This window comes from Symmachiella dynata (assembly GCF_007747995.1).
Classification (GTDB): domain Bacteria; phylum Planctomycetota; class Planctomycetia; order Planctomycetales; family Planctomycetaceae; genus Symmachiella; species Symmachiella dynata.
Genome location: NZ_CP036276.1, coordinates 2,083,087 through 2,139,948 on the forward strand (window position 1 = coordinate 2,083,087; position 56,862 = coordinate 2,139,948).

55 protein-coding genes and 1 riboswitch (2 of these 56 cut by a window edge) are annotated in these 56,862 nt (G+C 55.8%); of the genes, 23 read left to right on the forward strand and 32 right to left on the reverse strand.

Annotated elements, in window-relative coordinates; genetic code table 11:
* The 6 genes from Mal52_RS08015 to Mal52_RS08040 all read left to right on the forward strand — a co-directional run.
* A protein-coding gene (locus tag Mal52_RS08015; RefSeq protein ID WP_145375352.1) for an anti-sigma factor family protein crosses the window boundary here: on the forward strand, positions 1-679 show its end. It extends 830 nt beyond the left edge of the window; the window shows 679 of its 1,509 coding nt (coding positions 831-1,509); its start codon lies off the left edge, out of view; the stop codon is at positions 677-679.
* Between the two features lie 155 nt (positions 680-834).
* The gene (locus Mal52_RS08020) at positions 835-2,148 is read left to right on the forward strand and encodes a PQQ-binding-like beta-propeller repeat protein (RefSeq protein ID WP_231962556.1); all 1,314 of its coding nucleotides are present in this window, start codon (positions 835-837) and stop codon (positions 2,146-2,148) included.
* 835 nt (positions 2,149-2,983) lie between these two features.
* A complete protein-coding gene (locus tag Mal52_RS08025) occupies positions 2,984-3,538 on the forward strand; it encodes a ComF family protein (protein ID WP_197534746.1) in 555 nt (184 codons plus the stop codon).
* Between the two features lie 57 nt (positions 3,539-3,595).
* Complete coding sequence (locus tag Mal52_RS29665; RefSeq protein WP_197534747.1) at positions 3,596-4,747, forward strand: DUF502 domain-containing protein; 1,152 nt, start codon at positions 3,596-3,598, stop codon at positions 4,745-4,747.
* Positions 4,748-4,957: 210 nt separating this feature from the next.
* Positions 4,958-5,890 (forward strand): hydroxymethylbilane synthase, encoded by a 933-nt coding sequence (gene hemC / locus Mal52_RS08035; protein WP_145375354.1) that lies wholly within the window; start codon positions 4,958-4,960, stop codon positions 5,888-5,890.
* Positions 5,891-5,941: 51 nt separating this feature from the next.
* The gene (locus Mal52_RS08040) at positions 5,942-6,784 is read left to right on the forward strand and encodes a phytanoyl-CoA dioxygenase family protein (RefSeq protein ID WP_145375355.1); all 843 of its coding nucleotides are present in this window, start codon (positions 5,942-5,944) and stop codon (positions 6,782-6,784) included.
* 1 nt (position 6,785) lies between these two features.
* Here Mal52_RS08040 and Mal52_RS08045 read toward each other — a convergent pair whose 3' ends face one another.
* The 11 genes from Mal52_RS08045 to eno all read right to left on the reverse strand — a co-directional run bounded on the left by Mal52_RS08045 (position 6,786) and on the right by eno (position 13,409).
* A complete protein-coding gene (locus Mal52_RS08045; protein ID WP_145375356.1) occupies positions 6,786-7,070 on the reverse strand; it encodes a hypothetical protein in 285 nt (94 codons plus the stop codon).
* A gap of 45 nt (positions 7,071-7,115) precedes the next feature.
* Positions 7,116-7,625: a hypothetical protein gene (locus Mal52_RS08050; protein WP_145375357.1), complete on the reverse strand. Its 510-nt coding sequence runs from the start codon at positions 7,623-7,625 to the stop codon at positions 7,116-7,118.
* Positions 7,626-7,675: 50 nt separating this feature from the next.
* Positions 7,676-7,948: a hypothetical protein gene (locus tag Mal52_RS08055; RefSeq protein ID WP_145375358.1), complete on the reverse strand. Its 273-nt coding sequence runs from the start codon at positions 7,946-7,948 to the stop codon at positions 7,676-7,678.
* A gap of 150 nt (positions 7,949-8,098) precedes the next feature.
* The gene (locus tag Mal52_RS08060; protein WP_145375359.1) at positions 8,099-8,446 is read right to left on the reverse strand and encodes a hypothetical protein; all 348 of its coding nucleotides are present in this window, start codon (positions 8,444-8,446) and stop codon (positions 8,099-8,101) included.
* 446 nt (positions 8,447-8,892) lie between these two features.
* On the reverse strand, positions 8,893-9,258 hold the full coding sequence (locus tag Mal52_RS08065; RefSeq protein ID WP_197534748.1) for a hypothetical protein: 366 nt from the start codon (positions 9,256-9,258) through the stop codon (positions 8,893-8,895).
* Positions 9,259-9,263: 5 nt separating this feature from the next.
* Positions 9,264-9,833 (reverse strand): hypothetical protein, encoded by a 570-nt coding sequence (locus tag Mal52_RS08070; RefSeq protein ID WP_145375361.1) that lies wholly within the window; start codon positions 9,831-9,833, stop codon positions 9,264-9,266.
* A gap of 164 nt (positions 9,834-9,997) precedes the next feature.
* The gene (locus tag Mal52_RS08075; RefSeq protein ID WP_145375362.1) at positions 9,998-10,252 is read right to left on the reverse strand and encodes a hypothetical protein; all 255 of its coding nucleotides are present in this window, start codon (positions 10,250-10,252) and stop codon (positions 9,998-10,000) included.
* An 84-nt stretch (positions 10,253-10,336) separates the two neighbouring features.
* Positions 10,337-10,606, reverse strand: coding sequence for a hypothetical protein (locus tag Mal52_RS08080; protein ID WP_145375363.1), 270 nt, complete (start codon positions 10,604-10,606; stop codon positions 10,337-10,339).
* 221 nt (positions 10,607-10,827) lie between these two features.
* Positions 10,828-11,412, reverse strand: coding sequence for a hypothetical protein (locus tag Mal52_RS08085; protein WP_145375364.1), 585 nt, complete (start codon positions 11,410-11,412; stop codon positions 10,828-10,830).
* A gap of 55 nt (positions 11,413-11,467) precedes the next feature.
* Positions 11,468-11,965 (reverse strand): hypothetical protein, encoded by a 498-nt coding sequence (locus Mal52_RS08090; protein ID WP_145375365.1) that lies wholly within the window; start codon positions 11,963-11,965, stop codon positions 11,468-11,470.
* Between the two features lie 166 nt (positions 11,966-12,131).
* A complete protein-coding gene (gene eno / locus Mal52_RS08095) occupies positions 12,132-13,409 on the reverse strand; it encodes a phosphopyruvate hydratase (protein WP_145375366.1) in 1,278 nt (425 codons plus the stop codon).
* Between the two features lie 611 nt (positions 13,410-14,020).
* On the opposite strand from eno, the gene Mal52_RS08100 reads away from it, so the two are divergent.
* Together Mal52_RS08100 and pssA are read left to right on the forward strand one after the other, a co-directional pair.
* Positions 14,021-15,001, forward strand: a complete 981-nt coding sequence (locus Mal52_RS08100) for a phosphatidylserine decarboxylase family protein (RefSeq protein WP_231962557.1) — start codon at positions 14,021-14,023, stop codon at positions 14,999-15,001.
* Positions 14,998-15,864, forward strand: a complete 867-nt coding sequence (pssA, locus tag Mal52_RS08105; protein WP_145375367.1) for a CDP-diacylglycerol--serine O-phosphatidyltransferase — start codon at positions 14,998-15,000, stop codon at positions 15,862-15,864. The genes Mal52_RS08100 and pssA overlap by 4 nt, the downstream gene beginning before the upstream one ends.
* Before the next feature lie 26 nt (positions 15,865-15,890).
* Here the strand turns inward: pssA and Mal52_RS08110 are convergent, their stop codons facing one another.
* Positions 15,891-16,874, reverse strand: coding sequence for a potassium channel family protein (locus Mal52_RS08110; RefSeq protein ID WP_145375368.1), 984 nt, complete (start codon positions 16,872-16,874; stop codon positions 15,891-15,893).
* A gap of 132 nt (positions 16,875-17,006) precedes the next feature.
* Positions 17,007-18,422 (reverse strand): hydroxysqualene dehydroxylase HpnE, encoded by a 1,416-nt coding sequence (gene hpnE / locus Mal52_RS08115; protein ID WP_145375369.1) that lies wholly within the window; start codon positions 18,420-18,422, stop codon positions 17,007-17,009.
* A gap of 484 nt (positions 18,423-18,906) precedes the next feature.
* Here hpnE and rpsD point away from each other — a divergent pair, with 484 nt between their 5' ends.
* Positions 18,907-19,515 (forward strand): 30S ribosomal protein S4, encoded by a 609-nt coding sequence (gene rpsD / locus Mal52_RS08120; protein WP_145375370.1) that lies wholly within the window; start codon positions 18,907-18,909, stop codon positions 19,513-19,515.
* A 79-nt stretch (positions 19,516-19,594) separates the two neighbouring features.
* On the opposite strand, the gene Mal52_RS08125 is transcribed toward rpsD, so the two are convergent.
* Complete coding sequence (locus Mal52_RS08125; RefSeq protein WP_145375371.1) at positions 19,595-20,887, reverse strand: neutral/alkaline non-lysosomal ceramidase N-terminal domain-containing protein; 1,293 nt, start codon at positions 20,885-20,887, stop codon at positions 19,595-19,597.
* Positions 20,888-21,205: 318 nt separating this feature from the next.
* Entirely contained in the window at positions 21,206-21,565 is a 360-nt protein-coding gene (locus Mal52_RS08130) for a SpoIIAA family protein (RefSeq protein WP_145375372.1), read from the reverse strand.
* A 158-nt stretch (positions 21,566-21,723) separates the two neighbouring features.
* Between Mal52_RS08130 and Mal52_RS08135 the strand changes: the two genes are divergently transcribed.
* From Mal52_RS08135 to Mal52_RS08160, 6 genes are all read left to right on the forward strand, one after another.
* Complete coding sequence (locus tag Mal52_RS08135) at positions 21,724-22,032, forward strand: Rieske (2Fe-2S) protein (RefSeq protein WP_145375373.1); 309 nt, start codon at positions 21,724-21,726, stop codon at positions 22,030-22,032.
* Between the two features lie 228 nt (positions 22,033-22,260).
* Positions 22,261-22,917 carry a hypothetical protein gene (locus Mal52_RS08140; protein WP_145375374.1) on the forward strand — a complete coding sequence of 219 codons (657 nt, stop codon included), beginning with the start codon at positions 22,261-22,263 and terminating at the stop codon, positions 22,915-22,917.
* A gap of 366 nt (positions 22,918-23,283) precedes the next feature.
* A complete protein-coding gene (locus tag Mal52_RS08145) occupies positions 23,284-24,795 on the forward strand; it encodes a P-loop NTPase and SpoVK domain-containing protein (RefSeq protein WP_231962558.1) in 1,512 nt (503 codons plus the stop codon).
* A gap of 154 nt (positions 24,796-24,949) precedes the next feature.
* Complete coding sequence (locus tag Mal52_RS08150) at positions 24,950-25,897, forward strand: tetratricopeptide repeat protein (protein WP_197534749.1); 948 nt, start codon at positions 24,950-24,952, stop codon at positions 25,895-25,897.
* Positions 25,898-25,969: 72 nt separating this feature from the next.
* Positions 25,970-26,833, forward strand: a complete 864-nt coding sequence (locus tag Mal52_RS08155) for an HDOD domain-containing protein (protein WP_145375376.1) — start codon at positions 25,970-25,972, stop codon at positions 26,831-26,833.
* A gap of 467 nt (positions 26,834-27,300) precedes the next feature.
* On the forward strand, positions 27,301-28,260 hold the full coding sequence (locus Mal52_RS08160; protein WP_145375377.1) for an L-threonylcarbamoyladenylate synthase: 960 nt from the start codon (positions 27,301-27,303) through the stop codon (positions 28,258-28,260).
* Positions 28,261-28,361: 101 nt separating this feature from the next.
* Here the strand turns inward: Mal52_RS08160 and Mal52_RS08165 are convergent, their stop codons facing one another.
* The 4 genes from Mal52_RS08165 to Mal52_RS08185 form a co-directional block, all read right to left on the reverse strand.
* A complete protein-coding gene (locus Mal52_RS08165; RefSeq protein WP_145375378.1) occupies positions 28,362-28,928 on the reverse strand; it encodes a hypothetical protein in 567 nt (188 codons plus the stop codon).
* Between the two features lie 660 nt (positions 28,929-29,588).
* Positions 29,589-30,623 (reverse strand): hypothetical protein, encoded by a 1,035-nt coding sequence (locus tag Mal52_RS08170; RefSeq protein ID WP_145375379.1) that lies wholly within the window; start codon positions 30,621-30,623, stop codon positions 29,589-29,591.
* Positions 30,624-30,928: 305 nt separating this feature from the next.
* On the reverse strand, positions 30,929-32,314 hold the full coding sequence (gene lpdA, locus Mal52_RS08175; protein WP_145375380.1) for a dihydrolipoyl dehydrogenase: 1,386 nt from the start codon (positions 32,312-32,314) through the stop codon (positions 30,929-30,931).
* 247 nt (positions 32,315-32,561) lie between these two features.
* Positions 32,562-33,962: a DUF1501 domain-containing protein gene (locus Mal52_RS08185; RefSeq protein WP_145375382.1), complete on the reverse strand. Its 1,401-nt coding sequence runs from the start codon at positions 33,960-33,962 to the stop codon at positions 32,562-32,564.
* Positions 33,963-34,216: 254 nt separating this feature from the next.
* Between Mal52_RS08185 and Mal52_RS08190 the strand changes: the two genes are divergently transcribed.
* Positions 34,217-34,678, forward strand: a complete 462-nt coding sequence (locus Mal52_RS08190; RefSeq protein WP_145375383.1) for an SMI1/KNR4 family protein — start codon at positions 34,217-34,219, stop codon at positions 34,676-34,678.
* Between the two features lie 388 nt (positions 34,679-35,066).
* Here Mal52_RS08190 and Mal52_RS08195 read toward each other — a convergent pair whose 3' ends face one another.
* The 4 genes from Mal52_RS08195 to odhB form a co-directional block, all read right to left on the reverse strand.
* Positions 35,067-35,711, reverse strand: coding sequence for a hypothetical protein (locus tag Mal52_RS08195; protein ID WP_145375384.1), 645 nt, complete (start codon positions 35,709-35,711; stop codon positions 35,067-35,069).
* Between the two features lie 191 nt (positions 35,712-35,902).
* The gene (locus Mal52_RS08200) at positions 35,903-36,256 is read right to left on the reverse strand and encodes a hypothetical protein (protein WP_145375385.1); all 354 of its coding nucleotides are present in this window, start codon (positions 36,254-36,256) and stop codon (positions 35,903-35,905) included.
* A gap of 719 nt (positions 36,257-36,975) precedes the next feature.
* Positions 36,976-38,604, reverse strand: coding sequence for an arylsulfatase (locus Mal52_RS08205; protein ID WP_145375386.1), 1,629 nt, complete (start codon positions 38,602-38,604; stop codon positions 36,976-36,978).
* 760 nt (positions 38,605-39,364) lie between these two features.
* On the reverse strand, positions 39,365-40,570 hold the full coding sequence (gene odhB, locus Mal52_RS08210; protein ID WP_145375387.1) for a 2-oxoglutarate dehydrogenase complex dihydrolipoyllysine-residue succinyltransferase: 1,206 nt from the start codon (positions 40,568-40,570) through the stop codon (positions 39,365-39,367).
* 214 nt (positions 40,571-40,784) lie between these two features.
* On the opposite strand from odhB, the gene Mal52_RS08215 reads away from it, so the two are divergent.
* Both Mal52_RS08215 and Mal52_RS08220 read left to right on the forward strand, forming a co-directional pair.
* Complete coding sequence (locus tag Mal52_RS08215; protein ID WP_145375388.1) at positions 40,785-41,048, forward strand: hypothetical protein; 264 nt, start codon at positions 40,785-40,787, stop codon at positions 41,046-41,048.
* Positions 41,049-41,138: 90 nt separating this feature from the next.
* Complete coding sequence (locus Mal52_RS08220) at positions 41,139-42,152, forward strand: IS110 family RNA-guided transposase (protein WP_145375389.1); 1,014 nt, start codon at positions 41,139-41,141, stop codon at positions 42,150-42,152.
* Between the two features lie 448 nt (positions 42,153-42,600).
* Here the strand turns inward: Mal52_RS08220 and Mal52_RS08225 are convergent, their stop codons facing one another.
* The 8 genes from Mal52_RS08225 to Mal52_RS08260 all read right to left on the reverse strand — a co-directional run bounded on the left by Mal52_RS08225 (position 42,601) and on the right by Mal52_RS08260 (position 49,331).
* Positions 42,601-43,530 (reverse strand): cobalamin-binding protein, encoded by a 930-nt coding sequence (locus Mal52_RS08225; protein ID WP_145375390.1) that lies wholly within the window; start codon positions 43,528-43,530, stop codon positions 42,601-42,603.
* Between the two features lie 10 nt (positions 43,531-43,540).
* Positions 43,541-44,611, reverse strand: coding sequence for an alpha/beta fold hydrolase (locus Mal52_RS08230; RefSeq protein WP_145375391.1), 1,071 nt, complete (start codon positions 44,609-44,611; stop codon positions 43,541-43,543).
* Between the two features lie 125 nt (positions 44,612-44,736).
* On the reverse strand, positions 44,737-45,393 hold the full coding sequence (locus tag Mal52_RS08235) for a DUF6580 family putative transport protein (RefSeq protein WP_145375392.1): 657 nt from the start codon (positions 45,391-45,393) through the stop codon (positions 44,737-44,739).
* On the reverse strand, positions 45,390-46,055 hold the full coding sequence (locus Mal52_RS08240) for a Dph6-related ATP pyrophosphatase (protein WP_145375393.1): 666 nt from the start codon (positions 46,053-46,055) through the stop codon (positions 45,390-45,392). Before Mal52_RS08240 ends, Mal52_RS08235 begins: the two co-directional genes overlap by 4 nt.
* Before the next feature lie 32 nt (positions 46,056-46,087).
* Positions 46,088-46,423, reverse strand: coding sequence for a hypothetical protein (locus tag Mal52_RS08245; protein WP_145375394.1), 336 nt, complete (start codon positions 46,421-46,423; stop codon positions 46,088-46,090).
* Positions 46,424-46,524: 101 nt separating this feature from the next.
* Complete coding sequence (locus Mal52_RS30180) at positions 46,525-47,382, reverse strand: DUF1559 family PulG-like putative transporter (protein ID WP_145375395.1); 858 nt, start codon at positions 47,380-47,382, stop codon at positions 46,525-46,527.
* Between the two features lie 377 nt (positions 47,383-47,759).
* A riboswitch (cobalamin riboswitch) is annotated at positions 47,760-47,962 on the reverse strand.
* 207 nt (positions 47,963-48,169) lie between these two features.
* Positions 48,170-48,994, reverse strand: a complete 825-nt coding sequence (locus Mal52_RS08255) for a hypothetical protein (RefSeq protein WP_145375396.1) — start codon at positions 48,992-48,994, stop codon at positions 48,170-48,172.
* On the reverse strand, positions 48,972-49,331 hold the full coding sequence (locus tag Mal52_RS08260) for a PadR family transcriptional regulator (protein ID WP_145375397.1): 360 nt from the start codon (positions 49,329-49,331) through the stop codon (positions 48,972-48,974). Before Mal52_RS08260 ends, Mal52_RS08255 begins: the two co-directional genes overlap by 23 nt.
* A 232-nt stretch (positions 49,332-49,563) precedes the next feature.
* Between Mal52_RS08260 and Mal52_RS08265 the strand changes: the two genes are divergently transcribed.
* The 5 genes from Mal52_RS08265 to Mal52_RS08285 all read left to right on the forward strand — a co-directional run bounded on the left by Mal52_RS08265 (position 49,564) and on the right by Mal52_RS08285 (position 56,468).
* The gene (locus Mal52_RS08265; RefSeq protein ID WP_145375398.1) at positions 49,564-50,322 is read left to right on the forward strand and encodes an RNA polymerase sigma factor; all 759 of its coding nucleotides are present in this window, start codon (positions 49,564-49,566) and stop codon (positions 50,320-50,322) included.
* Positions 50,323-50,603: 281 nt separating this feature from the next.
* Entirely contained in the window at positions 50,604-50,981 is a 378-nt protein-coding gene (locus tag Mal52_RS08270; RefSeq protein ID WP_145375399.1) for a GxxExxY protein, read from the forward strand.
* A gap of 270 nt (positions 50,982-51,251) precedes the next feature.
* Entirely contained in the window at positions 51,252-53,420 is a 2,169-nt protein-coding gene (locus Mal52_RS08275) for a serine/threonine-protein kinase (protein ID WP_145375400.1), read from the forward strand.
* 66 nt (positions 53,421-53,486) lie between these two features.
* Positions 53,487-53,897 (forward strand): acyl-CoA thioesterase, encoded by a 411-nt coding sequence (locus Mal52_RS08280; protein WP_145375401.1) that lies wholly within the window; start codon positions 53,487-53,489, stop codon positions 53,895-53,897.
* Between the two features lie 93 nt (positions 53,898-53,990).
* Positions 53,991-56,468, forward strand: coding sequence for a WD40 repeat domain-containing protein (locus Mal52_RS08285; RefSeq protein ID WP_145375402.1), 2,478 nt, complete (start codon positions 53,991-53,993; stop codon positions 56,466-56,468).
* 371 nt (positions 56,469-56,839) lie between these two features.
* Here the strand turns inward: Mal52_RS08285 and Mal52_RS08290 are convergent, their stop codons facing one another.
* Positions 56,840-56,862: the end of an FAD:protein FMN transferase gene (locus tag Mal52_RS08290; protein ID WP_197534750.1), read on the reverse strand. It continues 970 nt past the right edge of the window; only the last 23 of its 993 coding nucleotides appear in the window; the start codon falls outside the window, past its right edge; the stop codon is at positions 56,840-56,842.

The window sequence follows — 56,862 nt, forward strand, 5'->3', positions numbered from 1 at the left end:
GGATCTTGTCGCCAAAATCAATGACGACAGCCAATTGCTGGATCTGGAGGCGGGACAACCGATTCTTGTTGCCCAACTCTCTGAGAGAGATCAAAAATACTTCGACAGCGGTGATCGTGAGCAACCCGACGATCTTGCAGACGATGCTCTGTCGGTTCCGCCACAGTTTGGCAGCCGAACCTCTCCGCAGTCGCATATCCCCAAGGACGTCCCTCCCCCCGCTTTAGGTACGAAGAAACGATCCAGCACTCCAAAGCAAGAAACCGCACAGGAAAGCACTGGCAAGGGGCAAAGTTCGGGGCAGTCCAAACCGACGGCACCGAAAACAGAACGCAGTCAAAATGAAACCCGTGCCATCGCCCGACAAAAATCTCGATTACAGATCACACCTGTTCCCGAGGCTTTGCAATCACAGATTCCGGCAGACAAGGGCGATCTGAGCAAGCCCCCCGGCAAGCCTGCAGTCCCCTCTCCGAGTGAAGTCTTAGCGGACAAACCTGCCGTCAAACTGGCCGAGAAGGAAGCATCGGGCAAAAAGGACACCGAAATCAAAAAGCGAAACGCGGACGCGCCGCGACGTGTCCGCATGATTTTGCTCGTGCGGCAGCAGTCGCCAGCGGCGAAAAAGGTCCCGGCTCCCCCCGTTAAAAAAGCGGGGGACGGCGGCGGGGCTGCTTGATTTCGAGGTCTGCTGACCGCTGCACGCAAACGGTGGTTGGCTTGGCGTGCCGTGCTGCGTATGATGGCGGGAGCCTCATGCATGGCCGGGAATCGGACATGCATCGCTAGGACCAGTTTGTCCTGCCCGCTCATCATACCTCCGGGAGTTTCTCGATGCCCTGCCGATTTTCCGCCACGCCGACGACTTGGATGTCCTTCTGCTTTGCGGTCCTGCTGTTCGTGATCCCCCTCCGCTCCAGTTCGGCCGACGATTGGCCCCAATGGGGCGGGCCTAAGCGGGATTGTGTCTGGCGCGAAGACGGGATCGTCGAATCCCTCCCGCCGGGACCATTACCGCGCGTTTGGTCGACCCCGCTGGGAGAAGGCTACAGCGGCCCGGCCGTGGCGGACGGACGGGTGTTCATCACCGATTACCAACCGGCGGACCGCCAAGAACGCGTCCTTTGTTTAAACGCCGAAACAGGCAAGGTGCTGTGGCAGCACGCATATGACGTGCGCTACACGGTGAGCTATGCCCATGGCCCGCGGGCGACGCCGGTGGTCGATGGCAATCGTGTCTATACCATCGGCACGCAGGGGGACATGTTTTGCTTTGACGTTGAACAGGGAGAAATCCTTTGGAAAAAGGACTTCGTCGAGGAGTATGGAACCGCACTGCCGAACTGGGGTATGGCGGCCTCGCCGCTGGTCGATGGCAAACAGTTGATCACCCTCGTCGGGGGCAGCGACGGCGCGTGTCTGGTCAGCTTTGATAAAATGACCGGTCAAGAACTGTGGCGGGCAATTGATGATCCGGCCGTGGGGTACGCGCCGCCGGTGATTTATGAATTCGATGGAGTGCGGCAACTGATTGCTTGGCACCCCACAGCGATCACGTCCCTCAATCCCGAAACCGGCGAAAAATACTGGGAGTTCCCCTTCGATGTCCGCGTGGGACTGACTGTCCCGATGCCGAGACAGCAAGGCAATCGGTTGTTTGTCACCTCGTTTTATAATGGACCGCGAATGCTCGAAGTTTCCTCCAATCCTCCAGCGGCCAAACTGATTTGGCGGGGAAATAGCGACAGCGAAAAGAAAACCGACGGCCTGCATTCGATCATGCCCACGCCGATTTTTACAGAATCGCACATTTACGGAGTCTGTAGTTTTGGACAATTGCGCTGCCTGGATGCCCAGCAGGGAGATCGTATTTGGGAGACATTCGAGGCGACGGGGGAAGACCGTTGGTGGAACGCGTTTTTGATCCCCCACAAGGACCGCGTGTTCATCTGCAACGAACAAGGCGAATTGATCATCGCCCGTTTGACGCCGGAGGGTTACGAAGAACTGAGCCGCGCAGAATTGCTCGAACCGACACGCAAAGTCCGCCGCCGACTCACAATCTGGTCGCACCCAGCCTTTGCCATGCAGAGCGTTTTTGCGCGGAATGACAAGGAAATCGTGCGGGTGAATCTGGCGGCTGAATGAGAATTGAATTTTTTTTAGCCACGGATTAACACGGATGAGACACGGATGGTCGGGTGTCGGAACGTAAGTCCCCAAACCGACGGCTTGCCGTCGTGCACGGTGCTGCTTGCTAAGCACTGTGAGAGAATGAATCCGACGTAATACAACCTGATTGGATCATTCAGCATCGATTGTCGACATGGCGGCGATGCACCTGAACAACAATAAGCCTAGCCGCCAAAAAGTTGCACAGGAAGCAATTTTTTGATTATGTTAGCGGTACGGATAAAATCCGGCACATTTACGCTGCAACTAAAATAAAAAAACAAAAAGCCACAGAGCACACAGAGGCCACAGAGAAAAGTTGCACTCAGCAGTCACCACGGTTTAAAAAATTTCTCTGTGAACTCTGTGGCCTCTGTGGCTAGTCTTTCGTCTGCTGCAATTTCTGAAATCGCTTTTGTGTGTTTCGTTGCTTTCGTGGTATCTTTCTGAGGCTGAAGATTTACGCAACGGACGAATCCTTGAATTGTTAACAGCACGGGTGAAACACGGATAAAAAGTGACGATAAGGCCTTCCTGATTGGTCACTCGGGGCGGTCCGGAGAATTCCATGACACCACACTCCGAGTCGCAAACGCTGAGATCTCGTCTGCCTGCGGCAGTCTCGGGGGCGATGCGTGAATTTGGGCGGTGCGCTGTGGATTTTCTTTATCCTTGCCACTGTGCCGTTTGCCAGACAGCCCTTCCGGAATCGTTGACGTGTCGTGCGGAGATTTGTGAGGGTTGCCGGCGCGAATTGTTGAGCACTGCGGGGGTAGCTTGTGATCGTTGCGGGGCGCCGATTGGACCGTATGTGGATCCATCGGGTGGCTGCAATTTTTGTGTTCGCCAAAAGTTTGCCTTTGAACGGGTGATTCGGCTGGGGATTTATGAGGACCAATTGCGGCAAGCGTGTCTGGGGGCCAAAGGGGGGCGGCAGCAGGCATTGGCGGCGGCGTTGGCGGAATTGCAATGGGAGCGCCGCGTCGAGGCGTTTCGAGATACGCCGATTGACGTCGTCGTCCCGGTGCCGCACTTCTGGTTGCAACGCTTGTCCCGTCTGCACAATCCAGCGGAAACGCTCGCTGGTGTCTGGGCACACAACTTGAGGGTCCGTAAGAGTGACCATATACTTGTGAAGGCCAAATGGACCAAGCCGCAACGATCGTTACCGGCCGACCGGCGTCGCGAAAACGTGCGAAAGGCCTTCAAAGTCGGCCGCCGAGAAGAAATTCAAGGGGCGACGGTGCTGTTGGTCGATGATATTATGACAACCGGCGCTACGGCGCACGAAGCGGCGCGGGTTCTCAAACAAGCGGGGGCCGGGCGCGTGATTACAGCGGTCGTTGCCCGCGCCATGCGGAATTGATCGGCAGCCGCGTGGCGCTTTGGAACAGTGAAAAATCAATCAGTGAGGCGGTTGCGCATGACCGAAGATGGAGCACGGATTAAAAAGAAATTGCCCAAAGGGGCCGCGACGCGCGTCTTCTTGCGCGGGCTGTCGATCAGTCTGCCGCCGATTTTGACGTTGGTGATCTTGTTATGGGTCGGCCAGGGACTCAATAGTTACATCATCCAGCCGATTGGCGATGGGGTGCGGTGGACCATTGCCAGCACGGTCAACGAGATACGCCAAGAGCGGGAGTTGCTCCCCAGCGAAGAATTGCCGCCGCTGCCGAATATCGGCAACCGCTACCGCATTACACCCGGCTTGCAAAAGCGGATTCCCGAAATCGACAAACTGATTGCAGAGAAACGCGCTGCTTCTCCGTCAGGCAAGCGGGTGGATCAGCGGCATCTTTGGGAAACCATCATCCGCGAAGATACCGCTCAAAAGGACTTCGCCTACAACAGCGATGCACTCTCCAAGAATATCTACATCCCCATGGGGGGCGGGTACATTCCGCTGCATGTCTATGCGACCGTCGAGCGACAGGTCGGTCCGCTCGCCATGCCGCCGACGGCGATCGGGGCGTATATGGATTACGTCACGACGCAATACTTCTACAGCTTTTGGCACCTGAGCGCGCTGGCGATTTTGCTCACTGTGGTGGGTGTCTATTTCGTCGGCCGGTTGATGACTGCCCAATTGGGGTCCTGGGTCGTACACAAGATTGAAACGAAAATCCTGGCCCGGCTACCGTTGATCCGCAACGTCTATTCGTCGGTGAAGCAGGTCACCGATTTTCTGCTGACCGAAACCGAAGTCGAATATAGCCGGGTGGTGGCCATCGAATATCCCCGCCGGGGAATTTGGTCGCTAGGTCTGGTAACGGGCGAAAGCATGCTGGATATTGCCACAGCTGCGGGGGAACCGATGATCAGTGTGCTCATCCCCAGTTCGCCGATGCCGGTGACGGGCTATACGATGAACGTGCCCCGCAGTGAAGTGATCGACCTGGACATCTCCGTCGACGAGGCCTTCCAGTTCTGCATTTCGTGCGGCGTACTGGTTCCCGGACGTCAACAAGTCACCCCCGAGGTGCTCAAAAAAGCGTTCGGCAAACAACTCCCCTCGGCGCTGCCGGCGATCAGCGACAGCGGTACGATTTTGACCGGTCCGCCCAAAACCGAGTAACGCGAATCTGTTTGTCGTGAATCGCTGACGCGGTCGGTTGCTCCACAGCGCAGCATCGACGACACTGTCGGGAAACTGTCAGTGTTTATATTGCATAGCCCCGCTTCATTTTTGCGAAGCCCGTTTTCTTTTTTGCAGAGCCCGTCTTCGTATTATTGCGAAGCCCGTTTTCGTTTTATTGCGAAGCAATGTAGATCGAGACCCGACCTCGTGAGTGAGACACCGCCTATTCGGATTGCCACACGTTCCAGTCGTTTGGCGTTGTGGCAAGCCCATCATGTGCAGCAACTGCTCAGTGCTGCTGCGCCCAGTACGACCATCGAAATTGTGCACGTGTCGACCATTGGCGACCGCGACAAATCGGAGCCGCTCTCCAGCCTGGGCGAATTCGGGGTCTTTACGCGTGAAGTGCAAAAAGTGGTTCTGGAGGGCGATGCGGATATCGCCGTGCATAGCCTCAAGGACCTGCCGACTGAAACGGTCGCCGGGCTGACATTGGGGGCGATTCCCCCGCGCGGAGCGGTGCATGACGCGTTGCTGCTCCCCGCATCGCGCCGTGGTGGCGGTCTAGATGATCTGCCCGATGGTGCTGTCGTGGGAACCGGCAGTATGCGACGCCGCGCGCAATTGTTGCACCAGCGTCCCGATTTAAAATTTGCCGAAGCACGGGGCAACGTCGAAACCCGTTTGCGGAAACTGGATGAAGGCGAATTCGACGCCTTGATTCTGGCAGCGGCCGGTTTGATGCGGCTGGAACTGGCCGAGCGGATCGATTGTGAGCTGCAGCCACCGGTGATGTTACCGGCCATCGGCCAAGGGGCGTTGGGTATTGAATGCCGCAGCGACGACGTCGTTGCGCAGGAATTGCTGGCAAAGATCAACGACTCGGCTACCCAGATGGCAGCGACAGCGGAGCGGTCTCTGTTACACGAATTACGCGGGGGCTGCCATGCCCCGATTGCCGCTGCAACGAGTCTGCAAAATGATCAGCTGGAATTAACAGCCGTGGTGCTCAGTTCCGACGGCCAACAACGTCTGATGGCAACCGCCACGGGTGAAGCTGCCGCTGCTCTGGGGATCGCCGTGGCCGGCGACCTTCGCGCGCAAGGGGCGGATGCATTGATTACGGCTGCGGAGTTTTGAGCGGCAACGGCAGGCGGGAGCCTGCCCTACGGTTCTTTGGGGATTGATGGCATGCGCGACCGACCGCTTGATATTGATTGGCGTGTGCTCGATCTGGGCGCGCGGATTCGGCATCTGGAGGTAGAAGGCTTTTTAGTGCTGCCTGATTTGTTGGATGCGGATGACATCGCGCGGCTCAAACGTGAAACGCGCGAGCTGGACACCTTTGCGGTTGATTACAGCGTGCATCAACAGGTCTATCCGAATGTGCAATTCGCCGGCCCGGCAATCACCGAGTTGATAGCGCATCGGCCGACACTTGAATTCCTCACGGCCTTGTTCGGTGATGATATCGTGATGATGGATTACGGTTACGCCCGCTCCGCTCCCGGGCATCCAGGGATCAGTCTGCATTGCGACGGGCAGCCTTGGGGGTCGGAGATTTTTGGCTTCGAGCACAGTTGCCCGCGGCTGATTCGCGTACTGTATTATCTCGATGACCTGACGCCGGAAGTCTCGCCGTTTCGCGTGGTGCCGCGTTCGCATCTATCGCTACACGCTGACGCGAATCCCTATTTGCGATACGAAGGACATCCCGAGCAGGTGATGGTGACCTGCGACGCCGGGTCGGCGGTGCTGTTACAGCAGAACGTTTTTCACGGCAATTATCCAAACACCGGCGATTACGCCCGCGAAATGTTAGCGATCGCCTATCGCCCCGCGTGGGCCGGACCGGCGGGGGATGTGCGGGAGTGGGACGCAAGCGAATTGGCAAACGTGCCGCCAGAGGTCCGGACACTGATGACCGGCCGAAATCGCCGCGTCTGGTTCCCCGAAGGGGGGAACAAACCGGCAGGCATGCAGGACATGGCAACGGGTATCAATCCCAGCCGCTGGGGACGGGCGGAGGAGTAGGTTAATCCTCCGGTTTGCCAACGTCGACTTTCGACCAGTCGACTTCGGAGTCCGCGTCGGACAAGTCCGCTTGAATCTGGGCGTACGCCTGCTGTGCCTTTCCGAGTTGTTCTTGCCGCACAATGATGTCAACGCGACCAGGCGCTTCGGGGCGAAGACCGACGGTGATGCCGCCGGTCGTCGAGGCTTCGATACCATGACCGGCCAAAGCGGCAACAATCATCGCCGCTTCGGTTTCAGTGTACAAGCTAGCGAGGACTTGCGGTTCGCGGGGATCGGTGGTCATGCGGCTTGTCCGTTCTTGGCTTGAAGGTTCGTTTTTTGCGCGTCATCATTTTTGGACAGTGCGGGTCCAGCCTTGGTCCTCACTGTAATGATAGAATTTTTCTTCGATGATCATTCCTTCATTACCGACCTCGGAGTAGGCGACGATCCCAATAGGAGTCGATACATTGGGTGTTCTGACTCTGGTCCATCTGATGACCGGAGGTGGTTGCTGACCACGGTTTCGAAACTCGTAGGTTTCGCGAGACTCTTTTTTCTGGTCTGGTCGAAATATAATGATCGAATGAGAACTTAGTTGACCTCGAGTTTTCCCCTGCATCGCCTCAGCAAATAATTGCGACTCCATCTTATCACGGATCTCGAATTGAGTTAGCACGGCATGAACAGCTTCTTCTAGTGCGGCGCCAAAGTGTTTATCGAGAATTATGGGATCAATTTCAACGGGAGCAATCGTAGCTCCAGCATCCTTCTTGTCAGGAGAATCCTCTGCGCATCCCGTCACCAAGATTCCGAGAACAAGCAACACCGCCCCAACAACCAACGTTCGTAGTCGCATACGTTGCCTCCTCAGCGCGGGAGAGTCTTTCAGACACGAAGCGGAGCCGATTAATCCTCGGGTTTGCCAACGTCGACTTGCGACCAGTCGATGTGTGATTTTTCTTCTTGGATTTCAGCGTACGCTTTTTTGGCAGCTTCGAGATGATCCTGGCGGACGACAATGTCGACGTGCGTCACGCCTTCAACCGGAATCCCAGCCGGGTCGCCGCCACCGCAAGAGGCTTCAATACCCCGTTCAGCCAAATCAGCCACAATCATCGTCGCTTCAACTTGGGAACGGACCGTTGCGAGGATTTCAGGTTCCAGGGGGTCGGTAGTCATGCGAGAATTTCCCTATTCATATTTAAATTCGGTGATTTCATGTCGTTGCCAATGACGCTGAGACTATTGTATGTCGCTGGTGGTCTATGTGGCAACATTGCAAGGACCGGCGTAGCAGCGTTCAAAACGACAATCAGGGCCAAACGTGTTTCACCCTTCAGGGGGTTCGAGAGTCCAATTGGGGTTGGGGATTGCCTGCATTCGGGCGATGAGTAGGGTGATGCCAGAGACGATCACGAGAATCGGCACTTCAACATCCAGCGCCAGGCGGCCCGTTTGTCGCAACACCGAGAGGCAACTGGCGGATATGAAAAAGGTGCCGATGACGAATGTGACTTTATCGAATCCCCCGACGATGAAGGCGAGAAAACCGACGATGGCCAGTCCCAAGGACCAAACCCAATTGATCCCCGGTGCAATACCGAGCGTAGTCAGCAACCAACCGGCACCGACAGAGATCAGAAGCAGTGGAATGATGAGCGTTTTTTTATCAGGCATGATTGATTCCTTTGGTAGCCAATGAAGAGGAATGGCCGCCGGCAGTCAACTCGGCGGTCGTTGTTTCTTCTTTGGAGGGGCGGCAACGGGAATCGAATATAACGCGCGTTTTGTTGGGGTTATTTGAGACGGGTTTCCCAAGTTGATGTAGGGCAGGCTCCTGCCTGCCGCAATGAAAGTTGGTCATCCCTGGCTCTCCTGATCGACTTGCAATGGAAGTGAACGAGGCGCTGGATTTTTACACTGTTCGTGCGCAGTTGCGAAGTAAAGCTTCGCGAAAGTGTGTTCTACCCGCAAAGAGTTTGGGAGCGGATGGCATATTCTTCCCGCCGAGCGACTGGATGACTCGATGAAAACAACTTGGTGGCCGATCGTCGATTACGACGGCAAGCCGTCGGTTTGGGATTCTTTGCACGTTGGCGGTCAGCGGGTGTTTGGCCTCGAACTCATACCCAGCGAGTATGCTCAATAAGTTCACTCACAGCAACATGCGACCGTAAGTCGGCGACCAACCCTTTGTAAACAATTGAATGCTTTAATGTCGCCCAGTTTTCCTGGAAGTGCGACAAGATCTGATCGTGCTCCAATTCAAATGCATCCGCCACCACGATGGATGCGGCATGCGGATCCAACGGGAGCAATTCAACCGACTCCCTCCCGAACAAATCTGTTTGGGAATTCCCCATGTCGGGAGACAACACGAATCGATATTCGAAAAGGATGCCGACCAGGGCCGCCGCCTGGTCTAGTGTGACCTGCGAGAATGTCGCGCTGAGGATTCTGGTGCGTGCGGCGGCGGGATTGTTGCGCATCGGATTCATTCCGGGGACAACTCTGAACTGGCGAAGGTCGGCTTCTTTTCCGCGAAACGCAATCTCATCAAATAGAGCAGATGCAAGACCATCAAACCGGTGGCCCATGCCGGAATCATCGCAGCGAAAATGAGGCTAGGGTGAACGTCACCAAAGCCCATCGAGATGAGGACGATGAACAGCAGAGCCACTGCGGAAATGACGTTGACTATCAAGTAAGCGCGGCGACGCCAGTCAGCCGATTCGGCGAGTTGCGGCGCGTCGTGGTTGCGAGAGAACTCGGCGATCCCGTGAAGCAATTGCCAAGTCATCAACAGCTGCATTAATGCGATCGGAATCGCAAGCAGGACCGACGATCCCGTGATCATCACCGTGCCTGTGACGCTCAGTACTGCGAAAAACAGACACAGCCGTTGAACCTGGGAAAATTTCGCCGAATACTGCGCGAGATCCCGGCATGCGAGAGCGACCGCAATGTATCCAAACGCGACCAATAAACCGCCTAGCCCCTCGATCACTCCGCCGAACGCGACGAATAGCATGCCGCAAAACAGTCGATCGAATTGTTGGAACATGTTTCAGACCCCGCGGTGCGTTGAGCAGTTCATTTGGGAGATGATTCCATGATAACCCGCCCGGAATACGTTTTCGATACCAATCGCAAACTGACGCGCATGGGGATGACTGATCAGGAACTACGCACAGCTAGGAGCCCATCCGTGCAATTACGATTTCCAGTTCACCGCCCCCGTGCTTCAATGACTTGCGAGTAGAATTTTTGTGGATCGTTCACACGGAATTCAATATGGCCGCATTCGCCGCAAACGTAAGCCGTCGTATTGGCTTTGATTGGATCTTTAAAAATCATCGCGTGCGGATTTCTATAAACAACAGCTTTGTGGATCCCCATGGAATAGTGACTTTGGTCGACAATGTGCGCATTAGAAATGATCTTTTCCGATTCGCAGATTTGACAGCAGGTTGGCTTTATCATGTTGGGGATCACGGTCCTTTGGAAATTGACCAATTACCGAGTGCAGGCATTCGGCCTCCAATATCGGGGGGCCGCACTGTTCCATCAAACCCCGCCCACGTGCGGTTGCCAGCCATGTTTTAGTGGCGAGCCGCGCCGGTGTGAGAAGAAACTGCGGCCGTCGATTGGCCGCAGTGTGCGGTAGGTGCAGTAGGCCAGTCCGCCCAGCCACTGTGTGACGACGATGACGGCCAGCCAGAACATGCGGCCGCGGCTGGTTGGTTCGTGCTCGTTGATGCCCAACAGCATCCAAATCCCGAACCCTTCCATCAGCATCACGACAGCGATGACGAAAAGTGCGATCAAGATTTTCATAAGATTCCCTCCCCAACTCCTCCCCGCGGGCGCCGGGGGAGGAGCGGCTTTAAAACTCCTGGTTGTTTCTTGCTGTTTCTCTTGAGTTGGCCGCTGTCTGCTAGATTCTGTTTCAAAACCCGGTTGTGCTTGTTTTGAAAACTCACACTTTAGTCTCAGCGAGATGCGTCAGAGGGTTTTGAGACTACTGCTAGACAGAACGGGGCTAGCGCGGGTTCGGTTCAAAAAATCGCCCCGGTTTCTCCAAAAAATATTGACTCGACTAAAACCAGCAGGACCAACAGTACGGATAGGGCTACGGCGTGGGATTCGTTGACTGTGCCGCGAGCAGATCCCAGGCCAAAATGTGGTCCCAGTCCATGCCACAGCCAAAACCCTGGCACGATTGTGACGACGCCGAACAGGATCAACTGCCAGGCCGGTGCCCCCTGTTGGAGCAGGTCGCCGGCGTCGCCCACGCGGTCGAACGAGCCGATCGCCAAGTAGCAGCCATTGGTGATCAGACAGAATCCGGCGAAAAAGGCAGCGAGATACGTCCACGGAGCGTGCCGCCAGCGGGCGAGGCTCCAGAGGATGAGGGGGATCAAACACCCGCCAACCGGCCCGCCCCAGATTTCCCACAGTGGGTGCGGATTGGGATCCACGTCGGTTCGCGAAATGAGCAACGGGCCCAAGACGACCTTCGTGACGGTTCCCCCGCTGAGCCAGGCCAGTAAAACGTGTCCAGCTTCATGTACGATCATCATGCCGAGCCAGGAGGTCCCCAGCGTGGCAAAGATCAGCAGGGTTTGGTGGAGGCGCGACATGTGTGTGGCAGTTGTTTTTGGTATGCGGTTTGATGCGTCGCGATGCATCCTGCATTCATGAAGCGACCGGGCGGTGCAACCCGACGAAACCGTACATCACCAACACGGCTGCAAAGGCCAGCATGCAGTGGGTGTAAGACTGGTTGTTGGTCAGGAATTCCAGCAGCGGTGTGTACCAAGCCAGGGTGTTGCCCGGCGGCGTGGGGATCGGGGCGGCGGCGATGGCGTTGAGTGTGAGGCCGTTGCCGACCGGGATGCGTTGTTCGGCCGGATTGACCGCGTCGAATTCGATGCGGGCCAATTCCGCTTGAAAACCGGGATCGCTTTGCAGCGCATCCTGCACGATTTTCAAATGCTCACAATGCTCGCTGAGAGTGACGAGTTGCGCCTGATTGTCGTCATGCCGGCTGCTGAGCCGCGCATGCACCAGCAGTTTGGGGGCCAAAAATGGAATCGCAAACAGCGCAGCAGCCACGAACAAGCAGAGCCAGAATGCCATCGAGGGCACCCAGCTCTGCTCCATGTTCGTCCGCTGTTCGGATGCGACTTTCATTGGGGTTAGGCCTTAGGCTGTCGGCTTTAGACGGTCGGGTTGGAAGAGGAGAACCAAACGTTGTGCGCGTCAGGCGGGAGCCTGACCTACATTTTTCTGGCCACTGGCCACTAACCACCGGCCACTCTGTTCTGCCTACTGTCTAACGCCGACTGCCTACTAATAATTACCGTCCCCAGATTTGGCCGCCGTAACGGGCGTCGTCTCCGAGGAGTTCTTCGATGCGTAACAATTGGTTGTACTTGCAGATCCGGTCGGTACGGCTGGCGGAACCGGTCTTGATTTGACCTGTCGCCAATCCAACCGCCAAATCGGCAATCGTCGTGTCTTCGGTTTCGCCGCTACGATGACTCATCACGGCTGTAAAGCCGTTACGGGCGGCCAATTCGCAGGCGTCGATCGTTTCGCTCAAGGTGCCGATCTGATTGACCTTTACCAGGATGCTGTTGGCGATCCCTTCGTCGATTCCGCGTTGCAGGCGTTTGACGTTCGTCACAAACAGGTCGTCGCCCACCAGTTGCACTTTGTCTCCCAGGGCGGTCGTCATCGCTTTCCAGCCGTCCCAATCGTCTTCGGCACAGCCATCTTCGATCGAGCAGATGGGGTATTTTTCGACCCATGAAGAGAGCAGGGCGATGATATCGTCGGAGCTATGCGGCTTGCCTTCCAACGTGTATTTGCCGGTCTTCTCGTCGTAGAATTCCGTCGAGGCGACATCCAAAGCGATTTGGATTTGTTCGCCCGGTTTGTAGCCCGCTTTTTCGATGGCGGTCATGATCACGTCGAGCGCCATTTGGTTGCTATCAAGTTCCGGAGCAAAGCCTCCTTCGTCGCCGACCGCCGTGTTCAGGCCTTTGTCGTGCAAGACTTTTTTGAGTTGATGGAACGTCTCAGTTCCGGCACGCAGGGCGTCGCTGAAATTATCAAACCCCAGCGGCATCACCATGAATTCTTGCACGTCGACATTGTTGTCGGCATGCTCGCCGCCATTGATGATGTTCATCATCGGGGCCGGCAAGTATTTGGCACCGGCTCCGCCCAGGTAGCGGAACAGCGGCAAGAAACTGGATTTGGCCGCTGCATGAGCGCAGGCCAGTGAACAACCCAGGATGGCGTTGGCGCCCAGGCGGGATTTGTTTTCCGTTCCGTCCAGAGCGATCATCAACCGGTCGATCGTCAGTTGATCGGTAACGTCCAGGCCCAACAATTCCGGGCCGATGGTTTCGTTGACTGCTTCGACCGCCTTGATGACTCCTTTGCCCAGGTAGATCCCTTTATCACCGTCACGCAGTTCGTGGGCTTCGTGCACACCGGTGCTGGCTCCACTGGGGACGGCGGCGCGGCCGATGTTTCCGTCTTCCAATTCGACATCGACTTCCACAGTCGGGTTGCCCCGGCTATCCAAAATTTGCCGTCCGTGGACGGCGACAATCGGCATGCTCATCTTTACGCTTTCCCTGAAATAAAAAAAACCAAATGGTCTGAAGTTTCGTGGTGTATTGTCCAGCGGTCCACAGTGGAAGCGGCGGCTGCGGGCCGATCAAACCCGATCCCTACCGGACGCTGCAAACAATATTCCCACAGTAGCGAAGATGAGTCAGCGGTCCAGGTCCACGGTGGCAATTTTCGTGGATTCTTAACGAAATCGCACGCTGGGATTCCCGACCACCAAAGACCGTTCCGATAGTCCAATTATCGACGCAAGTTCAATCCTAGCTTGAGGGTGCGAGCGTTCCCGCCACTCGTTTCCCCCCGGATATGACGGTTGTGATTGCCTCAGTTTCCGAAAATAGGGAGAGCAACGGTTACATTGTCGCGATTATTGCGTCGTGTAGCTAAGATGAACCGTTCGCGGCCGTTCAGGATTCACCACGGAGGCACGGGAAATAGGCTGTAGACCATAGACTGTAGGCTTTAGGACGGGACTGCCAATGCGTTCCTACGGACTACAGTCTAAAGCCTGTCGTCTTCTACTGTCTGCGAGCCTCCGTGGTGAACTCTAACCAACCGCCAACTACAGACTAACGAGCGTACTGCAAAGAAAGTCCTCAGACGATGCCCGATTTCGTGGCTGAAGAAACGCAACGTACGGAATTACAAACCTTGGATCCGCAGGTGACCACCATTCAACCGGGGGGCGGGATCTGTATGCGGATCGAACTTGCCTGGGGGGCGCTGCGGCGGGCGTACTTGAAGACCTTTCGCCGCGGCTACGTGCGGAAGATGGCTGAGTTGCGGCAGGGGACAGAGAATGTTTGTCCGCACGAAGTGCTCGATCCGCGCGATGTGAAATTTTATCAGAATCAAGGCGGGTACTATTGGCGGCCCGAAGATGATCCCTTCACCTGGCGCGACCGGCTGCCGTTTGCCCGCGTGGGATTAGCGGAACTGATCATTTTGTCGGTCGTTTGTTTCGGTTCGACGGCTGTGCTGGCGTATTATTATTGGCCGGCGGCGATTTTGCCGGCTGTGTTCGGTCTGTTCTTTGTTTCGTTTTTTCGCAATCCCCACCGCACCATTCCGACCGATGCGGGGGTTGTGGTCTCGCCGGCGGACGGGAAAGTGACCACGATCGAGGAAATCGAGCATGACGAATTCATCGGCGGTCCGGCGGTGTTGATTGGGATTTTTCTCTCGATCTTCAACGTCCACGTCAATCGCGTTCCAGTGCCGGCGCGGGTGATTGGCATCGTCTATCGCAAGGGCAAATTCCTGAATGCCATGCGTGCGGAATCGGCACGGGAAAACGAACAACTGGCGGTCCGCATCGAAGAAAACCGCGCGCCGTACCGACGGATGACCGTGCGGCAAATCACCGGCGCCATTGCGCGGCGGATTGTCTGTTGGGTCAAGCCGGGGGATGAGTTGGCCGCCGGCGAATTATTTGGCATGATCAAACTCGGTTCGCGCACCGAACTGGTACTGCCCCGCGAAGAGGGGCTGGAGATTGTCGTGAAAATGGGGCAAACCGTGAAGGCGGGCTCGACCATCTTCGCACGGTATCCCGCTGCGGAAGCTGAGGAGCCCGCGTCATGAGTGAAAACTTCGAAGAATCGCTGGCCGTTCCGGTCAAGACGCAGCGCACGCGCCGGCAAAAAATGTTTGCTGTCGTGCCGACGCTGCTGACATTGGGCAATGTCGCCTGCGGATTCGGTAGCATCACCTTTGCGGCGAAATTGAACGGCACCGAGACCGATCCCCAAAACCTGTTTGTAGCGGGTTTGCTGATTTTTGTCGCGATGGTGTTCGACATGCTGGACGGCAGCGCCGCGCGATTGGCTAAAAATACCAGCGATTTTGGTGCGGAGCTGGATAGTTTGTGCGATGCGGTCAGTTTTGGCGTTGCGCCGGCATTTATCCTCGTTAAGTTCTCCACGCCGTTTCACGGACGGATGTTGTGGGCGATTGCCGTGTTGTATGTGATGTGCGCGGTGTTGCGACTGGCACGATTTAATGTCGAGACAGGTGAAGAGGATACGCACGAATCGTTCAGCGGGTTGCCCTCGCCGGCGGCGGCCGGAACGGTGGCGGCCTTCGCCGTAGCCTACCCCGAGTTTTTAGAACGGATTGCAGAATGGCAGTCCAGCGCATTGGAATCGGTGCGGCCCGACCTGGACACCTTCGCTCGCATGGGGCTCCCGTTCATTACACTGGCAGTCGGTTGCTTGATGGTATCCCGCATCCGCTATCCGCACGTGTTCAATCAGCTCTTTCGCGGTCGGCAAAACTACCACCACATGCTGCAACTGATTTTTACGATCGCTGCCGTCTATGTCGTGCGCGAGATGGCTGTGCCGTTGATCTTTTGCGCATTTGCCTTTGGGGCGCCGCTGCGGGCACTGTGGGGACAAATCGCCAATCGAGGTTGGCGAAACTCCAGAACCTCGGCCGGTAGTTGATACCGGAGATGAGGTCCGCGGAGTCATTATTCAGGCATGTTGCCGATCATTTGATTGATCGCCGAGGAACTGCCGAACGCGAACAAGCAATCGCCCGACTCGATCCGAGCGGCTCCCGGCGGCGGCATCAGGCGTTCGCCGTTGTTGCGGCGGATGCCGATGATCATCACGCCCATGGCGCGCAGATTGGTTTCGGTCAGTTGTTTTCCCACGTAGGGGCTGTCGTCGGCGACTTGAATATCGACCAGTTCCAACTCCTGCCCCCGTTTGCCGGCGATTTCTAGAAAGTCCTCGACGTTGGGGCTGACCATAAATCTCGCCATCTTCAGCGCGCCTTGGCGATAGGGGCTGACGACGCGATTGGCTCCTGCCTGTCGCATTTTGGCGGCTGCCTTATCGTCACTGGCACGAACCACTATTTGCAATTCCGGGGCCATCAATCGGGCAGTGAGGCAGACGTAAATGTTGTCGGCGTCGGTTGGCAGTACCGTCGCTAGCGACTTGGCTCGATCGATTGCTGCCAATTGCAAAATTCCGTCATCGGTGGCGTCGCCTACAACATAAGGCCAGTCTTTCGAATGGCACAGCGACACGACCCGTTCATCATTCGTATCAATCACCACAAACGCTTGGCCTTGTTCCTCCAGGTTTTCGCAGATCGTATGCCCCATGCGGCCCATGCCGCAGACGATGAAGTGACCGTCCAGTTGATCGATTTTTTTCTGCATCCGACGCAATTCCCAAAATGAGCGCATTTCCGCGCTGACCACCCATTGCCCCAACTGAAACGCACTGTACGTGAAAATACCCAGACACGTGACCAAATAGAACGTGACGAACAACTTGCCCTCGTCGCTAAGAGGGTGGATTTCGTAGCCGACTGTCGTCACGGTCACGACCGTGTAGTAGACGCAATCGATCCAATCCCAGCCTTCGATCAACCGGAAACCGATGATCCCCACGGTCGTCAGCACGAGCAACAACAGTATGATGATCAGGATCCGTCGCATACGATATTGATGCCAAGCCAATCCGTGTTAGAGACGCAACCACTGGGGAGGTCGCGGTGCAATGCACTCAGGTCCCTGCTAATTCGATCTGTTTCGCAGACGGCAACATAACATGTTCGACCTGCCGCGCCACTACAAATTGAAGAGAAATTTGGAGAGCAAACTCACTGGCAGTTCGTCGCGAACCAGACGCATCGGCTTCCCGCTGTCGGCCAGTATCTGTTCCGCCGCCAAATATCCACTGCGCACCGCACCTTCCATCGTGCTGGGCCATCCGGTCGCCGTCCAGTCTCCGGCGAGGTACAAACCCTCGATCGACGTTGCCGGTCTGGGGCGCAGCTTATCGACACCCGGCACCATGGAGAGTACCGCTTTGTGTTCCGTCACCAACCGGCCATGCTGCAAAGTGGCGCCCTCTGCCTGAGGAGTCAGGCTCGATAATTCTTTGGCGATTTGATCGATCACCTCCGCTTGCGGACGTCCCGACAGTTCGTGGGAAGCACTGATCACCACTTGATAATAATGCCAACTCGCGTCGTCCCCTTCTTCGCCGGGAATCGGAACTTCTCCACGATAAAACACCCATTGGCTGAGCCGTCCCACGAGCACCGCATGCGGCAAATCCAATACGGCACGGTCGAACCACAAATGCACGCTCGAAATGGGGGCGGTTTCCAAAGCCGTGGCCGCCTGAAACTCAGCCCGCCCTCCAATCGCCGCCGGAAACAGCGGCGTGACACGATCCTGCGGAACGGCCAGCACAATTCGATCCGCCTCGATCAACGTCTCGTCCCGCAGCCGCACGCCCACCGCCCGCTCTCCTTGCAACTCAATGGCCGCCACGCCGGTCTTCAGACGGACTGTTACGCCGAGTCGTGTAAACCACTCGGTCAGTTCGTCGCCGTATAGCCGATCGAGCGGGACCGCGGGAATTCGGACTTCCCAGCCGCTACGATTACCCACAAATCCATCGGCAAACACTTTGCGGGCTGAGGCGATGCCAATGCGGTCCAGCGATTCACTCAAAGCACTCACGAGCACGACTTGCCAAAAATGATCGATGAGTTCGGCCGTCTGTCCGTGCGCCGGCAACCATTCGGCCATCGATTGCTCATCCTGTGCCGCAGCAGGCGACTTGATGAGCGTCGTAAGGCCGCGCAACAGCTTTAGTTTCTGCCCGAACGAGAAATGCCGTAATCGCAGTAGAGCGGGTAGGAGATGCAGCGGAGCCGGCAGCGGGGCAGCGGCAAAGCGGCTGCGTTCTCCTTGGGGGCCGATAAACCATAATTCTCGTTGCGTGTGGATCAGGTGCGCGATGCGCAGCGTCTCGCAGAAGTGATCGAAATTCGTACAACACCCCATCGAGACATGTTGGCAATTGTCGATCGGGCTTTCAGTGGTTGCGTCCACAAACGAACTTGCCCGCCCGCCCAGCCGTGGTCGGGATTCCAGCAGCGTGACGGAGTATCCCGCTTGCCCCAAGGCAGAGGCCGCCGCTAACCCGGCCAACCCGCCGCCCACGACTAACACCGTTGATTCAGATGCCATGAATCCGCAAATTCCCCTTGGTTTCGCTACGAAACTGCTCTGAGGACGTTAGCACAACCCAGCGCGCGTATGAAGCGCTGCAAAGCACAATTTCCGTCGGTTTATCGAATGGAGAGTACAGGGGAATGGTCGTATGTCCTTTTCTGAGATAGTGTTATGGGGTCTTCAGTGCATCGTTGGTCCTTGTGACCCTCTCTGCGTTCGAAGATCTCTCAGAGGCGAATCTCTCCGCAAATTGTAGCGCAAAGCAAACATTCAGGCGAATCTTTGCTGGTCCGGTTGATTCGCGGTCGAGGCGTTTGTATAACACTTCTTTAGCATCGGGTTGACTGTCCGCGCACGGCTTCTGCGCGCGACGTCCCAGACGCGTGTCTAGCACGCGGGTCGAAATACTGAAATACGGCAATTTCGGTGGCTGCACCCCGACCAGCCTCGCGCCACAACTGACATGAAGTAAAACTGACATGAAAAAGGTACGTTGAGTATGGGTCACTACACTGGACCGAAGGGACGCATTAACCGCCGTCTGGGTGGAATCATCTTTGAGGACGCCGGAGCGCGCAAGGCTTATGAAAATCGGGATTTCCCGCCCGGTATGCACCAACGCCGCCGGAAAGTGACCGACTACGGACTCGCGCTGACCGAAAAGCAAAAAATTAAATACTATTATGGCCTGCGGGACAAAAAACTGCGGAGCTACTTCGACAAGGCGAAGCACATCAAAGGGAACACGGGTGAAAACCTGATGGTTCTGTGCGAACGCCGCTTGGACAATGTCGTCCGTCGTGCCGGTTTCTGTGCGACACGGCCCCAAGCTCGTCAGGGAATCGTACACGGTCACTTTTGCGTGAACGGCAAAAAGCTCGATCGTCCCTCCTATCTGGTTCGTCCCGGCGACACGATCACGATTCGCAATCGGCCGAACCTCAAAAAACTGTACGCCGAATTGGCCGAAGCGCCCCGCCAAGAGGGAACTGGTTGGCTCAGTTTTGATGTGAGCGGACTAGAAGCCCAAGTCGCGGCCCTGCCCACACCGGATGACGTGAGCTTGCCCATCGATCTCAACGTGGTTGTCGCGTTCCTCTCGCGGTAACCCATCAAGCTGCAAACGAAAAAACCGCGGACCGATTCATTTCGGTCCGCGGTTTTCTTTTTGTCACAGTCACAGTTGGTTATTTGGCCGAATCGGGAGCCGGCGACTGATTGACAAATTCCAGTGATTTGTCAATCAAGATTTCGCCGGTCTGTTCGCCCAAGGATGTCTCCGAAACATATTTGTAGCGATCAAAACTGCCGTAATCGACTTCGGTCAGAATATAACCAAAGGCATCGTTGGTCAGTCCGAATAGCAGGTTGTGTTTGCCCCGCATCTTGCGTTTCAGGAAAAAGCCGATGTTGGGCAGTGCTTCGCCGGGGATTGTGAGAATCTGAGCGTCGCCGATATTCACCAGATTGATGCGGGACGTGATACTCTGGTCTTTGTTGTGTGGGTATTTCAGCGGTGAGCCGGTAATGACCGCCCACATCAAGTCGGAGTCGACGGGAAACCGCACGTCGATGGCGTCGCAAAACAGTTGCGGGTCTTTTTGGAGCGGGGCATCCTGAACAATCCGCAGCGCTTCGTCCGCCATTAGGTGCCCGATGCGTAGACATTCTTCCCAGGTCCGTGAATCGTACCAATAACCGGTCAGGGGATCCTTGGGTTTGTTCAGATCACGATTGTCGGCCGTGATCATTCCCCCTTGTGCGCCATTCATAAACAGCGCCATCCCTCCGGTCTCCTTCTCCAACTTGTCGCACAACGGGCCGACTAAGTCGGGACTGAGTACGCCTTCGCTGTTGCCCAGCACCTCGGGGTGGATGGCGTAATTGACCAGCGTGGCGATCGTCTTACCTTCAGGAGTGACCGCTTGGATCACGCTCATCCGCCGGTCGTAAAGATTGGGAGCGTAATAGTTGTAGGCAATTTTCCCTTTGGCTTCGCCGGTACCGATTTTCAAATACGCCGGCTGCAGATTGTCGATGGCAGTGTTGATCGCCTGAGCGGCCTTGTTGCAGACGTCATCCATGAACTTCAAGTTGCCGGTATGTCCACCGGTCGGCAGCGGAAAGGCATAGCAATCCGGGCCGCTGTGCGTATGTGTCGAGCCGATCATGATATTCTGTGCATCGATGCGCGGAACCTGTTTGCGGACACGATCAGCCAGCACCGAGGGGAATCCCAACAGGTCCAAGCCGACCACCGCGACGGTCGTTTCCCCTTTGCGAAACACGATCGCCCGCGCCGTCAATTCGCCTTGTTTTCCCGTTGCCGGTTTCGGAATGCCCATGCCGCCGGAAATCGGCAGGAGCGGATCGGGGGTAATGACCTGCATCCCGGTGCCGACTTCGAGGTCTGCGAAAGCAGCGGACGTTCCCAATACGATCGAAGAGAGCGCGCACATGGTAATCAAGAGTCGATTCATCAGAGGCTCCGTAAGAGGGGACCCGTTTTTTTAGAACTGCTGGAAATGGTGGTGAGAACCTCATCGATCACCAGCGGGCAATTTTAAACCGGCTGGATGCGCACGATGACGCTGCCACGGGCGGCAGCTCCGTCCGTGGCAGCTCTCAATCCTGGTTATGCGCGGCTATTGCTAATACGACAGCGCCGGGCGATTGCGTTTGTCGTTGCGTCGCAGGGAACACTCATCCTTCAACCACACTGGCGGACAAGCCGCCAGTGGCACCCCACGCAATTGTGATATGACGTGAAGAGGTTAAGTGAACGTCAACTGCGGCGATTACTCTTCCCGTAACCATGCCCAAGCTTTGTCGATGTCGGCGGCATCGAAGTATTCGATTTTGGCCATCGTGAACGGCTTGCAGACCATCGCCATCCATTTTTCCCAAGACTTGTCGCCCACCAATGCAATCCGTTCCATGGCGGTGCAGTGTTTTGTGGCAAATTTGATGTCATCCCACAGTGCGTGCGTATCCCAACCATGGAAGTCGTGGAATTGAGACAGCAAGCGAATCTTGCCGTGGGCTTCCACTGCACGTTCTACGATCGGAACAAAGACCTTGTAGTCCTCGTCGTGCAGTTTTCCACTGAGTTGGAATGCTAAAATATTACTGTCGCTGGATTCAATTTCTGTAATCATGACTTTCTCCGTTTGATTCGTCACTTGATGAAAAACACAGCCTTGTTCCTTTGAGAAATATTACGCTGTCGAGCGGCAAAACTCCACCGGAATTGAATGGTCGCGGGCCGCTTGCTATGAATGGAGTTGCCCCTTCCTATTCCCTGAGACCTAAGACGATGTCTAACCGAATACGTGTCGCTGCTGTTGCCGATATCCCCCCGGGAACTGCTAAGGAGGTTCTTGCGGGCGAGCGGATTTTGGCAGTGTATCATGTTGACGGCGAATTTTATGCGCTGGACGGCATCTGTCCCCATGCCGGCGGTCCATTGGGAGAAGGTACGCTGCAGGGAAACATCGTCACCTGCCCGTGGCATGGTTGGCAATTCGACGTCACCTCCGGCCAGCATTGCCTGAACGATCACCTAAAGCATCCTTGTTTTCCGGTGACTGTTGACGGAGGCGAAGTGTTCGTCGAATTGGGATGAGCGCGCGCCCGCAAAGTTTGCGCAGCTTTCCCTTGCTTTTCGCTAATTTCCGACAATCCGCTAAAACCGGTTTTCTCGTTATCACCGTGCGGACCGCTAGCCGATATCACCCAAGCAGGTCACTGTACCAGGCTGGATTGAGATCGACCTGTCGGGCCTTTCCGGTCACGGCGTGCTTCGCCATGCCCTTCAAACCATTGAAAATCGGGGTTTCCGGGAATTATGGATATGAGAATTCAAAAATTACGTACTGTTTTTACTTTGGTGTTTCTGGCGAGCCTGACGAGCATGGCCTCCGCCGGTGACGATTACTACGGATGCTCCAGCAATGAATGCTACCATCCGGGTGGTGCACGCCAAAAATACAAATTCGGCAAAAACTGGCCTCCCTACGCCCGTCCAGTGGGATGTAAAGAGCCATACATGCACAAATACCATCGCGCCCACTATTGGCCGTACCCGTATATGTGCGACGATCGTTCGGTGATCCGCCAAGTTGTCCAACAGCAATCCGACAACGGCTGGATGAATTACACCACGCTGTATGACTACCACTTTGATGCCTCCACGCAGGAGTTGAATCAAGCGGGACGTCTGAAATTGCAGTGGATCGCACTCTACTCCCCAGAACGATATCGCACGGCTTATGTCGCTGCTTCACTCGATCCGCGGGACAGCGAAATCCGCTTGGCCAACACGACCTCTTTGATTGCGACGATCTGCGGCTCGGAAGATGCGGCACCGCCGGTCATGCTGCGTCGTGCACAATCCATCGGAACGCCGGCCGAGGAAGTCTACTTGATTCGTGGTGCTTACCTGTTGAGCACACCGGCACCGCGATTGCCTTACCAAGCCTACGGAGCTGATGCCCCCGAGGCGGAATAAGGTCGACGGGCAGCGGTAGCAAGAAGTCATCAGAGACCGGGGCCGCGCGCGGTCCCGGTTTTTTTGATGTTTCAAGCAGATCCCGACGGCAGTCGCGCGATTTTGCGTGTTACAGTTCAGTGAAGGCTCAAATTGCGCAGTGACGGCTTGCTTTCCGGCGGTTGATCGGGTGTAAGCCGCAAAATCGGCACAGTTCGACTCCTTCGCCACAGTCACTGCAGTCCATCCACGACATGAGTGCGTCGCGGGCCAATCAGTCAACTTCAAGAAGAGTCGCCATTGTCCAAGCCGGTCGTAGGCCGGAGAGAACATGCGGTCACCGGGTGAGTTGACGATTTACACACATTGCCGCTCCAGGGGGGAGCCATGATCGATCACCGCAGGAATCATCCGGAAACACCCAGTTCTGAGTCCGAGACCACACCGCCTGAGCGTGCAGCCGGCGGCGCGATCACTGATTTGTACGGCGACCTCTTCGAAAAAAAATGGTCGATGCCCAAAGAGGTGAACGCGATTCCTCGCAGTGAGGCGTCCCCCACAGCTGCCTTGCCTGCGGGAGAAGGGATCCCGTCAATTCAACGTTGCGAAGCTCCCTCCGCGCCCCGATCCTTGGAAGAAACCGGATTGGCGTTGATGCAGGTCTGCGATTTGATTCTCAAGCAGCTCTACTTGCAAGGGGGGCTGTTGGGTCTGGATTTGGCCAAAGAGGCTCGCTTGCCATTCAATGTCGTCGATGAAGCTTTGCGGTTTCTCAAAGACGAAAAATGTATTGAAGTCGCCACAGGGGAATTGATTGGTCGTGTCTCCTATAAGTTTCATTTGACCGATCTGGGCCGCAACCGCGCCCGCGATGCATTCGAACAGTGCCGCTATATGGGGCCCGCGCCGGTGGCGTTGGAAGATTATGTTCGTCAATGCCATCGGCAATCCGTTGTAGGCATGACCTGCAACGCCACCGCTTTGATGGCTGCTTTTGAGAATATGATCATCCGTCCCAATCTGATGCAGGAATTGGGTCCGGCGGTCTGCAGTGGACGCTCGATTTTCATCTATGGCCCTCCGGGTAACGGCAAAACGATGATCGCCAAGGGGCTAGGGAATTTTCTCAATTCCGGCGGCGGCGAAATCTATGTGCCGTATGCGATTCAAACAGAAAACAGCGTCATCACCGTGTTTGATCCGACGCTCCACGACGTGACCGACAATGAAGATGATTTGGACGTAGAAGATTCAGACGAATCGATGCGCTTGCTCAATGAAAACACCGTCGACCGTCGCTGGCGCCGTGTGCGACGCCCTGTGGTGATCACCGGTGGTGAATTGACGCTCGAGATGCTTGATCTGAGATACAATTCGACCGCCAACTTTTATCAGGCACCGCTGCACATCAAAGCCAATGGCGGCGTATTTTTGATCGACGACTTTGGCCGCCAAATCGTCAGCCCCCGCGATTTGCTCAATCGCTGGATTTTGCCGTTGGAAGAACGAGAAGATTATTTAACGCTGACGACCGGCAAAAAATTCTCTGTGCCGTTTGAGCAGTTGATCATCTTTTCCACCAACTTAGATCCTCGGGAATTAGTTGACGAAGCGTTCTTGCGGCGGATTCGTCATAAGATCCAAATCGGTCCGCCTTCGCGGGAACTGTACACGGAGATTTTTGAGCTATCTTGCAAGCAGCGAGGTATCCCATTTGCCCAGCCCGCCGTGGATTACCTTTATCGCACGTTTTACGATGCCGGAAAGCCGCCCCGGTCGAGTGATCCGCGGGATTTGTTGGAGATTTGCCAATCGATCTGCCGATTCGAAGAGCAGGAAGTTGTGCTTTCCGAGGATCTCATCTCCGAGGCTGCGCAGCGGTTCTTCTGTCAGATCTAAACGTTGGGGAATTCCGTCGGCAATTCAAAAGCCGGGCCCCACAGCAGAGAACACTCCTCTCCCTTCAATATCATTTCCGCGGACTTATCTTTTTATGATGCAGCATCGTTGCGCGCTGATGCGTAACGCCTATGCAGCACATGGAGGTGCCCCGATGTCTCGTCCTTCTCAATTCCAAATTTGGTTGATGCTTGCTGCCGGATTGACGCTTTTCGTTCCAGGCTGCGCTAGTACTTCCAATACGGATGTGTCGATGAGCGACGCCGGTTGGATGTCCTCGCTGAAAAAGAAGTTTACGCCGAAAACGGAATACGCAAAGATCATTCAGCCGACGCATACCGGCGAACCAAGTTCGCAGTTGTTCGTCGCCTATGGGAAACTTGAAGAGAGCCGCAAAAATGTGAACAAGGCTCACGATGCCTACTCCACTGCGCTGGCCAAAGATCCCCAGTCGTATGAGGCGATCCTCGGGTTGGCTCGATTGGAACAATTGGCCGGTCGGCCCGAAACGGCGGAACAAGGGTTCCTCAAAGCCCAAGCGATTGCGCCCGGATCGCCGGATGTCATGACCGCGCTGGGGCAATTTTATGCCGCTCAAAATCGTTGGGATGAAGCCATCGCCCTGCATCGCCAAGCGTTTCAGGTCGAACCCACCAATACCCAACTTCGCTACGGTTTGGCTCGCGTGCTAACACAGGCCGGTCGTGTTGACGAAGGCTTGGCCCAGTTCGAAGAGTCGCTGCACGATAACGTCGCCAACAGCACCGCCGCTGCGGAATACAACGTTGGCGTCATTCTGCACGAACAGGGCCGGTTTGTCGAAGCCGAGCAACATCTCCTCAAAGCCACCATTCACGACCCCAGCATGGAGCAGGCACAGGAATGGCTGGATGTGGTACGACGCGATAAGTCGCGACAACAAGCCATTGCCGCCGCGAATTCTAATGCGGGACGCATTCAGCAAGCTTCTGCTCAGCAGCATATGCAACAGCCTGCGGCCTCAGGGGTCTCACCGGCAAGTCACACCGAATACTCTCAACAGCGACCGACCGCCAACATTCAAGGCGTGCAGCCGATCCAAGCCGGCAACCTGTCACGGTAGACGGGCTCGGATCTGCCTGATGGATTCGCACAACAGAAAATCGACTTCGACGCGTTTAACGCGGCCTGCGGTATGACTCCCATCAATACGACAGAACTGTTAAGGCAGGTGTGCGGCACACAACCGCCGCCGACTCCCGAACCGGGGCTGCAGTTGTGTCTGGAGTTGGCCGCCGACGAGACCACCTCGCCCCGTTTCCTGGCTGACTCGCTCGCCGAGATACCGTCGCTGAGTCGACGCTTCCTTATCTTGGCCAATAGCTTGTTGCCCGCATCGGCCGCCGCGCACAATGTACAAGCGGCCTGTGCGACGATCGAACCCGCACTCACGGCCGACGTCTTGTGGGTCTTGGCGCTGAGCGATGCCATGCAACAAACCGCAACGCGCAGCGGCCTTCGTTTGTGGAAGCATTCTCTGTTGACCGCTGCCATGGTACGTCACATTCAGCAACATCTGGTGAAGCCCCCCAGCGGGTCTGCTTGGGTGGCGGGAATGGCGCACGATATGGGACATCTCTTCCTGGATGGTCCGGCCACCGAGCAGGGCATCGACTGGCATGTCGAACATGATCGACTGCTGGATCAAGATTCGGGACCGCTGCCGCAGCGCAATCATTGCCTCCTCGGTGCTGGTCTATTGCGTCTGTGGAACGCTCCGCCAGCGATCGTCAGCGCAGCCCAATACCACCATCATCCGGCCGACGCAGAGACGCAATTCCGATCCCTGGTCGCGCTGGTTCGCGTGGCGGATCTCATCGCCGAACATGTCGATGCCGAACATCTCCGCGATGAATTCAATCTCGAACAATCCGCTGCTTGGCGAATTGTCGACGACACGTGCGGAATGAAATCGCAAAGCGTCGAACAACTTCTCGCCGACGTGCTCATTCCCGCCTCCCTGCAAGCGGACCGGCTGGCTGGATTGCTGGCCAAATAACCCGGCGGGTGTTGCAATCGCTCCTCAGGATCGCTGATTCTGCCGACAGTCGGTAGTGGGTCAGTTTGAACTATGAGCGTTCTTGAGAATCGGCGGCAGGGTTGACGATCAACGTGTATCGCGTAATGTGGAGACAAGCTCTCTCATTAATTCGTTGGTTTCGGATTGCAATTGAATTTGCTCGCGGGTTAAGTCAATTATCTCCACATTCAGGTCCATTGCGCGCTGATTCGCATCAAGAAATTGTCGGGCCGACTGACTGCTACGGTACAGACGCCACAACACCAATAGTAGAAGTGCAATCATGACTGCGAGGAGGATAAGTCGGGGGTTGTCCAATTAAACGCTCCATTCTTGACCAATGGAATAGTACCTGCAGCCCAAGGAGTATGCCATAACGCTTGAGCAAGCACAAACGCCCTTTGCGACGGATTAGCCACTTCCTTTGTCACCGCCCCATCCAGACAATGTCCACGCCGCCCGACATCAAACATGCCGCTCAACTTCTCCGCGACGGAGGGCTGGTGGCGATCCCTACCGAAACCGTGTACGGCCTCGCCGCTCATGCGCTCGATCCGTTGGCCGTAGCGCGGGTCTTCGCCGCCAAGGGACGCCCGAAATTCGATCCCTTGATTGTGCACGTCCCTGAGCGTGCGGAGTTGGCCGATTTGGTTAGCGAGTTTCCCGCAACGGCTGTGAAATTGGCTGATCAGTTTTGGCCCGGCCCGCTGACGATGGTGTTGCCCAAACGGGACGTCGTCCCCGACATCGTCACCGCCGGGCTGTCATCCGTCGCCATCCGCATCCCCGACCACCCCGTCGCCCAAGCACTGCTCAAAGAAGCCGGCATCCCCTTAGCCGCTCCCAGCGCCAATCCATTCGGACGGCTCAGCCCCACCACAGCTGCGCATGTCCGCGAGCAACTCGGCGACGCAGTCGATTTCATTCTCGACGGCGGACCGTGTCGCGTCGGGGTCGAATCCACCGTCGTGCAGATTACCGGCGATCAAGTACAACTCCTACGTCCCGGCGGCGTGACGTTGGAAGAATTAGAAGCCGTCGTCGGCAGCATCGTCATCCCGGCCCCCGACGCACACCCGTCATCCGCCGCCCAACCCTCGCCCGGCACGCTGCCGCAACATTATGCTCCCGGCACGCCGTTGATCCTAACGGTCGATGATCAATCTCCGGCATCCGGCAAACGCACCGGTTTGCTCTGCCTGACCGCACCGGAAGACACTTCTGCATACATTGCCGTCGAAGAGCTCTCAAACACCGGCAATCTCACCGAAGCCGCCGCCAACTTCTTCGCCGCGATGCGCCGCTTAGACGCCGCTGGATTAGACGTCATCGTCGCCCAACCGTTCCCCAACAAGGGCCTAGGCCGCGCCCTCAACGACCGCCTCACCCGCGCCGCAACAAAGTAATCCCCCAATGGACCGCGATCAGCCGTTCACCAACATTCCCCCCTCTCCCCCTGGGAGAGGGGCCGGGGGTGAGGGCCGCACAACCTTGAGCACCCCCACGTCTACTCGTCCCCACCCCCACCAAAGAAACCAAAGTACATCCCGCCGCCGGCTACCAGAAAAACCAGCCCGATCAACGTCAGAGGGATCATCAAGACCGCTGAGGGAAAGCTGTGGTCGACGGAGAATGCCAACGCACCGTCCAGATTGACGCCCGGGTAGGGAATCGCGAATTGTTCCCGTTGGTTTTTCCCCAAGCCTTGCATGCCGTTCGTGACCACGCCGGTGAGCGCTTGGCGTTGCAAGATGGTCGCCAATTCCATTTCGTTTGCGGCGGCATCGGTGTAGGCAATGACCGGACGCGCCGGCCAGGCATTTTCAGGCGTCATCAACGGAATCCAGACCCGCCTCCATTTTCCGTTCTCCGAGGCTTCAATCACAAACTGTTCGCCGACCGTGAATTCACTGATCGAGAGGTGGGTATTGTTGGTACCGTCAGCAGCCCCTAATGCGCTGAGCGTAACCGGTTCCGGCTCACTAGTACCGCGCAGCGACAAATAGGAATTGAATCCCCCAAAAATTGTAGCTCCGAGTCCTATCAAGAGCAGAATTCGACCGACAAACCTCATGCGCCATCCCTTTTGTTGTGAGTGAAACTGGAAAGAAGTACGAGCGTCACATTGGCCCCTCATCACGTTATCCAAGATGCCCGCCGGCAAATCAAGAAGTTTTTCTGCAATTGCGCAATTCGAGGATCATCGGATCAATACACAACAACAGCAAAAAACATCCCCACCCAACGCTCTCCCTCTCCCTCTGGGAGAGGGCCGGGGTGAGGGGCGCGCTAAATTGGATTGACCCAGCAGCAGAGAACGACACCGGCATGCTCACGCGCGCCGCTGGCTAAGTGTGCAGATGAACGCACAGTGCGACGGCGAAGCCGTCGGTTTGGGAGGGGATCTTGCGCCGCGCTAACTTCTCATGCAACATTACAACGGGTGGCAGCGATTGCCGACGGCAATCGGTGTGCCGCAGGCACAAGACGCAGCAGTTTCAGCGGTCCCTAACAACGAGATTCTGCTTGTTTCAGAACGCGCAAAATGCGGCTGCTTGCGGGCTGCGCCCGCCGCGATAGCGGAGCTATCGCGGCTACCCTGAGGTTAGGGTGCTAACTCTGAGATATTTTCCAAACCTCTACGGTGAAGCCGTCGGTTTGGGAATGGATTGAATATGCGGGTGACGACGTGTCGCTGTTCTTGAGAGCAGGCAGAGAAGCGTTTCGGGACCACTTAGGGTTTAGACTTCAATTTCGGAAGCGGTCTTTCCGGGCTTAAGAGGGGCGGCAGTGGTTCCCAGCTTGGGTTTCTGACGATGTAAAATTCTTTCAATTGTTGCCCAGGCGCCCCAGGTCTCTCTCTGAGTGGCGGCAATCGCGTTTTTTCGAGTCGTCCCTTAATGAACATTGACCGCCCATGATTGTTGGCTTCCCAGCCCGGTAAATTCTCCATGCCTTCGACATCAAGTTCGCTATCTCTGTATTCAAACCACCAATTCCCGTTTCGACTCCACGCGCGTCCGCGAAGTTCGACGTCTCGCCCAATTTGATCCTTGAGGAACACCAGCCGTGCGTCCCCTTTTAAAAATTCGTACACTTTACCCCCGATATCAGGTCCAGTAACCCCCAGCGTTTCGATGGTTTTTCCTTCCATGTGCATCGGCCAAGGTTTTTCTTTCCTGACGATGATCTTCCATCCGTCTCCTACCATGACGGCTTTGCCGTTCTCCGATGTTGCTATTCCTTGAAGCAATACGTTTTCGCCAATAAACATTTCCGGAGTGAATGTGATGGGCGCTATTTTCTTGGCGGTGACGCCTACGACTTCTGTTCGGAAATAGTGGTTGGTCGTTTGGGCAAATAGTTTCCCCATTCGCCTAGCTGCATTGGGAATCCCGACATAACCTCCCGTCTCGTAGACGTCCAGTTCGTATGTATGGCCATATTTCAGCTTGACGGGTTTATCGTCTTCTTCGGCTTCTGCGGGGTGCAAGTCAAAAGGACTTTCGATGGGGATCCGGAGATACTTCTGTGTATACTTACCATTGATCCACTGCACACGTAGATTTTTCCCGCCTTCATAGCCTTTAAAGGGTCCCGCCACAATCACCCCTCGGACCTTCGCAAGTTTTCCCAATGGGACTTGCAACTTGCCCGTGAGTACAAACTCGCGTCCCAACTCACTGACGGGGACCTTCTGCGGTTCCGCGCCGCTGGTTACGTTCAGCGTGATGACAAACAAGACGAGACTTGCTGCGAGCGTTCTCATGGGATTCCCTCATTTCGAGTAAACCGACAGAAGAAGTACCGGCAAGCGTTTATACGTTGGTGAGGGGAATCATGTCACAGAGATTTCACAGATGTGATTCGGGTGGCACGGATTGTCGATGCACAAGACGCCGCAGTTTCAGCGGTCCCGAACAACGAGATTCTGCTTGTTTCAGAACGCGGTAATTGCGGCTTCTTGCGGGCTGCGCCCGCCCCGATAGCGGAGCTATCGCGGCCACCCTGAGGTTTGAGAGCTTTTCGCCAATTAACGACGGCGAAGCCGCCATATTGGGAGTGGCACTCACGTTACATATGCAGCGCGCGGCCATCGACCGCCAGCGACGCTTCTTTTACCGCTTCGGCCAACGTCGGGTGCGCGTGGCAGCAGCGGGCGAGGTCTTCGCTGCTGGCGCCGAATTCCATGGCCACTGCGGCTTCGGCGATCAAATCTCCGGCGTGCGGACCGATGATGTGTGCGCCTAAAATGCGATCGGTTTTTTCATCGGCCAGAATCTTCACGCGGCCGTCGGTGTGTCCGATTGCTCGCGCGCGGCCGTTGGCGATGAAGGGGAATTCCCCTTTGCGATAAGCAATACCTGCTTCCTTAAGTTCATCCTCTGTCTGGCCAACTGAGGCGATTTCCGGGGCGGTATAGACGATGGCCGGAATCGTGTTGTAATTCACATGCCCGTAACCGTTGACGATCCCCTCGACGCAGGCGACGCCTTCCTCTTCGGCTTTATGTGCCAACATCGCTCCGCCGATCACATCGCCGACGGCATAGATCCCCTCAGCCGAAGTGGCGAGATGTTCATCGACAGGCACAAACCCGCGTTTGTCGGTCTCAATGCCGACTGATTCCAAACCCAACTCCGCCGTGTTCGGTTTGCGACCCACAGCAACCAACACGCGGTCGCAGTGGATCGAATCGGCCCCGTCGATGTCGACCGTGCAACCTTTGCCGTCGGTCGTCACGCCGGTCACCTTGCAGCCGAGTTGGAAATTCAGTCCTTGTTTTTTGAAGATCTTCAGGGCTTCGGTGGCGATGGCGGAATCCATGCCGGGCAGAATGCGATCCAGATATTCCAAAATCGTTACGCTGGCTCCCAGTCGTCGCCAGACGGTCGCCATTTCTAAACCAATCGCACCCGCGCCGATCACCACCAGATGCTCGGGGACTTCGCCATAGGTCAGTGCTTCGGTGCTGGTACCGATGCGGTCGCCGTCCAGTTCAATGCCCGGCAACGTCGCCGGCACGCTGCCGGTGGCAATGATGATTTTATCGGCCGTGAGTTCCGTCTCCCCCTCTTTGCCAGAAACGGTCACCTTGCCGGGAGCGGTGATACGGCCGTGCCCCAGGTAGCGGGTGATTTTGTTTTTCTTGAACAACGAATCGATCCCGCCGGTCAGCGCGCGGACGACGCGATCCTTGTTTTTGAGCATCTTCCCCAGGTCCAATTGCACGCCGTCGACCATGATCCCGTGCGACGACAGGTCCCCTTTGATCTCGGAGAATTGTTCGCTCGATTCCAACAGTGCCTTGCTGGGAATGCAGCCCACCCGCAGGCAAGTGCCGCCGAGCGCTTTATCGAGTTCAATGCAGGCGACGTCCAAGCCGAGTTGGGCAGCACGAATCGCCGCCACATATCCACCCGGCCCGCCGCCGATGATGATGAGGTTGTGTTTGGTCATTTGTTCTTCAGTAGGCAGTTGGTAGTAGGCAGTAGACAGAGGGCAGTAGGCAGTAAAAAGTGGCCGGTGGCCGGTGGCCGGTGGCCGGTGGTCAGTGGCCAGTGGCCAGTGGCCAGTGGCCAGTGGTGGGTGCATGATCGTCGAACGGCATCGGGGCGCCAACCCTACGGGCTAAGGTCTACAGCCTATTCCCTCAAGCCTGTCCGCTCACGCCTCACGCCTCCTGCTTCCCGTCTCACGGCTCACGTCAAACTAGCTGGCGGATTGGTTGCGGGGCGGTGATGATTTGTTCGACGTCTTTGGGGACGTTGGTGAGCAGGCGGACTTCGGCGATGTCGAATAGCGTGTGCATGACGGTCGCTAACACGTTTTTGCTGTTGATCGGATCAGAGGCGGGTGAGCTGGCGGTGCTGTCCGAACGGCCGACGACTTGGCCCATGTTTAAGCCGCCGCCAGCGAACGCCAGCGTGCAGAGATTGCCCCAATGGTCGCGGCCGCCATGTTTGTTGATCCGCGGCGTGCGGCCGAATTCGCCCGTGATCACCAGCAGAATCTTTTCACTCAGGCCTCGCTGCGCGACATCTTCAATAAACGCCGAAGCTGCTTTGTCGACCGCCGGTGTGAGCGAACTCAACCCGTCGACCATCGTGAATTCCTTGCCGCCGCCATGCATGTCCCATCCGCCGCAGGTCACGGTGACAAAACCACAACCCGCTTCACACAACCGTCGGGCCAACAACATCTGTTTGCCCAAGGCGACCGGTGAAAACTGAGTGGCATAACTGTTGCGCTTTTTGACCGCATCGGTGGGCTCGAATTTGCTGGTGTCGTAACGGGCGACGTTTTGCGGGTTTTCCTTCGACAAATCAAATGCATCCGCCACGCCGCGGGTCAGTACGTCGAACGCCTGTTGTTGAAATTGATTCGCCGATTCCACCACGCTGCCGGAATCAAATCGCCGCCGCAGCAGATCGAGTTGATTCAGCAACATCCGCCGATCATCGAGCCGGTCCCCTTTGAGGCTCAGCCGCATATTGTCGATAATCTCGCCACCGGCACTGGGATCGAACGGTTTATAGACCGACGACAAACTGCCGGTTTGCGAAACGCGACCGATGTTGTGGTACAACTTTTTGTATTGGTCACCCACCGCGCTGGGCGTGACCAGCGCATTTTCCGGCATGCCGGTTTTCGGATTGGTCAATCCAGCGACGCGGGCATAGAGCGCTCCCATCATCGCCCCGGTCGAATTTCCCCCCGCCATCACATGCATCGCCGCCGGACCGTGGCTGGAGATACCGTGTCGATACGACCGCACGACCGCCATTTTGTCCGCCAGCGACGCCAATTGTGGAAAGGACCCGCCGAACGTCACGCCGGGCAGCGAGGTTTGGACTTCACCCGTGATACTGCGGATTTCCTGCGGAGCGGTCATCTTGGGATCGAATGTCTCAAACTGACTCGGCCCCCCTTGCAGGTTCAGCACCACGACCGATTTGTCCCGCACCGCATGACCTTTTGCCGCCGCCTGGGCCTTGAGCGACAACAACGACGCCATCGACAACCCGCCGACAGCGGAGGTTCCGATTTGCAAAAACGTGCGCCGCGATCCTCCACGGCTGCGCGAATCACCAGAAATTGTGAGCATACCTCGACTCCCGAGGGGGTTTGAACGTTGGTCATAGGGAACGCAACAAATCGACGTTTGTTTATGTTACACGATTCGGCAGCGTTTGTCGCTATGGAATTGATAGAAAGGGGGGGCAACTGCTCAGCGGTTGGGGCCGTTCGTCACAAGACGCCTTCTCTCAGTTTACGGGGACTTGCCACGGTGTTAATAAGGGGCAAGGCAGTGCGACAGATTGCCCCACCTTTCTATCATTGAAGCGACGGACACTCCAAATGACGTCATTCACCGACGACGAAGTCCTTCAAATATTTGAGGATCTACCAAACCATCTGGGCTGTTCGCCTGCAGAACTTGATGATGCCGAACAGGCATTCGGCGCCGTCTTTCCCCCAATTTATCGTCGACTCATGTTGCTCGATGAACGCCGCATGCTTTCGATAGGCTGGATACTTCCTGTCAGCAAGCTTAAAGTTTGGAAACACGATGCTGAACATCTTTTGACCGAAGATGAACACGAATTTCAACTTGAGCCCAATCACGTCGTCTTTGCATGGTACGAAATTTACTCGTTCTATTTTTTTACCGCCGGTGGGAAAGACGACGTCCCGGTATATCGATTCAACTATTATTCTGAAGAAGATAATTGGCACCCAGCCTTAGCGGCTTCTTCCATACGGGAGTTCCTCATTCAACGAATCCGATCGTATTTGAAGCTTAACTTTGCCGATCTTTAAATATTGCCAGAATAACCTGACCGCCTAACGGCAGGCTGTCGTAGCATCTTGCAACTCCGCAACCCAGTTAATCCAAATCGGTCCGTCCGCAGCGTTCACCGTATTGGCCAAAGGCCAATATCCACCCTAGCCTGGGGCAACGTCCCAGGAATCGATAGCCACCCATACCAACGTTGGCCAACGGCCAACATCACCGGCTCATGCATTCATTCCGTGTTGTATTTGGCCTACAGCCAAAACCTTGTTTTCGCGCCTCTCCCCTGGGGCGAATGCCCCAGGCTAAGGTGTCGTAAGGCCTTCGGCCATTCGTTTGATGCGTGTTTGAGCATGAAGAAACGCGTCCCTCCGCCAACCCTCAAGCCTGTCCCCTCAAGCCTCACGCCTCAATCTATGGGGCAATTGTGACAATAGAGTCGTCCCCGCCGACTGCGGCATCCAACTGACGGGTCATTGATGAAACGGAATCTAGCCTGCCGGGAACGTTTGCGTTGCCAAAGCAAAACACCTCAACGACGAACTGCTTATTCGCTTGCCGATCGTAAGCTTCAGAACCCTCGTATGTGACGTCAGTTGAACATGCCGAGATTGATTCCAGCGGCTCAATGTGGGCTAGTTGTCTCAACCCGTTATTCGTGACGCGCGTGGCTGTCAGGTTCAACCATTTCAAACTCGAACAATCGGAGAGGTTTGCCAACGTATCGTCGCCGATGGTGGTGCCTGAGAGGTCGATCGTATCCATGTCGCTCAAATCCAAGTGGGCGAGAATCTGTGCCAACTCTGTGTCCCCAATGCTTGGAGAATTGATCCGTATTTCGACGATTGAATTGAACCTGCCGAGGTGGCGATCATCGATAAAATTCCGCAAGAACTTTGGAGCACTACTCCGCAGTGTGACTTGTCCTCCGGCAGCGGTGATTTTTTCGATTGCGGAACGTTGCATCCAGGATTCCAGCACGAAGAAACCGAGGCAAATCAATAGCGTGGCAAACAACAACCTATAGCAAACCGACGAGTAGCGTTTTCGGTTAGTCATCGGGGTGTCCCTTCGGGGCATCTCTCCGCAGTGGCAAGGTGAAGGCAAAAAACGCGTCAATTGCATCCAGTGATAGCATGATTCACCGTATTGGCCAAAGGCCAATATCCACCCTAGCCTGGGCAACGCCCCAGGAATCGGTAGGCACCAATACCAGCGTTGGCCAACGGCCAACATCACCGGCTCAATCTTCAATCGGGCTCTCGGCGGGCAATGATCCCTATGGCCACGATCATTCCGACGGTGAAACCGGAAATGAAATTGCGGAGGTCATCGCCCGGTTGCCAAGGTGGTTGTACTGCATAAGTGAAAAGTAAAATGGCCACAGAACCAGTAGCAAACGTACACAATAAACACGTCACAGTACCTCGCACAATTCGACGTACGTCTTTCCTTCGGGCCAACAGAATAATGACAGCCAAAGTCAGCCCAAAGATCGCCGTGCTGATTTGACCAATCAGATACTTTGGATCGAACAGCCGGTACACGTCCGTGGCGACAGCGGCAGCGACTAAGACGCGCAGGAAAATATAGACATAGCGCATATGGCTAGACACCCTCCCCGAATCACGTCACCTCATGGCCACATCCTTTACAGCGAGATTCGAGTCGGTTTGTCCACACACGATATGTGCCGCAGCGCCTACAACGACGATCCGGAGCCCAATGGGCCTGGCAATGGGCACACTCGCGCACATATCGCGTCCGCTTCACATTTTTCGCCAAACGCCCCAAGCAGATGGGGCAAGCGCCGCTACGTTTTCGTGCTGTGTGTTTGGAAACACCCGTGTTGCGCGATGGTCGTGCGGGCTGGATATCTAGATCGGCCCGGCGTCGGAGCCTGCGCGTCGCCAGCCGTTTCTCAAACCCGCTCGGCTTGTCTGGGCTGATCTGTTTGTGCTTATTGGTGATGAGGTTGGCCATGTTTCGAATCCATCAAAACTAGAATGGCCCGACCGCATAGCGATAGGGGGGCCAATATCCACCCTAGCCTAACGGCAACGCCCCAAGAATCGATAGGCACCCATAACAACGTTGGCCAACGGCCAACATTACCGGCTGATTATTCTTGGCCATTTGTCGCGCTGTGTATTTGGCCTTCGGCCATTCGTTTGATGCGTGTTTGAATTTGAAGGAACGCGTCCACCCGCCAACCCTCAAGCCTGTCTCCTCAAGCCTCGCGCCTAACGGCCCCCCAGCACCAACTGTGCTGGGGCCTGGAGTACTTCCAGGTTTTGCTTCAAACAGTCAAACAAGTTGACTATTAATTGCCGGTTCGGCTGGACAACGCGTTCTTAACTTTCTCTTTCACAGCTTCGAGGTTGAAACTTGCTCCCGGTTGCATGGGTGGGAATTCGAGGGCCGTTTGGGCCAGTTTGGCAACCTCCTGTTGAACGAAGACAAACCGCCAGAATTCGTATGTCCACCAATTGGCAGCGTACATCGAATCGCCGATGTTCATCTTTTCGAACGGATCGAGACGCAGGTTGAAGATCCCCGGCCAATCTAGTTTGACTTTCGGGCCGAACCACCCTTGAGGTTGATCGATGAAGACGTACTTGTAGTCGCCGATGCGGGCCGACGCGAGCGTCGATTCGGTGAAATACCAGATCTCGTTGCGAGCCGACTTGCCACCGTTGGTCAGCATATCCAACTGGTTAAAACCGTCCAAATGGACTTTGTACTCCTTGCCGTTGAGTGTTTTCCCCTTTTTCAAGTCTGTGGCAATATCGCCTTCGTAACCGGCGGCGGCAACAAACGTTGGGAACCAGTCCAGACCGGAAATGACTCCGTTGATGACCTGATTCGGTTTCATCTTGTCCGGCCAGCGAATAACACAGGGGACGCGGAAGCCGCCCTCGGTGCCCATGCCCTTCCAGCCCTTAAAGGGTGTCGTGCCTCCGTCGGGCCAAGTGAATCCTTCGGTGCCGTTATCGGTGGTGACCACGACGATGGTATTGTCCGCAATTCCCATCTCTTCGAGTTGTTTCATCACACTGCCGATCACATCGTCGAACTGAGCCATACCGGCTTCTTGGATGGTCCAGCCATTTTGTGAGTTTCGCATCTTTTCGTATTTCGGAGACAGGTGGGTTTTCACGTGCATCCGAGTCGGGTTGAGCCAGACAAAGAATGGCTTGTCTTCTTTTTGAGCCTTCTTCATAAAATTGACGGTATGATCGAGAATCACATCATCGACCGTTTCCATGTTCAGATCGATGCCTTCGATTGGATGAGGCGGGAGCGGACCTTTGTCAACGATCTTCTGTTTGCCGACTTTGCCCCAGCGTGGATCAACGGTCGTATTGTCTTGGTCTGTCGCAAAGCAGTGCAGGACATTCCGCGGACCAACTTTATTGAGTAGATCCTTCGGATAGTTGGGGTGAAAAGGGTCCTCCATCGCATCCAAGTGATAAAGGTAGCCGAAGAATTCGTCGAATCCATGCAGCGTGGGCAGGAATTCATTTCGGTCACCCAAGTGATTCTTGCCGAACTGGCCGGTGGCGTAGCCCAGTTCCTTGAGTGCAGTGGCAATCGTCGGCGCCTGAGCCGGCATGCCGATCGTGGCTCCCGCTTGGCCCACGGTTGTCAAACCGGTGCGGATCGGCAATTCTCCCGTGATAAAGTTGGCTCGGCCGGCTGTGCAGCTTGCCTCAGCATAGTAATCGGTGAAGATCGCGCCTTGGCGTGCGAGCGTGTCGATATTCGGAGTCCGCCCGGCCATCATCCCGCGATGATATGCGCCAATATTCCACATCCCAATATCATCACCCATGATGAAGACAATATTGGGCTTATCCGCCGCCTTTGCCTCGTTTCCATCCAAGGCGAAGGCAAGCACTGCCCCCAAGCCCATCAGCACCAACCCATGAATTTTGATACCGTTCAGCATTTCGAATTTCCTTTGCATCTCTAGGTGTAAATAATCTGTCTTCAAATTCTGCGGCTGAATCGTTGCATCCAATTTCGAGCGGCGACTATTCGATTGATCAGCCTCTTCTGCTTCTTAGACGGTCTCGATAGGTTGTAAGTTACTGTGTTGGCCTTTTCAACATTTTATTTTATGAATGACGCTTTTTATTTTTATGCATAAGCATGGTTCGATTTGTTTCTTGAGAAGTGAAATTGCCTTAGGGAATGTGTTTTCAAATTACGTTGTACAACTGCCATCCAGCGTCCCGGGAGGGCGAAGCTCCTGCTGAGCCGCATTGTGGCCTTTGGTACGGGAAAATGTGGTGATGTCCATGGCCGAGGCAAGCAATAGGGGGCATCGCGGCTCGGACGGAACCGCTGCCCTCCCATTTTGAAAACACGCTCTCAAGGAACAGGGGACTTTCTTCGCATTCCGTTTCCGAGCGGTTCAACGTTATGACTCTGCGCCAGCAGGGGGAGTTCAGCCGCGCTGCGGTCATTTCAGAGGGCAACACCGCAAGAATTGGAAGCCGCAATTCCAGCGTTGGGCATTTGCCGCGCTGTGTATTTGGCCGACAGCCAAATCCAGGTTCACACGCCTCTCCCCTGGGGCGTTGCCCAAAGGTGTCGTAAGGCCTTTGGTCATACGTTTGGTGCGTGTTTGGGCGTGTAGGGACACGTCCGCCTGACAACCCTACGGTCTAAAGTCTACAGCCTAAAGCCTGCGGCCAACGGCCGCGTCACACCTCCAGCACCAACCGTGCCGGGTCCTCAATCACCTCTTTAATCCGCTTCAAAAAGCTGACCGCTTCACGGCCATCGACGATGCGGTGGTCGTAGGTCAGGGCGACGTACATCATGGGGCGGATGACGACTTCGCCGTTGACGGCGATTGGGCGATCGATGATGCCGTGCATGCCGAGCACGCCGCTTTGGGGCGGATTGACGATGGGCGTTGAGAGTAGCGAACCGTAGACGCCGCCGTTGGTGATCGTGAACGTGCCGCCTTGCAGTTCCTCGATACCGATTTTATTTTCTTGCGCGCGGCGACCGAAATCGTTGATCGTTTTTTCGACTTCGGCAAAGCTCATCCGCTCAGCATTGCGAAGCACCGGCACGATGAGTCCTTTACCACCACCCACGGCAATGCCAATGTCGTAGTAATTGTAGTACACCATCTCTTTGCCGCGGACCTGCGCATTGACCTGCGGAAATTCGTTCAAGGCGGCGACGGCTGCTTTGACGAAGAAGGACATGAAGCCCAGTTTGACGTCGTGCTTTTTGATAAACGCGTCTTTGTACCGTGCGCGGGCATCTTTGACGGCCGACATGTCGATCTCGTTGAATGTCGTCAGCAGAGCGGCGTTTTGTTGGGCTTCGACAAGTCGTTCGGCAATGCGGCGACGGATGGGGCTCATCGGCACCGTTTTTTCCAACCGCCCGTTTTCTGAGGCGGCCGTCGAGGGAGTTTGCGATGACGATTGGGACGTGTCGGCAGCCCGCTGCACGTCTTCTTTGAGCAGACGTCCACCCGGACCGGTCGCTGTGACGTCGCTGGCAGCGATTCCGGTTTCGGCCATCATCCGCGCAGCTGCCGGCATGACGATTTGCTCTCCGGATGAGGCCGTTTTGGATTCGGTTTTTTTATCTGCTTTTGCCTTAGTTGCTCCTGCTTCAGCTTCTGCCGGTTCGCTACCGCCTGGATTCTCCCCTGGCTCCAATTGCCCGATGATCTCGCCGATCGCTGCTTCTTCACCTGCCCCTTTGGTGATTTTGGTAATAATGCCGCTCTCTGGTGCGGGAACGTCGAAGGTCGCCTTGTCCGTTTCGAGTCCGACCAGAGGTTGGTCCATTTCGATCCAGTCTCCTTCGGCGACGTGCCATTCGCCAATGAAGACTTCGTTGATCGATTCCCCCACCGTGGGGACCTTAATATCAATAGACATCAGTATACGTGCCTTTTTGGTGTGTAGGTATCAGTCCGCGCTGCTCAATGCGCATTGTTGATGGATTGCTTGGCTTTGTCAAAGCTTGGCAAGCTTGTCGCGCCGAATTCACGGTCATATCATAGACCGGTCCAATCCCGCTTGTGGCAGTTTCGGCGGGGAGATACAAGGGGCTTGGCGACGAACCATGTAACTTTTCCGGAAACAGCGGCAAATGCAATTTTTTAATATTCGCTGGGCTGTGATTCTCTGTGTCGCTGCCGTCATGGTGGTGGCGGCCAGCAAATACGAGCCCTCACCAGCCTTCGCAGAGGATGCCACGCCCCCGGCCGAAGTTCGAAAACCGGCCGACGCACCTGTTCCTCCCTCACCGGCGGTCGAGTCGAACAATCAGGTGTTCAAAATCACGCTGTCGGCCGTGTGCGGCGTCGGCGTCGCCTTGGCGGTTGGTTCATGGATCTTGTTTCGCAAACGATAACACAGCCGTAGATGGGGATGAAAGCTCGTTGCTGTGATACAACCAAGTTTGATTTCACGCAACAATTTGGTCCTATCAGGAGCAACGAGCATGTCCAGTTTATCGTTTTTTGTCGGACTCGACTACCACCAGTCGTTCATTCAGGTCTGCGTGTTGGATCGCGAGGGCAATGTGTTGGCTAACCTCAAATCGCCGAACAGTGCGGAGCATGTCGCCTTACTGGTGCGCGGGGTGGTTCCCAAATCCGCACGGGTCTTCGTCGCCCTCGAAGCTTGTACCGGAGCAGCCAACTTTGCTGAAGAATTGGTCCGCCACACGGGTTGGTCCGTCGATCTGGCCCATGCCGGCTACGTCGCCAAACTCAAACAAAGCCCCGACAAAACCGATTTCAGCGACGCGCGTTTGTTGGCAGACCTGGAACGTGTGGGGTACCTTCCGCGGGTCTGGATGCCACCGGAGTCGTTGCGGGATCTGCGGAGGCTGGTGCGGTATCGTCAACAGTTGGCCGCCGCGCGGCGAAACGTCAAGTTGCGGATCACGGCTCTGCTTCGCGAGGAACGTATCGTCGCAGAGCAACGCCGCTGGACCAAAGCGTGGCAGCACTGGCTGGCCGGGCTAGACGAAATCTCGCCTCAGATGCGGTGGGTGATGGACCAGCATCTAGAGGCGCTGCAGCGATTGGAACGGGAGATCCGCGCAGCCGAAGCACGTCTCTGCGCGGCGACCTGCGATGATGCGATCGTCCAAAAACTGTTGGAGATCAAAGGTGTGGGCTTGGTGACGGCTGTGACGTTGCGTGCGGAAATCGGCCGGTTCGACCGCTTTCGTACGGGGAAACAGTTGGCTCGTTTTTGCGGCATGACTCCGCGAAATGCCTCCAGCGGAAACCGCCAGGCGGACGCCGGTTTGATCAAGGCGGGGAATCCGGAATTGCGGCGTGTGATCATCGAGACCGCCCATCGCCTGGGCCGTTACGACCTGCGTCTGTCGAAGATGAACACGCGTTTGCGTCGACGCGGCAAGCCGGGCAGCGTGGTGGCGGCGGCGATCGGCAACCGTTGGATGCGTTGGTTGTACCATCAAATGAAAACCATTTCCGTTTAAGAAAGCGTTCGCCATGTCCAGACCTCAACTCCAGCTCAACAAACGAGGGTCGCCACGCCCGCCACGCCGTCCTCTCGACCTCCTGGTTGTGCAGGCCGAGACGACGGCGAGACGAACGAGGCTCATCGAACGTATAATGAAAAAGTGAATGCAAGTGACGATTGTTGATGATGATTGCTAACCCGTGCTGATGCTGACTTGCTCGAGCCTGACCTGGGCCGGCGGCCGCCGTGTCGCTACGCTCGTCCTGTAGATGGGGCTGTCACATCACCTCGAAGCCACCCACTTGGGCTGGGAGAATTCCCTTGCTCGGATAGAAGAATGGGGACGCACGTCATCACAGCATCGCCACTTGACAAGCAACGAACTTTCATAGAAGGTCAGGCAGCCGCCTGACGCGAACCACGTTGGACGATCATTTTCACTTGCCGTCAGGCGGCTGTCTGACCTACGCGTCTTCGAGTTGTTGCCAACCGCTGCCGGCGTGGCCGAAATCGAATGTGTCTGGATGCAAAATCTCGGCGAATATCTCCGCCGATTCCACCAGCCGGGGACCGGGGCGATTGAAATATTGGTTTCCGTCGGTCACATAAACGCGACCGTTTTGCACGGCTTGTAATTGCGACCATTGTGGTTTATCCGTGAGCACCGGCATTTCTTCACGGGCGCGGGGGATATCGAAACCACAGGGCAGAATGGCGATCACCTCAGGATCGGCTTGGAAGAGTTCCTCCCATGTCATCCAGGGCGAATGCTCACCGGCTGTGCCAAACAGATTCGTGCCGCCGGCAATCGTCACTAACTCCGGCACCCAGTTTCCCGCCGCCATCAACGGGTCGATCCATTCGATGCAGGCGATGGTTGGTTTGTGCGGCAACGACGTCGTGCGGCTTTCCAGGTCCGCCAAACGCTGCTGCGCGCTGGCAATCAATTCCTCACCCTGCTGCGGTACATCGATCGCAGTCGCCACGGCGCGGATGTCGCTCCAAACATCTTTGAGCCAGTTCGGTTCCAAGGCGACAATATTTGGCTGCGACGAGACCATCTCACAGACAGCCGCCTCGACATCCTTGAGACTGACCGCGCAGACTTCGCATTGTGTCTGCGTGATGACAACGCTGGGTTGCAGTTCCTCCAGCATCTCGGGAAACACACGATACACCGAAACCGCATCCCGCAGAATCGCCTTCACACGATCATCAATCTGCCGACTCGTGCCATTGACATCCAGTTTGGCTTCGCTGCAAGCGGGGAGCTGCTCGACCGCGGGTGGATAATCGCATTCGTGCGAACGTCCGACCAACCGGTTCTCGCAACCCAGTGCCGCCACAATTTCCGTCGCACTGGCGATCAGTGAAATGATGCGATGTTCAGGCATGATCAAGTTATCACTTGGCGTTTGGTGGGGGATCATTTTTTGCTTGTTCGACAACACGAAGGATAGCATCGATGACGACGTCAGGCCGATCATTCTGGATGAAATGTCCGGCGTCCTCTAAGGTTTGGTGTTTTGACTGAGTCGACCGACTTGCGAGATCGCGTTGAAGCTTCTCCCAGATTTGGCTGATTTCCATGGGGTCAGCCTCGCCAGTCGTTTCCATTGGCTTTCCCGCACTGAGCACCTCGAGCGGGAGGTCGCCCCAAGGAATCGCCGCATCCGCGGTTTGCCGCATACTTGTCAGTAGTGCCGCCATTTCCTTTGCAACCGCAGTCAATTGAGAGTGCCGAGCGGAGAGTGCCGTCTGTGTGTTTCGGATTGATTTCGGAATGTTGCTGTCATCGTTTTCCTCATCGCTGTCCAACAGACGGACCAATCCGAATCGGGCGGTCTGGCTGAACAAATCCAGCATCTCCTGGACCTGCTCAAATTGCTCGCGCACGGCGGGTGGGAATGTTTCCCATTGCTCTTCGTGGGAGGAATCAACCAGCACAATCCCTTTCACCTCTTCGGGGTAGCGGTACGAGAACATGCGAACGTGCACTCCACCAATTGAGTGGCCGACCAATACCAACGGTCCTGTGATTCCCCGTGCCTGCAACGCCGCATGCAGGTCTTGCACCACAGCATCCGAGTCGCGTGGTGCCGGGGCTGGATCGCTCCAACCCAATCCCGCGCGGTCGTAGGTGATCACCTGTGTCGATTTAGCAACTTCCGCTGCAACGTGGTGCCAACTGAGACTGAATTCGCCCAGACCAGCTTCGAAAATCACCGTCGGCGAGCCATGCCCCTGCACGTGCATATGAATCTGTCTGCCCTCGACGTCCACCAATTCGCCCGGTGGCGGATAGTCCGTTGCGATGCGTGCCAACGCAAATTGCTCGTACACAAACCCAGCGAACATCAACAGCGCAACAAACAGCACTGTCAACGCGAGTCCCCACTTCGCCAGGCGCATTAAGCGACGAGGTTTCGGCTGCGCCGGCCCGCCGTGCGTGTCGTGTGGGGTGGGTTGTGTCATGAAACGCGCTATCGGCTAAAACGGGTCGTGACAAGCATGCTACCGGCGACGATTCTTAAGGTAAAGACGAACCGCCGCGGTGGCAATTGCCGGAAACATGCAAGACGCTTGAATGAATGGCGGTCCTAGTTTTCTTTGGAAAGCGTGTTAGCGGTCGGTTGCGTCAGGATCAGTTGAACCACCGCGAACGCCCCGAAAAACAGCGTGGTATAAAACGCATCACCGATGACCGTTGGACGTAAAAACGGTAAACCGGCGACGTAACATTGGATCAATCCGGCCAACGTATGCGGATACGTCGTGTACATCATCCACATGCCGAAATTTGTAATCAGATAAAATAACAACGATCCGCCCAGCGTTGCTATGCACAGGGGAAACCCACGGCCCGCCGCACGTTTCCAGGCCGGTTGCGGTTCGGATTCGGAATGCTCCCAATGAGCACGGACCCTATGCCCCAACAAAACGTACAGCACATAAGACCCGTAGACGAACGGGATGACGCTGTGAAACGTGTAGGTCATCACATCACCTCGCATCAGTCCCCAAGTGATGTCGCTGAGCAGCATGGCGGAGAGTGGAACGGCAATCGCCCAACGCGACCGGCTGAAATACACTCCGGTAAATAAGGCGATTCCCCCCACCGGCGTGAGGTTCCAAGGTTGGCCCAACCATCGCAACAGGGCGGGGAAAACGATGACCGCCGCCAGCAACCAATAGTTGATTTTGGCAGGGGTGTCGGATGATTCCCTGTGTGGATGACTATTTTGATCTGCGTTCATTGTGGGTTCAATTCACAAAATAGAAAGTTGTCGCGGTCGATGACTTCGCCGCGTGAAAAACTAACGGGTTCTCGAAATAACGGACCGTCGAATACGAATGAGTGGAATTCCCCATTCTCTCCGCAGGGGTCGACACCCTCGGGGAGAGCATTCAGAAACTCGTCGTCGATGATTCGACCCGCAAAGGAGGCATCAAGTTTTCGTGGATCAACACACGTGGTGATGGCGCGGTAACCCAAATCAATAAATGTGCGGACAAGTTCGGGCGTCGATCGCTGCCACAAAGGGAAAAGACATTTCAAAGCATGCGCCGCTAACTGTCGCTCACGATACTCCTTGAGGTCTTGCAGAAAAATATCGCCAAAGGCAATGGTGTCGATTTCGCTTTGGACGGCTTCGTCCCAGGCATGTTCCATGGCGGATTCATATTCGTCGTTGTCGGCCTGTGGCGAAATGGCGACTTCCATCAGTGGGATTTCCAGCGCAGCCGCCTGGCGGTGTAACAACTCGCGGCGGACACCATGCATGCTGATGCGGTCGTATCCGGCGGTGATGGTCGTGATCAGTTTCACAACGTCCCATTCCCCGGCGGACTTCAGTTCGTGCAGCATCATCAAGCTATCCTTGCCGCCGCTAAAACAGACGTAAATCGACACGGACATGAATTCAGTTCTCGTTGCAAGCTTTCAAGGCGTTACTCCGGCAGCGGGCCTTGTTCCTGCATCGCCAGCTTGTGCTTTGGACAGAGATAACCCGCAACCGGGCCGTTGTGTACATTCGGTGGCGGCACGACGTACCAGTGCTGGCATCGTGAACAATACAGTGCCCGTTGCAGCGTCGCCCGGCCCGTGTCCGGATTGACGGCCGGGACCGGTTGCGGTGGGGCGGAAACATACTCGCCGGTTTCAGAGCAACGATAGACAACATCGACCTGTTCGTCGGTGCGCGGTCCATCGGAACAGCCCGGTGCGAAGAGCATGGTTAGCGTAAACAATGGCAACATGACAGCCACGGATTTTAAGTGTGACAATACGACCTCCTGTCAGAAAAAATAGTGCAGGGAATAGCGAAGGACAAACCGCGCCGCCCAAGTGGCGCGCAGTTCTCTTTTTTCAGAGTTGGCCCGCTTCGCTATTCGCGGTCGTACAGCGCATCGTCGGGACCAATGAAACCAAGTTCATGGTCTTGATTGGCCTGAACATCGGCGGGCGAAAACCACACCGGCAATTGAATGAAATCAGGCGTCTTCATATCCACATGCCCGTCCAAGAACGCTACGACGGCTGCGCCGTTATGCCGAAAGTGCGCCGAGGGCTGTGTCTTGCTCGGTGGCTCCAGCAACCAGTTCTCTAGAAATGTACCGGTGGGGTAGGTCCACGTGTTGTAAATCGCGCTGTCAGCAAATGCGATCGTTTGCGTCATTTGTCGGACCGCATTGAACCGGTAGGCCATGGGCTCGGAGCTGACTGTGATCGTCGGCCAACTCCCATAATCGTAGTCCGTCCCTTTGCCGAGATAGTGCCCATTGTAGGCATACCCGCTGGCCATTTGCCCGAAACGAACCACGTCCACATGGGACTCATCGAAGTTGGGACATTGAAACACCGAGCGATTGGTTTCCAAATAGGGGCCCAATGTCGCGGTCTGAAATTCAAATTGTGTCTTAGGGTCGGGGTTCGCGAAATCAACCGTGCCGAACCAAAAATTCGTCGTCCCCCGCACACTGGCTGCGCCGGTTTGATAGGCGATTTCCTGCGCATCATCGATGCGATAAGGCGGCATCATTTCGCCATAGACATCCGCATAATTATGCACCGCCAGCACCAGTTGTTTGAGGCGACTGCGACACTGCGTCCGCCGCGCCGCTTCACGGGCTTGCTGCACAGCCGGCAGCAGCAGCGCTACCAAAATTGCAATAATGGCAATCACCACCAGCAATTCAATCAGTGTAAAACCACGGCGTTGTTCGCTGGAACGCGGCACAGTCACAGCAGGGTGCCACTGGCGGCTTGTCCGCCAGTGCGTTGGACCGTTGTGGCAAGGTCGGAAGGCCTTGCCACCTTCCCGACCGCAGGTCTCCACAGTGCGGGGTCGGGAGACCCGCGCACAACCAAGCCGGGAAACCCGCGCACCACCAAGCTGGCAATCTTGATCAGAATTCTTCTTCAAACTCATGACAATACCTCGTTGTCAAACGTAGCCGCGCAGAGCGCGCAGCTTCATCGCGAACGCCTTAAAACGAGGAAAAACAGCGGCGCAATTAGCCGAGACCTGGGGCGCGGAAATAATCCCGGATGGGGGGACGCGCAGCAGAATATCGTGCGTGGTCGCGGCGCAACGTCTTTTTCCTCGAAAGAGCCGTTCGCAAAAAAAACGACGACTGGGCAGGTCTTCTGGCTCTCGGATCGCACTACTGACTGCACCTTCCCGCGGCATCCCGTGCCAACAGTGGTTTGTTGCAGCGTTCGTCCCCGATTACAGCGGCGGGACCGCAACGGATTTGCACCGTTTTCCCTATTCTTCTCCCGAACACCAAGTTACGAGAGACACCCAGGTCTTGTGGCACGTCCAGAGACCAACGCCTCCCAACGTGCGGAGTCCATCCTACCAATGCCAATTCGGTTGTCAATGGCTCGCCGAAACCGGCAGACCGGGTGGCTGGAGACATCGCACCAGCGATGCCCCCAGGTGATTGCGTAGTCATTGCGCACAGAAACTGGGGGCGAAGCTAAAGCTTCGTCCCCAGCCACCTTGACGTGTAAAAACCTGCGTGTGCTTAATGACTGGTCGACAATGGCGCTGCATGTGACAGCATCGGTGGTCGCGGCGTTCCGCGTGAATTGCGCCATAAAAACAACCCGCAAATCGCAAACGGAAGCATGGGAAACAAAATCCGTCCCAGCAGATGCCGGCTCGTCGCAAACGAAATCGTATCCGCCTCTGATTCCGCTGTAGACGCATTTGTCTGCCAGGGTGGAAAACCCATATCGGCGGAGAGTTGTCCGTTGCCCGGCTGCGTGGGTAAAGCCATATCCAATTGATACATAGCGGCAACCAATGTCACGATCAATCCGGCGGCCAACATCCACTTAGGGCCTCGTGCTGTACGTTGTGCCATCCAGCAGAGTAAGCAGGTCGTCAGCACGAACGGCGCCGCCGCCCACACATAGAATGCCGTTTCCATCAACAACAGCGTCGTCGCCGAGACCGTCGATTTGGTGAGTCCTTGCGGTCCTTCATTGAATTCCTCAAGCAACTCGGCCGTGCCCACAAACACCAACAGGCACAGTATCCAACTCAACACCAACATCGGCAACGGTGCGATGAGAAACGTCAAAATCGGATGACGTCCCAGCCACGTCCGTCGACGATATTCATCGCCCGCGGCTTGGGCCAACTGTTCCGGTTTCCCGATCCGCTCCACCGGAGCATCGGGTATCTTAGTCGCTTTCGTTTTTGTCGCGTCCATGACGTTCGTCTCCTCCTTGAGACATAGCGCGTGATCGAGCAGCTCATCCATAAGCCGCTCGGTATAAAGCCGCGGCAAGCCTTGCCGGGCGAGTTCTCGTTGTAGTTGGTTATGCCAATTCCGGTCGACCATGCGTCGCGCCCTCCAACACACCGCCGATGGCTGCCACTATCCGCCGCCAATGTGCCTCAGAAGCCGCCATGCGTTTTTTGCCTGCAGCCGAGGTGCGATACGTCACCCGTTTGCGGCCTCCAACGACGCTCTTTTCGCAGGTCAGCAGCTTTTGCGCTTCCAGCTTATGCAGCAGTGGATAGATACAACCTTCGCCAAATTCCAAAACCTGGTCGGTCGACTGTTTGATTTCCTGCACGATCTCATAACCGTACATACTCCGTCGCGACAACAGTCGCAAAATGAGTAGTTCCGGCACACCGTTGAGAAAGTCAGGATTGGTTCGTTTGCGTGTCATGGCGGGGGTGATACCTTTTAGTTCGAGGTATGTCAACCCGAAGCTTTCCCAAGAAATGTCAACGTTGTCCGAATGTCTTTCCAGCCGAACGTCACGCGCGCCGGGTGCCACTGGCGGCTTGCCCACCAGTGCTGGATCACAGCCAATATACAAACCCCCGAGCACCCTGTTACCCAGAAGTTTTCCCAAACCCATTCACGCACCCCAAGCATCGGATGTTACAATACCCGGCATGCACACCGAACACCCCAGTCCACCACCGGTCCCACAGCGTGCCGCGTTTGCTACAACGCGATGGAGTCTCGTATTGGCCGCTGGGCAACGTTCCTCACCCGCTGCCGACGATGCCCTGGCGACGTTGTGCCAAACCTATTGGTATCCCTTATATGCATTCGCGCGGCGCCGCGGTTGTGCCCCGGACGATGCGGCGGATTTGACGCAAGGCTTCTTCGTCAGTTTGATTGACAAAGGTTTTCTACGGACCGCCGACCAACAGCGCGGCAGGTTTCGCTCGTTTTTGCTGACGGTTTTCAAACGGTTCTTGTCACACGAAAATGAGCGACAACAAACGCAGAAACGGGGTGGCGGACGGACACTGTTTTCAATCGATGTCGCCGTGGGGGAACAGCGGTACCAATACGAACCCACCGATGATTGGACCCCCGAAAAGATCTACGAACGTCGCTGGGCATTGACCCTGCTTGACGACGTGATGCTGCGTCTAGAGGCAGAATATCAACAGAAGGGCAAAGAGGACTTGTTCGCGCAGTGCAAAATCTATCTCACCGCCGGCACACGCGCCCCCGCGCATGCAGAGGTGGCCGACAAGTTATCCATGACCCCCGCCGCCATACGCGTCGCCGTGCATCGCCTGCGACAACGGTATAAGGAACTGCTCCAAGAAGCGGTCGCTCAAACCATCGGCCCAGAAGAATCCATCACCGAAGAAATCACCCGATTGCGCTTAGCGGTGCGTGGCGGTGGAGCATAATAGTCTATTACGCCGAAGGCGTTTCACATCATAGCCCAGCGTCGCGAACGAAGTGAGCGCTCCCTGGGTAGAGTCTTTGCGTGATGCGAGAATTCACGATCATAAAAAAAGAAAACGGACCACGAAATACGCGAAACACACGAAAGAAAAAAGAAGGAGTTAGATAAAGTCTGTACGTCTTAGGGTAGACTCATGAATGCCTGAGTAATTTTTCTTATGGTTTTGGGTTTTTGATTTTCGTGTCTTTCGTTTATTTCGTGGTTCGTTTTTGGAGCAAACGAATGATTGAGATCATCTTTAAGGACGAGAGTTACCGTATCATGGGCGCCTGCTTCGGTGTCTATAAGGAAATGGGTTGCGGATTTCTCGAAGCGGTTTACCAGGAGTGTCTCGAACACGAGCTTACGATTCAAGAAATACCATTTCAGCCCCACGTGGCATTGGATTTGAATTACAAGGGGCGGCGTTTAACTCAATCCTATGTCCCCGATTTTGTGTGTTACAACCAGATCATTCTAGAAATCAAAGCTGTCTCCCGGTTGGGTAACGAACATCGTGCTCAAGTGATCAATTATTTAAAAGGGACGGGTTATCGCTTGGGGTTACTCGTCAACTTCGGGCACACGCCCCAGTTGGAGTGGGAGCGGATTGTCCTTTGAAGATAAAGAACCACGAAAAACACGAATGACACGAAAAAAACATAGGTTTTTCATGCAGACTTTTGTATTGATTCCAACGGAAACGCTGCAAGGCTTCGGTGTTTCTCAGCATCGTTTTCGTGTCTTTCGTTTCTTTCGTGGTTCTTGAATTTCCTTTATGGTTTTAGGCGTAAACGGTCTCGCTGGTTTTTTTCTGTAACAATCACCCACAAAACCGCAAGTAAGGGGTGTCAACCAGTGCGTAGTACCGATGTTTGAGGCGAAAAAATCATGGCGACTCTTCCCCAATGCCCGACTTGCGGCTGTGAAATGGCCTTTGACTTTCCGTCGGGGCTCTGCCCCGATTGCCTTTTCGCAGCCGGGTTGAATGGTGACGATGAGAGTGACCACGACAATGCCAGTTCCGGCGAAGCGGGGCCGTTGGTTGTGAAGACTCCACCAACGGGCGGCTTTGTTCCGCCGCTGCCGACCTTGTTGGCCAAGCATTTTCCACAATTGGAAATCCTCGCGCTGCTGGGGCAGGGGGGGATGGGAGCGGTTTATACGGCGCGGCAGAAAAAATTAGACCGACTCGTCGCCCTGAAAATCATCCGTCCCGAATCGGCCAACGACCCCGCCTTTGCCGAACGCTTCAATCGCGAAGCCCGCACGTTGGCTCGCCTCAGCCATCCCGGCATCGTCGCTGTGCATGACTTTGGTGAAGTCGTGATGTCGCAATCGGATCTCGGAGACGAAACGCCCCGCGCGTTGTATTATTTTGTGATGGAATACGTCGACGGTGCCAACCTGCGGCAATTGATCGCCGGTGGGGATCTTTCCCCGGTGCAATCCATGGCCATCATTCCGCAGATCTGTGACGCACTGCAATTCGCGCATGAAGCCGGTGTGGTACATCGCGACATCAAACCGGAAAATATTCTTCTGGACCGCGGTGGCCGGGTGAAGATCGCCGACTTTGGTTTGGCAAAGCTCGCCTCCGGTTCGGAATTAGACTTTACGCTGACCGGCACGCACCAAGTGATGGGAACCCCGCTGTACATGGCCCCCGAACAGATGGAAGGTTCCAACACCGTCGATCATCGCGCCGACATTTATTCGCTCGGCGTGGTGTTCTATGAAATGCTCACCGGTCATCTTCCCATGGGACAGTTCGATCCTCCCTCGCAGCAAATCGAAGTCGACGCGCGGTTGGACCAGGTCATTCTCCGCGCCCTGGCTCGTGAACCGCAGCGGCGCTACCAACACGCCGCTGAAATCAGCAACGACGTGAACATCATTCGCGGCATTTACAGTAGCGAAGCGCTGCAGAGTCTTCACGAAGTCGGCGGCGTCTGGCCGGGAGTCTCGACGATTTTTGAAGGCGCCGTTGGAAAAGTTACCGGCGGCATGCGACCGGGAGCGATTCGCCGTTTCTGCGCTGCCCCAGCGTCTCCCGGCATCGTGGCGGCGATTCTCAGCGTGTTCGGCTGCTTGATGATATTTGTCCCTTGGTCATTCGACACTCGGATCACGAACAGCCATGGACAGTATAGGTTTGGCTATGACAATCCGATCAGTATTATTGTGACGATTGTGTATTTCTTGCTAACATTGGTCATGGTCGTTGGGACCACTCCCCAAAAACGACCGTGGTGGCGACCATGGGGTATCGCTCTCACTGGCTCAGCCGCGCTCTGCTTCGTTTTGATGTATTATGCCGACGTCGTCGATCGCACTAGCGTTAGCTCAAGCGTCGGGTATCTTGTTGCTTTGGGGGTCAGCATGACCCTGATGTTCGTTGGAACCTGGGACCTGCGGTGTTGGCTGCACCGACCGCGTGTCGCCGGAAGCCGGAGTTCATTGCCGCAAATGATCAGTGCAGCCGGCGGTTCCCCACGTGCACCATTCCCCGCGACAATGTCCCCCGGCAGTTCACTCAGAAACACCGGCCGCGACTGGGTGACGTTGACGCGGCAACAGGTCGAAACGGAATTGCTGCCCGACGTCTGCATGGTCTGCGGCGAGCCGGCGTTTGATCGCGTGAATGTAACGTTTACCGATTGTGGAATGAGCAAACCGTTTTACGATAACTGGTTTATGAGTACGGCACGCATGCGCATCCCTTGCTCAGTCTGTCCCAAACATCGCAGTCATTGGCGGCGGTTGCTCAAAACGGCTATCGGGGGATTGATCGCGGGAGTGTTATTCTGTTTTATCATCGCTATCTGCCTAGCCGACGCCTATTGGAATGATCCAGACGTAGTCATCGGGGGAACTCTCTCGGTGAGCATTCTGTCTGCCGTTCTCTGGATCACTGCCATCGTCTATGTCGCTTGTACGCGTGTCAGTGCCGAATCCATTACTGACGAACATATCAAACTCCAGCGCGTCTCCCCCGAGTTCGTGGCGGCGGTCTTGCAGAAATGGCCGGAGAACGCCTCCGCGTCTTCCACAGGTTGACGTCGACGGTCGCAAGACGTTTCAATGGCTGCCGTCACTTGTTCCCATCCCCAGACGAGCAGCCTCATGTCCAAACTGGCCTTCGACCTCGAAATCTATTCCTACCAAATCGATTTCGCGCAGCACGTCAGCAACATCGTCTATATCGAGTGGATGGAAATCGGACGGCTGCAATTGCTCAAGGCGATGGGCATGCCGCTGGATAAAATCGCCGAGCAAGGCTTTCATCCGATCTTGGTCGAGACGCAAATCAGCTACAAAAAACCATTCTTTTTGGGCGAAGTCGTCCTCGGCCACGTGTGGGTCACCGAGCTTGCCAAAGTCTCGGTCTGGCTAGAGTTCAGCTTCGCCGACGAGCAAGGCGAAACCCGCGCCACCGGCCGTCAACGCGGCCTGTTCGTCGATTCAGCCACCAGCCGCCCGAAACGTTTAACCGCCGAGCAGATGTCGGTGTTTGAGCGGTTCCGCGATGGGTGATTTGGGTATTCGTCGTTAGCGGGCTGCAGCGAAAATTCAGTGGAATCCGAGCGCAGCATCGCTTACGATCACCATCGAAAGGGGATTAAAGTCATGACACACGCAAGTCGCTCATTAGCTTTGGTGTTGGCTCTCTCACTAAACATTGGCTCGGACCTGCCGCTGACGGCAGCCGACGTAAAAAAAACTCACCTCCCCAGGACTGACGCGCTCGGTGACCCGCTGCCCGAAGCGGCGCTACTGAGAATGGGAACAGTCCGTTTTCAACATGCCGCGAGCGTCATCGATATGGCGCTCTCTCCGGATGAAAAGGCTGTCGTCACCTTCGAAGACGACATCATCGTTTGGGATGCCGCCACGGGAAAGGAACGCTGGCGAAGTAACACCAGGCAATTTGGGTACTCGCTTCCACATGCCTCCTACGGCGTACGCGCCATCGCATTCGCCCGCGATGGTCAAACGTTCTATACGCCAGGCCGTCCGGACGACATCATCGCCTGGAATGTCTCATCTGGTGGTCATACGGTGATCACTTTGCAACCTGGATTTCCCGTTCCCCGTGACCATTTGGGGCGGGGTAATGCTCGGTCAATTGACATCGCTCCAGACAATCAAAAATTCGCCGTCGGCAATCAATCTGGATTGTCGGTTTGCGACAAAACGGGCAAGGTTCTGTATCAGATTACCAATAATCCTGAAAATCCCATCAACGACATAAATAACGACCGTCTGCGTTTCGGCGGGGACTTCAGTTACGGCCGGTTTTCGCCCGACGGCAAACTGTTAGCGGTCGTGAACAGCGAATCGCCACAGCAAATCCGACTGCACGAAGCCCAATCCGGTAAAGAACTGCGGCGAATTCCTCTGACCAATAACCTGGTCCGCTTTGACTTTTCACCCGACAGTAAGCAGATCGTCGTCACCGAACGAGACAGCGCTGTTCGTCTGTACGAAGTCGCCACCGGCAACAAAGTGTGGGACTACAAAATCGAATTAAAAAACAACGCGGAAAGTTACACTTGTGCCGTCGCTTTCAGCCCGGACGCCAAAACAATCGCCGTCTGCGCGCCAATCGGATCCGATGAAGACATTCACCTGCTGCACGCCGCCGATGGAAAACGCTTCGGCAAACCACTTGTGCACCAAAGCAAACCATGGGCCGTCGCCTTCACGGCGGATAGCACGACGTTATTCTCCTCCGGCTGGGACGGTAGGATTCGCCGTTGGGATGTCGCTACACAAAAACAATTAACTCTGCCCGGTGCGCTCCGCGCAACAGGGGCCTCCGCTGCGTCACCTGACGGAAAATTAGTGGCGTTTCATGATGAAACGGGCACCGTGCATCTCCACAATGTCGCCGACGGGAGAGAAGTCCGGCAACTGAAGGTACCAGGATCGACTTTTTCGCAATTGGTTTTCTCGCCTGACAGTCGGCAATTAGCGGGGGCGGGAGTTGCGGGCGATCAATTGCAAACCACCGTCTGGGATCTGGCGGACGGTGCGGTGGTCCACCGCTGGGATTGGCCCGTCGGCCGCGATCCCCATACCAATTTCAGAGACCTGCGCTATTCGCCGGACGGGCAATTATTAGCGGCAGCCGTCTTCCGACAGGACTCAGCTTACTTTTGGAATCTGTCAACTGGTAAGCAGGTGGCCAAGCTCCCGCATCAAGAAATTTTCGGACTCTCATTCAGCCCCGACAATCGCACATTGGCGACGGCTGGTTGGGATAGAGTCGTCCGTTTTTGGAACGCAGAAACCGGGGAAAACCTCCATGAATTCCATGTTAGTAAAATCGATCCCGACAACAATCAGTGGGATGTGTCGATGCATGCGGTCCGCTATTCGCCGCAAAACAAGTTATTGGCGACAGTGCATTTTAGCGGTCATGTCCATTTTTGGGACGTCGATAGTATGAAACTCGTTTCCCAGATTTATAATCGAGGTGGATTCAGCCAGGGCGGTTCTGGCTTTTCACCCGATGGACTATGGTATGCCACAGGTGACAAATCGGGGCGACTTAGATTATGGGACCCACTCACCGGGCAAATCGTCTGGGATCGTGGGCGGCATCAAGACGGCACGAAGGCCCGGGGATTCGGCGGCCATGGGGAAACGCTGATCAGCAGTGGCGACGGCGTTTGTTACCTGTGGGATCTGGAACCGGCCGACCTTCCGCTCGACAAAACCCTCGACCAGTTGTGGGACGATCTAGCCGGCCAGGATAGCCCGGCGGCATATCGCGCCATCTGGGCCATGTCAAAACAACCGCAAGCCACGGTGGAACTGTTGGGCAAAAAACTGCTGGCCGTCGAGGAGGTCGTCGATATGAGTCGCGTCGGCCTGGACCTGCCGGATGAGGAAGCAAACCGCCGCAAACGTTTGAAGCGGCTCATGGTTACCAAGAAACCGGGGATGGAAACCTTGCCCACCGTTCAACGCGCCATCTCCTTGCTGGTGCAAATCGGCACGCCCGAAGCGGTCGCGTTGGTCGAGAAACTCACCATCGCCAACAACGAAGCCGTCAACCAATCCGCCAAACACGCGCTGTCACGGATCGAGAAACGCTAAGTGCACACGTCCTAGCGTGACCTTCGGCTGCAATTAGAGAAAAATTAAACCACGAAAAACACAAAAGACACGAAAAAAGAACCTAAGTTTCTTATCCATACTTTTGATTTGAGAACTACATCCGAGCCGCAAGTCTTTGTCGGTAATCTGATTTTATTTTCGTGTCTTTCGCTTCTTTCGTGGTTTGTCTTTTCGGGACAAACTCAAAATGCAAACTGGGCTACTCGCTAGAGAGTCGTCCCCGGGTGGCCCCGAAAGATTCTTTCGGGGCGGCGCAGTCGCAGGAGCCACCACATCGTGCTCTCCCGCGACTCTGAAAACTCTCCCACCGACTTCGTCGGCCCAGATAGAATCTATCTGGGGCACCCGCATTATTCCCCCGCTGGAAATGCCT

What these genes read in the sequence shown, in the direction of transcription:
- Mal52_RS08020 (WP_231962556.1), top strand. Translation starts at nt 835, where the DNA reads ATGCCCTGCCGATTTTCCGCCACGCCGACGACTTGGATGTCCTTCTGC.
- Mal52_RS29665 (WP_197534747.1), top strand. Translation starts at nt 3,596, where the DNA reads ATGACCGAAGATGGAGCACGGATTAAAAAGAAATTGCCCAAAGGGGCC.
- Mal52_RS08040 (WP_145375355.1), top strand. Translation starts at nt 5,942, where the DNA reads ATGCGCGACCGACCGCTTGATATTGATTGGCGTGTGCTCGATCTGGGC.
- Mal52_RS08045 (WP_145375356.1), bottom strand. Translation starts at nt 7,070, where the DNA reads ATGACCACCGATCCCCGCGAACCGCAAGTCCTCGCTAGCTTGTACACT.
- Mal52_RS08050 (WP_145375357.1), bottom strand. Translation starts at nt 7,625, where the DNA reads ATGCGACTACGAACGTTGGTTGTTGGGGCGGTGTTGCTTGTTCTCGGA.
- Mal52_RS08055 (WP_145375358.1), bottom strand. Translation starts at nt 7,948, where the DNA reads ATGACTACCGACCCCCTGGAACCTGAAATCCTCGCAACGGTCCGTTCC.
- Mal52_RS08060 (WP_145375359.1), bottom strand. Translation starts at nt 8,446, where the DNA reads ATGCCTGATAAAAAAACGCTCATCATTCCACTGCTTCTGATCTCTGTC.
- Mal52_RS08065 (WP_197534748.1), bottom strand. Translation starts at nt 9,258, where the DNA reads ATGCGCAACAATCCCGCCGCCGCACGCACCAGAATCCTCAGCGCGACA.
- Mal52_RS08070 (WP_145375361.1), bottom strand. Translation starts at nt 9,833, where the DNA reads ATGTTCCAACAATTCGATCGACTGTTTTGCGGCATGCTATTCGTCGCG.
- Mal52_RS08075 (WP_145375362.1), bottom strand. Translation starts at nt 10,252, where the DNA reads ATGATAAAGCCAACCTGCTGTCAAATCTGCGAATCGGAAAAGATCATT.
- Mal52_RS08080 (WP_145375363.1), bottom strand. Translation starts at nt 10,606, where the DNA reads ATGAAAATCTTGATCGCACTTTTCGTCATCGCTGTCGTGATGCTGATG.
- Mal52_RS08085 (WP_145375364.1), bottom strand. Translation starts at nt 11,412, where the DNA reads ATGTCGCGCCTCCACCAAACCCTGCTGATCTTTGCCACGCTGGGGACC.
- Mal52_RS08090 (WP_145375365.1), bottom strand. Translation starts at nt 11,965, where the DNA reads ATGAAAGTCGCATCCGAACAGCGGACGAACATGGAGCAGAGCTGGGTG.
- eno (WP_145375366.1), bottom strand. Translation starts at nt 13,409, where the DNA reads ATGAGCATGCCGATTGTCGCCGTCCACGGACGGCAAATTTTGGATAGC.
- Mal52_RS08100 (WP_231962557.1), top strand. Translation starts at nt 14,021, where the DNA reads ATGCCCGATTTCGTGGCTGAAGAAACGCAACGTACGGAATTACAAACC.
- pssA (WP_145375367.1), top strand. Translation starts at nt 14,998, where the DNA reads ATGAGTGAAAACTTCGAAGAATCGCTGGCCGTTCCGGTCAAGACGCAG.
- Mal52_RS08110 (WP_145375368.1), bottom strand. Translation starts at nt 16,874, where the DNA reads ATGCGACGGATCCTGATCATCATACTGTTGTTGCTCGTGCTGACGACC.
- hpnE (WP_145375369.1), bottom strand. Translation starts at nt 18,422, where the DNA reads ATGGCATCTGAATCAACGGTGTTAGTCGTGGGCGGCGGGTTGGCCGGG.
- rpsD (WP_145375370.1), top strand. Translation starts at nt 18,907, where the DNA reads ATGGGTCACTACACTGGACCGAAGGGACGCATTAACCGCCGTCTGGGT.
- Mal52_RS08125 (WP_145375371.1), bottom strand. Translation starts at nt 20,887, where the DNA reads ATGAATCGACTCTTGATTACCATGTGCGCGCTCTCTTCGATCGTATTG.
- Mal52_RS08130 (WP_145375372.1), bottom strand. Translation starts at nt 21,565, where the DNA reads ATGATTACAGAAATTGAATCCAGCGACAGTAATATTTTAGCATTCCAA.
- Mal52_RS08135 (WP_145375373.1), top strand. Translation starts at nt 21,724, where the DNA reads ATGTCTAACCGAATACGTGTCGCTGCTGTTGCCGATATCCCCCCGGGA.
- Mal52_RS08140 (WP_145375374.1), top strand. Translation starts at nt 22,261, where the DNA reads ATGAGAATTCAAAAATTACGTACTGTTTTTACTTTGGTGTTTCTGGCG.
- Mal52_RS08145 (WP_231962558.1), top strand. Translation starts at nt 23,284, where the DNA reads ATGATCGATCACCGCAGGAATCATCCGGAAACACCCAGTTCTGAGTCC.
- Mal52_RS08150 (WP_197534749.1), top strand. Translation starts at nt 24,950, where the DNA reads ATGTCTCGTCCTTCTCAATTCCAAATTTGGTTGATGCTTGCTGCCGGA.
- Mal52_RS08155 (WP_145375376.1), top strand. Translation starts at nt 25,970, where the DNA reads ATGACTCCCATCAATACGACAGAACTGTTAAGGCAGGTGTGCGGCACA.
- Mal52_RS08160 (WP_145375377.1), top strand. Translation starts at nt 27,301, where the DNA reads ATGTCCACGCCGCCCGACATCAAACATGCCGCTCAACTTCTCCGCGAC.
- Mal52_RS08165 (WP_145375378.1), bottom strand. Translation starts at nt 28,928, where the DNA reads ATGAGGTTTGTCGGTCGAATTCTGCTCTTGATAGGACTCGGAGCTACA.
- Mal52_RS08170 (WP_145375379.1), bottom strand. Translation starts at nt 30,623, where the DNA reads ATGAGAACGCTCGCAGCAAGTCTCGTCTTGTTTGTCATCACGCTGAAC.
- lpdA (WP_145375380.1), bottom strand. Translation starts at nt 32,314, where the DNA reads ATGACCAAACACAACCTCATCATCATCGGCGGCGGGCCGGGTGGATAT.
- Mal52_RS08185 (WP_145375382.1), bottom strand. Translation starts at nt 33,962, where the DNA reads ATGCTCACAATTTCTGGTGATTCGCGCAGCCGTGGAGGATCGCGGCGC.
- Mal52_RS08190 (WP_145375383.1), top strand. Translation starts at nt 34,217, where the DNA reads ATGACGTCATTCACCGACGACGAAGTCCTTCAAATATTTGAGGATCTA.
- Mal52_RS08195 (WP_145375384.1), bottom strand. Translation starts at nt 35,711, where the DNA reads ATGACTAACCGAAAACGCTACTCGTCGGTTTGCTATAGGTTGTTGTTT.
- Mal52_RS08200 (WP_145375385.1), bottom strand. Translation starts at nt 36,256, where the DNA reads ATGCGCTATGTCTATATTTTCCTGCGCGTCTTAGTCGCTGCCGCTGTC.
- Mal52_RS08205 (WP_145375386.1), bottom strand. Translation starts at nt 38,604, where the DNA reads ATGCTGAACGGTATCAAAATTCATGGGTTGGTGCTGATGGGCTTGGGG.
- odhB (WP_145375387.1), bottom strand. Translation starts at nt 40,570, where the DNA reads ATGTCTATTGATATTAAGGTCCCCACGGTGGGGGAATCGATCAACGAA.
- Mal52_RS08215 (WP_145375388.1), top strand. Translation starts at nt 40,785, where the DNA reads ATGCAATTTTTTAATATTCGCTGGGCTGTGATTCTCTGTGTCGCTGCC.
- Mal52_RS08220 (WP_145375389.1), top strand. Translation starts at nt 41,139, where the DNA reads ATGTCCAGTTTATCGTTTTTTGTCGGACTCGACTACCACCAGTCGTTC.
- Mal52_RS08225 (WP_145375390.1), bottom strand. Translation starts at nt 43,530, where the DNA reads ATGCCTGAACATCGCATCATTTCACTGATCGCCAGTGCGACGGAAATT.
- Mal52_RS08230 (WP_145375391.1), bottom strand. Translation starts at nt 44,611, where the DNA reads ATGACACAACCCACCCCACACGACACGCACGGCGGGCCGGCGCAGCCG.
- Mal52_RS08235 (WP_145375392.1), bottom strand. Translation starts at nt 45,393, where the DNA reads ATGAACGCAGATCAAAATAGTCATCCACACAGGGAATCATCCGACACC.
- Mal52_RS08240 (WP_145375393.1), bottom strand. Translation starts at nt 46,055, where the DNA reads ATGTCCGTGTCGATTTACGTCTGTTTTAGCGGCGGCAAGGATAGCTTG.
- Mal52_RS08255 (WP_145375396.1), bottom strand. Translation starts at nt 48,994, where the DNA reads ATGGTCGACCGGAATTGGCATAACCAACTACAACGAGAACTCGCCCGG.
- Mal52_RS08260 (WP_145375397.1), bottom strand. Translation starts at nt 49,331, where the DNA reads ATGACACGCAAACGAACCAATCCTGACTTTCTCAACGGTGTGCCGGAA.
- Mal52_RS08265 (WP_145375398.1), top strand. Translation starts at nt 49,564, where the DNA reads ATGCACACCGAACACCCCAGTCCACCACCGGTCCCACAGCGTGCCGCG.
- Mal52_RS08270 (WP_145375399.1), top strand. Translation starts at nt 50,604, where the DNA reads ATGATTGAGATCATCTTTAAGGACGAGAGTTACCGTATCATGGGCGCC.
- Mal52_RS08275 (WP_145375400.1), top strand. Translation starts at nt 51,252, where the DNA reads ATGGCGACTCTTCCCCAATGCCCGACTTGCGGCTGTGAAATGGCCTTT.
- Mal52_RS08280 (WP_145375401.1), top strand. Translation starts at nt 53,487, where the DNA reads ATGTCCAAACTGGCCTTCGACCTCGAAATCTATTCCTACCAAATCGAT.
- Mal52_RS08285 (WP_145375402.1), top strand. Translation starts at nt 53,991, where the DNA reads ATGACACACGCAAGTCGCTCATTAGCTTTGGTGTTGGCTCTCTCACTA.